We start from the raw sequence: 57221 nt of genomic DNA on the forward strand, positions 1-57221 counted from the left end.
GGCTTCGCGGTAGACGCGGCCGGAGACCGTCACGCCGGAGCCGCCTCCGATCTGGGTTTCAGCAAAGTTGTTGCCGGTCGAGCCTGTGGCAGGCAGGTTGGCGATGGTGATGGTGCTGTTGCCTGTGCCGCTGCTGCCGGTGTCGCCCGTGGCGGCCGTGCCGCGCGTGTTGTAGGCGTTGGCGTAGCCCGTGGGCTGGGTTTCCACCACGGTGCATTGCGCGCCTGCGGTCAGGCCGCCAAAGCGGTAGGAGCCGTCAGCGCCCGTTGTGGTTGTGGCGGTGTGCACGGGGTTGGTGCAGGCCAGCGTCAGGGTCACGCCGCTGATGCCAGGGTCGGTGGCGTTGCCGTCATCGGTGGTATTGGCGGGCGAGCTGGCTTCGCGGTAGACGCGGCCGGCGATGAAGGTGCTCGTGTCCTTCACTTTGGTGAGCACGCGGTTGGAGCCAGGGTTGCGCGCCAGCAGGGTGGCGGAGTCGGCGCGGTAGTCGTTCACGTACTGGTTGCCGTCGCTGTTGCCGCTGGCAATGACCGGGACGATGAGTTCATACGCCGTGTTGATGGGCACGGTGCCGGTGCGGCCATAGGCCAGGGCCATGAAGGCTGTGGCATCGCCAATGGCGGCCGGGCAGTTGGCCGAGCCGAATTGCGCCACGGTGCACCAGTTGGTGCTGCTGGCGCTGTTGCTGCCGGTACCCTGCACGTTGTGGCTGGCGTCGTTGGGACTGTTGCGGTTGATGTGGGCCGGGGCATTGCTGGTGTAGAGCACCACCATCGCGGGGTCGGCTGTGAGCGCATGCCCGGCCACGGGGGCGGCAATGGGCGCTGCGAGCTTGAGCGCGCCCGCGTAGCTGCTGCTGCGGCCATCGCTGGCGTAGGGCAGCACGTCAAGAATGCGCAGCTGGTCCAGGTGGGTGCCGGTGGCGGCGTAGTACAGCGTGTAGGTGAAGCCCGTGTTGAGCGGCACTTCAGCGTGGCTCACGCTCTTTTTGAGCAGCACGGTGGTTTCGGCGCGCGTGCGCACTTTCCAGTTGCTGAAGCTGCAGCTCTGGCCGCTTTTGCAGACAAAGCCGTTGGCGCCACGGTAGATGGCCTTCAGGCGGCCATTGGCCGTGGAGTCGGCAAAAGTGGAGTTGAGCAGCTGCACGCCATTGGGCGCCGAGAGGCTGACCTGCGCCTGATAGCGCAGGGGCGGCAGATTGGCTGCCGCGCTGCCCAGCTGGGTGTGCTTGACGGGCTGGTTGGGCAGCGTCCACTTGCACGCCGTGTAGCCTGTGGGCACCGAGTTGGCGTCAAAGGGGCCGCCGGAAGGCGTTGTGCCAGCGGCAGAGCAGTCGGGATCGGCAATGGCCGTGCCGCCCAGCGTGCTGGTGCCGGGCATGTAGCTCATGTGTTGCGGCAGTACGTCCCACACGGTGACGGTGGTGGTGTGGTCAGCCGTGGAGCTGGCGGCGTTGACGGTGATCTTGTAGTCCAGCAGGCTGCCGGGGGCCACGGCGCGGCCATCCAGCAGTGAAGCGTCGTTTTCCGATTTGCTGACGGCGATGTATTCCGTTTCGCGGATGCGCATCACGTCGCTGCCCTGCCTGATGTTGCCTGGCGCTATTTGCCACATGGCCTGGTTGGGCGCAATGGCGCCCAGCGTGGAGTCGCCCTGCGCGAAGGCGCGGCCCGGCGCGTTGTCCGTGCCGGAGAAGGCATAGGTGGCATTGGCCTGCAACGGGATGTAGTAGAGGGTATTGACCGCCTTGCCGTAGGTGCTGTAGGAGCCGCGAACGCGGGTGATGTCTTTCAGGCTCTTGCCTGCGGCCTGCAGCGAGGCGATGGAGTCGTACCAGGTCACGCCGTCCGAGTCGCCGCAAGTGCTGTCGGACTGGGCCGAGCCGCTCCAGGCCACGCTAGGCCACGTGTCGGGATATTCCGTGGTGTTGGTGTTGTAGCTGTTCCAGGTGCCGCTGGCGGAGATGCCATTGCCGCCCACGCCCAGCTCCCAGGTCACGGCGGCCGAGCCTGCTTGCGGCAAGGTCAGGATGCCCGTTTTCACGTCCACCCGGGAATCGCTGGACGGCAAGGCGTTGGCGAAGCTCAGGCGCGTGTTGTCGATGCGCTCGCAGATGTAGCCGGCAGGCATGTCGTCAGTGCCGGCGTTGATGACGTGCAGCCGCGCGTCAAAGTGCTGGCCGGGGCCAGCCTGCCGCACGTAGGTATCGTCCGAAAGGGAAGGGTCTGCGATGGCGTAGGTCACGCCCGCCTTGCGCGAGCCGCCGGGGCGCAGCGAATACAGCTTGCTGAGCGAGCCGCCCGTGGTGCGGCGCACAAGCGCCTTGTCCTCGCCGCTGGAAGGCGGATTGGCCTGCCCGGTAACGGATGTGCCGTTAAGCGAGACCTTGTTGATGACTTCTTCGTAAACGTTGGGCGTGAAATCAGTCACCGGAGCCCACAGCAGCACGGACTTGCTGGCCACCCACCACTGGTTGGCCGAATCCAGCAGGTTGCTCGTATTGACCACGGTGCCCGGACCGGTGCCCTTGCGCGTGGGGTAGTGCTTAAGCGAGAAGTCCACGCCCGATACCGTCAGCGTGGCCGTCTTCGCACCCACATTCACGCTGGTGGCCTTGCAGTCGCCGCCGTTGGCCACGGTGGTGTTGTCGGTGGAAACCGCACCGGTGTCATTGACTTCGAAATAGGTGTTGTCAAACCCGTTGCCCAGGCGGGTCAGGGAGTAATCCCAGTTGCCGCAACCGTCGTGCTTGCCTGCGCCCATGAGCGCGCGGGCGAAACCGGGCACGTCAATGTTCCAATCAACCAGACGCAGGTTCGGAAACTTGGCGCCATTGTCAAAGTTGTCTTCCAGCGTGAAATCGGGCTTGAGCGCCTCCAGTCCCCGGCGCGCGCCCTCGGCATAAATCCCGATGTTGTAGCCCATCACGTAGCCATCTTCGCCATTGGGGCCGGAGCGGGGTATGAACACGCCGCCGCCTGAAGAACGGGTTTTCTTCACCTTCCAGCGCGGCGCGGCGGAAACCGTGACCACGGGCGCGCCGTAGGTGGGCGTGCTGGGGTGCGAGGGTTCATTGAGCGTGCGGGGATTGGAGCGCGCCGGGTTGCCGTCGGACTGATATGTGACGGTGGGGGCGGCGATGGTGGCGCCGTTGGGCGCGCCGCCGCTGACGTGGTAGCTGAAAGACAGGTTGCTGCCGCTGAGCGGCTGCGGCTGGGCGCAAAAGAGCTTGAGGCCGTCGGCCGTGACGCCCGATACGCCCGCAGGCGGCGGATCGCTCACGGGCGTGGCCGAAATGTTCTGGCAGCCGTCCGCGCCGGAAGGAATGTCGGTCGCGCGGAAATACGCAATGCGCGGATTGGCCGGGCCGGTGTAGCCGGCAGGCAGCGTGGTGGCGCCCATCTCCAGCGTAACCAGGCTGTTGGCCGCTTCGGGAGCGAGCGTGTAGCTCACGCGGTACATCACCTGGTCATTGGTGCGCACGATGGCATCGGAAGGGGAGTTGTCCAGCCCCGCGCCCACCGAGCCGTCGAACGGCAGTGAACCAGACGCGCCCATGCCCATCGCAAAGTCGCTCACGGCCGCATGGGCTGACGAAGCCATGCAAGCCACTGCCAGCACAGACAGGCCAGCAGCCAGGCGCAGCCTTGCGCAGCGCGCGGCATCCGCACATGTTTGTTTCATATCAATATTCCGTATGAAGAAAATGAAAAGAAGCGCATCCTATCGGCAGTTCACATTTGTTTCAAGCGATCTATGCCGAACGGCAATAATCGCCAAATTATTCGTGTATTGAAACAAATATCTTGTTTCAATAAATTTTTTGCGACACATTTTGACTGGATGGGTTTTTGAAATGCTCTCTTCCCTGGCCGCCATCAAAGGCATGAACGACATCCTGCCGCCCGACTCCGCCCGCTGGGAGTGGCTGGAAGAGGTGGTGCGGCGCACCATGCGGCGCTTTGCCTTTGCCAACATCCGCACGCCCATCGTGGAGCACACGGCGCTGTTTGCGCGCGGGCTGGGCGAAAACACCGATGTAGTGGAAAAGGAGATGTATTCCTTTCAGGACCGCAACGACAAATACGGCGACGCCGACCACCTCACCTTGCGTCCTGAAAACACCGCTGGCGTGGTGCGCGCCGCCATTGAGCACAACTTGCTGTATGGCGGCGGCCAGCGTCTGTATTACATGGGCCCCATGTTCCGGCGCGAGCGGCCCCAGCGCGGGCGCTACCGGCAGTTTCACCAGATTGGCGCGGAAGCACTGGGCTTTGCGGGCGCGCAGGTGGATGCCGAAATGATTTTGCTGGCCGTGGCCTTGTGGCGCGAGCTGGGCATCAGCCGCTGGCGGCTGGAACTCAACAGCCTGGGCCAGCCCGAAGAGCGCCGCGAGCACCGCGCCGCCCTCATCGCCTACTTTGAAGCGCACGCCAGCGAGCTGGACGAAGACGCCCGCCGCCGCCTGCATGCCAATCCGCTGCGCATTCTGGACACCAAAAACCCCGCCATGCAGGCGCTGGTGGAAGGCGCGCCACGGCTCATGGACTATCTGGGCGAGGCTTCGCTGGCTCACTTTCATGCCGTGCAGGCCATGCTGGATGCGGCCGGCGTGCCCTGGAGCGTGAACCCGCGCCTGGTGCGCGGGCTGGATTACTACAACCTCACTGTTTTTGAATTCATCACCGACAGCCTGGGCGCGCAAGGCACCATCTGCGGCGGCGGCCGCTATGACTATCTGATTGGCCAGATGGGCGGCAAGCCCGCCCCCGCCGTGGGCTGGGCCATCGGCGCGGAGCGCGTGCTGGAGCTGCTGAAAGAAGAAGGCGTGGCCGCGCCGCAAAGCGTGCCTGATGCCTACGCCATCATCCCCGACGCCGCTGCGCTGCCGCAGGCCATGCGCTGTCTGCACGCGCTGCGCGCACAAGGCGTGGCCGTGCAAATGCACGCCAGCGCCGAAGAAGCGCCAGGCAGCATGAAAAGCCAGTTCAAACGGGCCGACGCCAGCGGCGCGCGCTTTGCCCTCATCTTCGGCGCCGACGAGCTGGCCGCCGGCCAGGTCACGCTCAAAGCCCTGCGCGACGGCGCAGGCGAGCAAACGCGCCAGCCGCTGGACGGCGTGGCCGCCTGGAGCCGCGCGCTGCTGGCGTGAGCTTGGCCAGCAGGCCCTACTTGCTCCTTTATTAAGAGCATGATGTCCTAGTAGAAAGTGCGCTGAAGCCGTTTTCAGCCTCTTTAATTCGCTCCTCTTTTTGAGCTGCTTCCCGCTGAGCGCGGCGGTGGCGGCTCGCCCTAGAATGCGCCGCTTCATTTGACCACCCCCCGCGCCGCGCGCAAGACACCGCATCATGGCAACACAGCACTTGGACCTTGAAGAGCAGGAACAGCTCGCCCAGCTCAAACACTTCTGGAACCGCTGGGGCAACCTCATTACCTGGGCGCTCATTGCCGTGCTTGGCGCGTTCGCCGCCTGGAACGGCTGGAACTTCTGGCAGCAGCGGCAAGCCGTGCAGGCCGCCGCCCTGTATGACCAGATGGAAGCGGCCACGCAAGCCGGCGATGTGGAGCGCACCACGCGCGTGCTCGCTGACATGCAGGCCAGTTACCCCGGCGCCGAATACACCGCGCAAGCCGCGCTGCTGGCCGCCAAGACGCTGGTGGAAAAGGAAAAAACCGCCGAAGCCAAGGCGGCGCTGGCCTGGGTGGCCGAGAAGGCGGCCGACAGCGGGCTGCAAGCCACAGCCCGCCTGCGCCTGGCCTCCCTTCTGTACGCCGACAAGGCGTATGACGAGGCGCTGCAACAGCTCTCCGCTAGCTTCGCCCCCCCCTTCGCACCGCTGGCGGCCGACCGCCGTGGCGACGTGCTGCTGGCGCAAGGCAAAAAAGACCTGGCCATTGCCGAATACGGCAAGGCGTATCAGGGCCTGTCGCAAGAGCGCGCCGAATACCGCCGCCTGGTGGGCATCAAACTGACGGCGCTGGGCATTGACCCCGAAGCGGGGGCGGCAAAGTCGGGAGAAGCGAAATGAAAGCCCCGCGTTTTTCCCTCTGCGCCGCCGCGCTGGCCGCCGCGCTGCTGGCGGCGTGCTCGTCTGGCTCGCCCCGGCCTGAACCGGCCAAGCTGCAAGCCATTGATCCCGTGATTGACGTCAGCCAGGCCTGGGCGGCCAAGCTCGGCAGCACGGTCAATTTCCCCTTGCAGCCGCAAGTGCTGGGCAATCGCGTGGTGCTGGCCGCCGATGACGGCACGGTGGCCGAGTTTGACGCCGCCAACGGCCAGCGCCTGTGGAGCGCGAACGCAGGCGACGCGCTCACCGCCGGCGTGGGCAGCGACGGCCACACCAGCGCCGTGGTCACCCGCAGCAACCAAGTGGTGGCGCTGGCCGAGGGCCGCGTGCTCTGGAAACACAAGCTGGGCACGCAAAGCTACACCGCGCCGCTGGTGGCGGGCGGGCGCGTGTTCGTGCTGGGCGCTGACCGCTCGCTCACGGCGCTGGATGGCCGCACGGGCGCGCGCCTGTGGCACGCCGACCGCCAGGCCGAGCCGCTGGTGCTGCGCCAGTCGGGCGTGCTGCTGGCCGTGGGCAACACGCTGGTGGCGGGCCTGTCGGGCCGCCTGGCGGGCGTGGACCCGGACACGGGCGCTTCCCGCTGGGAAGTGCCGCTGGCCGCTGCGCGCGGCGTGAACGATGTGGAAAAACTCGTTGATCTGGTCGGTCCCGTGAGCCGGCAAGGCAGCGTCATTTGCGCCCGCGCCTTTCAGGCCGCCGTGGGCTGCGTGGACGCAGCCAGCGGCAAGCTGCTGTGGAACAAGCCCGCCAAGGGCGATGCAGGCGTGCGCGGCAACGAGCAAAGCCTGTTCGGCGCGGAGTCCGACGGCCAGCTAGTGGCCTGGAAGGCCGCCACTGGCGAGCGCATCTGGAGCACCAAAGAGCTGCTCTGGCGGCGCCTGACCGCGCCGCTGGCGCTGGGCCGCTCGGTCATCGTGGGCGACGAAGAAGGCTGGCTGCACATGCTCTCGCGCGAAGACGGCAGCCCCGTCAACCGGCTGAAAACCGACGGCTCGCCCATTGCCGCCGCGCCCGTGGCGGCGGGCGGCGCGCTGGTGGCCGTCACCCGCTCCGGCGGCGTGTTCGCCTTCCGCCCCGACTGATGGACTGATTGCAGGCTGCGCGCGCGATGAAACCCGTTCTGGCCCTTGTGGGGCGGCCCAATGTGGGCAAATCCACGCTGTTCAACCGCCTGACCAAAAGCCGCGACGCCATCGTGGCCGACTTTGCGGGCCTCACGCGCGACCGCCACTACGGCACGGGCCGCATGGGGCAGCGCGAATACATCGTGATCGACACCGGCGGCTTCGAGCCGGAAGCGGGCGAAGGCAGCATCTTTCGCGAAATGGCCCGCCAGACGCGGCAGGCCATTGCCGAGGCCGATGCCGTCATCTTCGTGGTGGACGCGCGCGCGGGCCTGGCCGGGCAAGACCACGACATCGCCAATGAACTGCGCCGCCTGGGCAAGCCCTGCCTGCTGGTGGCCAACAAGGCCGAAGGCATGCGCGAAGGCGCGCAGCTGGCCGAGTTCTACGAACTGGGGCTGGGCGAAGTCATCGCCGTCTCCGCCGCCCACGGGCAAGGCGTGCGCTCCATGCTCGACCGCGCGCTGGACGCGCTGGGCCTGCCCGAGCCTGATGACGAACAGCCGGCGCAAGACGAACACAGCCCCATCCGCCTGGCCGTGGCGGGCCGCCCCAACGTGGGCAAGTCCACGCTCATCAACACCTGGCTGGGCGAAGAGCGCCTGGTGGCTTTTGACCTGCCCGGCACCACGCGCGACGCCATCACCGTGCCCTTCGAGCGCGGCGGCCAGATGTTCGAGCTGATCGACACGGCGGGCCTGCGCCGCAAGGGCCGCGTGTTCGAGGCCGTGGAAAAGTTTTCCGTCGTCAAAACCTTGCAGGCCATTGAATCGGCCAACGTCGTTCTTTTGCTGCTGGACGCCACGCAAGGCGTGACCGACCAGGACGCGCACATTGCCGGCTTCATCCACGAAACGGGCCGCGCCGTGGTGCTGGCCGTGAACAAGTGGGACGCGGTGGACGCCTACCAGCGCCAGCTCGTGCAGCGCAGCATCGAGGCGCGGCTGGCCTTCATGAAGTTCGCCGAGCTGCATTTCATCTCTGCCCAAAAGCGCCAGGGCCTGGCCCCGCTGTGGGGCGCCATTGCCCGCGCCCGCCAGGCCGCCATGCGCAAGCTGCCCACGCCGCAGCTCACGCGCCTGCTGCATGAAGCCGTGCAGTTCCAGGCCCCCAAGCGCAGCGGCATGTACCGCCCCAAGCTGCGCTACGCGCACCAGGGCGGCATGAACCCGCCCGTCGTCGTCATTCACGGCAACTCGCTCGAAGGCGTGACCGACGCCTACAAGCGCTACCTGGAAGGACGCTTTCGCAAGGCGTTCGATCTGACAGGCACGCCGCTGCGCATCGAGCTGAAAAGCGCCCGCAACCCCTATGCGGACAAGGCGCCCTGACGCACTGCCCCTCTTGAAGCGGCGGCCCGCATCCCCAGATGCCAGCGGCTGCCGCGTTGGCGCGGGCTTCACGCGCGGAGCCAGACAGGCTCTGAAACCCCGTGCTATGGTGTAGCTTCCTTTCCACTACTTTTGAACACGGAAAATATCGTGAGCAACAAAGGACAACTCCTCCAAGACCCCTTCCTCAACACCCTGCGCCGCGAGCACGTGCCGGTGTCCATCTACCTGGTCAATGGCATCAAGCTGCAAGGGCAGATTGAGTCGTTTGACCAATACGTCGTGCTGCTGCGCAACACCGTCACGCAAATGGTTTACAAGCACGCCATTTCCACCATCGTGCCGGGCCGCGCCGTCAGCTTCTCCGTGGCGGCCGAAACACCCGCCGCCGAAGCGCCGTGAAAACCGCCCTCCCGCGCCCGGCATGACCGCCTCAAACGCTCCTGATCCAGGAGCGTTTGCCGTTTCTGGCGGCTCATTCGCCTGCCCGCTCCGCACGGCTCAGGCAAACAGGCGAAAGCGCATCTTCAATCAGCTCCTTCATTTGTAGCAAGCTTTCACGCTATACATGCGACAAACGGCTTTTCAAGGCCCCTGAATCAGCTTCCCTTTCAGTAGCAATCCGTCTCATGACAAAGCCTGCGCACAGCGGCCCCGGACTCTTTCTTCAGATACCTTGACTTCAAACGCCTCTTCCTTCACTTCCTCCCGCGCCGCTGAAGCGCCGCCAGCCGCCGTGCTAGTGGGCGTGGACTTTGGCGAGCCTCATTTCGATGCCGATTTGCAGGAGCTGGGCCTGCTGGCCGCCACGGCGGGCCTGAACCCCGTGGCGCGCATCACCTGCAAGCGGCGCGCGCCCGATGCCGCCTTGTTCGTGGGCAGCGGCAAGGCCGAGGAAATCCGCATGCTGGCCATTGAGCATGGCGCAAAGGAGGTGCTGTTCGATCAGGCGCTCTCGCCCGTGCAGCAGCGCAATCTGGAACAGGCCATCGGGCTGCCCGTCAATGACCGCACGCTGATCATTCTGGACATCTTCGCGCAGCGCGCCCGCAGCCACGAGGGCAAGCTGCAAGTGGAGCTGGCCCGCCTGCAATACCTGGCCACGCGCCTGGTGCGCCGCTGGAGCCACCTGGAGCGCCAGCAAGGCGGCATTGGCACGCGCGGCGGCCCCGGCGAAACGCAGATCGAGCTGGACCGCCGCATGATTGGCGAGGCCATCAAGCGCACCAAGGAGCGCCTGGCCAAAGTCAAACGCCAGCGCCAGACGCAGCGCCGCCAGCGCCAGCGGCGCGAGACGCTTTCCGTCTCGTTCGTGGGCTACACCAACGCGGGCAAGTCCACCTTGTTCAATGCGCTGACCAAGGCGCGCGCCTACGCTGCCGACCAGCTTTTCGCCACGCTGGACACCACCACGCGCCAGCTCTATCTGGCGGGCGCGGGCGAGGCCAGCGGCGCAGACGGGGCCAGCACAGAAACAGGCTGGACGGCCGGGCGCGTCGTTTCCCTGTCTGACACCGTGGGCTTCATCCGCGATTTGCCGCACGGCCTGATTGAAGCCTTCGAGGCCACTTTGCAGGAGGCGGCCGATGCCGATTTGCTGCTGCATGTGGTGGATGCTTCCAACCCCGGCCACCTTGAGCAAATGGATGAAGTGCGCCGCGTGCTGGGCGAAATTGGCGCGGCTGACGTTCCGCAGTGGCTCATCTTCAACAAGCTCGACGCGCTGCCCGAAAGCCAGCGCCCCGCACAACTGGCGGGCAGCATGGAAATGGAAGGCCGCCGCCTGCCGCGCCTGTTCGTCAGCGCCCGCAGCGGCGAGGGCCTGCCCGGGTTGCGCGCGGCTTTGTCCGAATGGGCCAGGCCGCACGGCCAGACGGCGCGGCTGCCGCAAGCCCAGCCTGCGTCTGAATCTGCATCTGAAACGCTTGGGCACAATCCGCCCCATTTCCCTTCCGCTTGCACGCCCGGCGATCCCCGGTTTTTGCCAGACGCATGACATCCAGCCTGTTTTCTTCCCTTTTGGCCCGCTTCTCGGGCCGCCTCCCGGGCCGCCGCCCCGCCGCCACGCTCAACCTGAATGACCCGCGCTGGGGCCGGGGCCATGAAGACCGCCCTGACGAGTCCAACGCCAGCCCGCCTCCCGAAGGCGCTGAAGGCGGCCAGCCGCAAGAACCCCAGCGCCCGCAGCCGCCAGAGCTGCCCCGCCCGCATTCGTCTGGCGGCGGCCAGCAGCCGCCTGATCTGGATGAGCTGTGGAACGACTTCAGCCGCAAGCTCGGCGGCCTTTTCGGCGGCAGCCCGCCGCCTGGCCGCCGTGGCCGCTCTTCGCCTTCTTCACCGGTTTCGCCCGGCAGCGCGGGCGCGGGCCTGGCCCTGCTGGCGGGCGCAGCCGCGCTCGTGTGGCTGGGCACGGGCTTTTTCATCGTGCAAGAAGGGCAAAACGCCGTCATCACCCAGTTCGGCCGGTACCACTCCACCGTGATGGACGCGGGCCTGCACTGGCGGCTGCCCTGGCCCATTCAGCGGCAGGAAACCGTCAATGTCACGCAAATCCGCTCGGTCGATGTGGGCGGCGACATCATCATCCCCGCCACTGGCCTGCGCACCTCGGCCATGCTCACGTCTGACGAAAACATCGTCGAAGTCAAGTTCGCCGTGCAATACCGCCTGAGCGACGCGCGCGCCTACCTGTTTGAAAGCAAGCTCCCCGACGACGCCCTTCGCCAGGCCAGCGAAAGCGCTGTGCGCGAAGTGCTGGGCAACATGAAGATGGACGCTGCCCTGTCGGAAGAGCGCGACCAGATCGCCCCCCGCGTGCGCGAGCTGACCCAGAAAATCCTGGACCGCTACCGCATCGGCATTGAAGTCATCGCCGTGAACATGCAGCAAGGCGGCGCGCAGCCGCCCGAGCAGGTGAAAGCCGCGTTTGACGACGTGAACAAGGCCAACCAGGAACGCGAGCGCGCCAAAAACCTGGCGCAGGCCTACGCCAACGACGTGGTGCCCCGCGCCAAAGGCGCCGCCGCCCGCCTCACGCAAGAAGCTGAAGGCTACAAGGCCCGCATCACCGCCCAGGCCGAAGGCGACGCCCAGCGCTTTGCCGCCGTCCTGGCCCAGTACCAGAAAGCGCCGCAAGTCACGCGCGAGCGCATGTATCTGGACGCCATGCAGGACATCTACGCCCGCGCCCGCAAAGTGCTGGTGGACAGCCGCGCTGGCGGCAACCTGCTTTACCTGCCGCTGGACAAGCTCATGCAGCAAACCGGCGCACCAGGCGAAGCCGGCAGCGCCGCCGCAAACCAGGCCGCAAGCCCCGCGAACGCCCAAGCCGCCCAGCCCGCGCAAGTGCCTGCCGCAGCAACCTACGCCCCCGACACCCGCGCGCGCGACAACGCCCGCAGCCGCGACTACCGCTAACCCACCGACAACTCGCCTTCCATGAACAAAACCGGATTCATCGGCGCCAGCCTCTTGCTCGCATTGGCCGCGCTGGCCTCCAGCCTGTTCGTGGTGGACCAGCGCCAGTTCGGCGTGGTCTACCAGTTCGGCCAAATCCAGCGCGTCATCAACGAACCGGGCCTGTATGGCAAGATTCCCCTCATCCAGACCGTCGCCTACATCGACAAGCGCCTGCTCACCCTCGACAGCCAGGACCTGCAACCGCTGCTCACCAAGGAAAAACAGCGCATCGTCATCGACTGGTACGCGCGCTGGCGCATCACCGACCCGCAAGCCTACGTGCGCAACTTCGGCAGCACCAGCGAAGGCGCGGGCGCGCAGCAGCTCAACCGCGTGGTGCGCAACGCCTTCCAGGAAGAAATCAACCGCCGCAACGTGCGCGAGCTGCTTTCTTCCCGGCGCGACGAAATGATGGCCGACGTCAAAAAAGAAGTGCTCGGCGCCGTGAGGGGCAGCAAGCCCTGGGGCATCGACGTCACCGACGTGCGCATCACCCGCATCGACTACGCCGAATCCATCACCAGCGACGTCTACCGCCGCATGGAAGCCGAACGCGAGCGCGTGGCCAAGGAGCTGCGCGCCACGGGCGCCGCCGAAGGCGAGCAAATCCGCGCCGAAGCCGACCGCCAGCGCGAAGTCATCCTGGCCGACGCCTACCGCGAAGCCCAGAAAATCAAGGGCGAAGGCGACAGCGCCGCCAACGCCGCCTACGCCGAAGCCTTTGGCAAAGACCCGCAATTTGCCCAGTTCTGGCGCAGCCTGGACGCCTGGCGCGCCAGCGTCGGCCAACAGGGCGACGTTCTGGTCATCGACCCTGCGGCCTCTGACTTTTTCAAGGGCATGCAGGCTGGCCCTGCCGCCAGACCTTGAAGGCCAGTCCCGGAAAGATGCTGTTGTTTTGATAGCTGCCCGCGCCCGTATTCAAAGGACTGGAGCCGTTTTTGCCCTTTTTTTGAATGGCCAGGCCGCGAACAGATTCTGAAATCCAGACAGGAGAGCACGACATGATGAAAATCCTTCTCGCCGTCGATGGCAGCCCCTACACCAAGAAAATGCTGGCCTACCTGGCCGCGCACGATGAGCTGCTGGGCAACGGCGCCCGGCATGCCTACACCGTCATCACCGTGCAGGCCGCCCTGCCCCCGCGCGCCCGCGCCGCCCTGAGCAAGGAAATGGTGGACGGCTACTATGCCGAAGAGGCCGCCAAGGTGCTTGACCCCGTTGCCAAATTCATGGCCCAGCATGGCGCAACGCCCGCCACCGTGGCCGCCATTGGCAGCGCGGGCGAAGAAATCGCCAAATACGCCGAGCAGGGCCAGTTCGACCTCATCGTCATGGGCGCGCGCGGCCACAGCCCTTTGAGCAAGCTCGTCATGGGTTCTGTCAGCACCAAGGTGCTGGCCAGTTGCAGCACGCCCGTGCTGCTCATTCGCTGATCATCTGCCCCGTGTGCCCCGTGGCAGCCTTTCCGCCAGTTCGCTGCAATTTCGATAGCTGTCAGCGCCCTATCCACGGGCGCTGGCGGCGTTTTTGTCTGCCCAACAGTCCTGACGCCCAAGCACTTCGGCAACGACGGCGGCTGGCCCATGCAAGCGCCACGGGCCTTGTTCAACGCGCTCTCCATCATCGCGCCAGGCAGCGGACTGATTCGTGGCAGAAAAAGAGCGGCAAAGTGGCCCATAGCAAAGACATCCAGGAGGCGGCATGACGCACGAAAAACAGGCTTCGGCCCGTCAGGGCTTCTGGCATCTATGGGGATGGCCTCTGGCGCTGGCCTTTGTCACTCTCACGGGCCTGACGGCGGCCCTGTTCAGCGAAGGCGGCTTTGGCGACTGGCTCGCCTCTGCCTGCCTGGCCGCGCCCGTGCTGGCATGCGTGTGGTTCGGCTGGCTGCGCCGCAGCAAGCGCAGACAGACAGCGGCGGAAGACGGGCCGGACCCAACGCCAGGCGCGCAGCCATAAAAAAACGCCCTTGCGGGCGTTTCGGCGCATGAGCGCGGCAAGTGGCGGAGAGAGAGGGATTCGAACCCTCGATACGGGAGAACCGTATACCGGATTTCGAGTCCGGCGCATTCGACCACTCTGCCATCTCTCCGCAAAGGGCAAGCGGCGGATTCTAGCGGACACGGCAATGGCGCCGCAGGAAGCGCCAAACCGGAACAATCGGAAGACCGCTTTTGAAACAGGAGCAAATTTGAGGAGCCAAAATCCCTTGATGTCCTAGTCGAATCTGGGAATCATGCTATTGGTAAAAGAGCAAAATGAACCCGCTCCGACTTGCTCCTAAAAGCATCAGGCCAGCTTGATTTCCACGGGGATATTGCCGCGCGTGGCATTGGAATAAGGGCAAACCTGGTGCGCGCCATCCACCAGGGCCTGCGCAGCGGCGCGGTCCATGCCGGGCAGGCTGACCGTCAGGCGCACGGCAATGCCAAAGCCATGAACGGTAGGGCCGAGATCGACTTCGGCATCCACCGCCAGATCGGCGGGCAGAGTGACGTTCTGCTTGCCCGCCACGACCTTGATGGCGCCAATGAAGCAGGCCGAATAGCCCGCTGCAAACATTTGCTCGGGGTTGGTTCCCGTGCCTTGTCCAGGCGAGCTGAGGGTGACTTGCAGGCGGCCATCATCGCTGCGTGCCTGGCCGTCGCGGCCGCCGGTGGTGTGCGTGCGGGCGGTGTAGAGCACTTTGTCAAGGGTAGTGGTCATGGTGTTTTCCTTTCGACAGGGGTTGAAGAAACGAGTTGCTGGCGCAGGGCGTGCAATTGAGAAGCAAGCGCCCTCGCCTCGGATGGAGCCAGGCCGGTGGCGGCCAGCATGCAGGCGGGCACGTGGGCCGCACGCTCGCGCAGCGCCCGGCCTGCGGGGGTCAAAACAATGCGCACGCGGCGCTCATCCTGCGCATCACGCTGGCGTTGCAACCAGCCTGCGGCCTGCATGCGCTTGAGCAGCGGCGTGAGGGTGCCTGAATCCAGCGCCACGCGCTCACCCAAAGCAGAGACACTGATGCCGTCTTCCTCCCACAGCGCCATGAGAGTGATGTACTGCGGATACGTCAGCCCCAGCTCACCCAGCAATGGCTGGTAGCGGCGCGTGAGCGCCAGCGAGGCGGCATAAACGGCAAAACACAGCTGCTGATCCAGCAGCTGTGTTTCGTCGGAGGAGGCGGAAGTCATGAGGGGGATTATTTTTGGCAATCAAATTGCTGTCAATTGAATTGCATAAAACAATGTCGTTGGCAAGGTCTATGACTGGCCAGCGCGCCGGAACACAAAACGGGATGGCTCATCGTCCAGAACGGCTGCGGTCAAGAAGACGATCCATGCCATGCCGCAATTGCGGCTGCGCTTTGAACGAAGTCAATCACTGCAAGACGGCTCGTCCTATCCTTTTCAGGGCTGGCGCGCTTCTTGACGTCAGAAATCTGGCGGGAAAGGCATTCCCGCTTCATATGAAAAACGCCTCACGCAGGAGGCGTTTTCAGTGAAAGGCGAAAACCTCGCCCTATTTGGTCAGGATGAGCTTTCCCTGCCGGGTGGCCTGGAGGCGGTACACCGCGCCGTTATGGATGATTTCGACCTGCTTGCGGCCCTGGAGAAGCTGCTCGCTGCGAATGGCAGCCAGGGCGGCGGGCGCAGATGGCTGGGAGGCTGGCTTGCCTGCAACAGCGGCGGCGCTGGCATGAGGCGAGGACATGGCTGAAGACTCCTTGGCTGATGGGAAAGGCAGGCAGCAGCCTCAGGGCTGCTTCTCTGGCTCGGTGATGAAACCTATCTTTTTCAGGCCAGCCTGCTGGGCGGCAGCCATGGCCTTCGCCACGCGCTCGTAGCGCACGTCTTTATCGCCGCGAATGTGCAAGTCAGGCTGAGGATTTCTGGCGGCAGCCTTGGCAAAGAGGCTGGAAAGCTCGCCGTCCGGCACGGGAGCGTCATCTATGAAATACGCGCCATCTGCCTGCACGGCCAGGCTGAGCGTCTGTGGTTTGGTGTCTTCCGGCTCGTTGCTGGCCTTAGGCAGCTCGATGGTGACGGAGTGCTTCATCACCGGAACGGTGATGATGAACACGATGAGCAGCACCAGCATGACATCAATGAACGGGATCATGTTGATCTCGCCCATGACTTCATCGGTGTTGTCGCTGACTTGTCCGGCCACGGCACTCTCCTTCAGGCTTTCTTCATGCGGATGATGTTGCCTTCGACCGAAGCGGCCGTGACCCGGGCGCCAGTGATGTAGAAGGCGTGCAGGTCATGCGCGAAGCGGTGCAGGCGGCCCAGAATGGCCTTGTTTCCGCGCACCAGCACGTTGTAGCCCAGCACGGCGGGAATGGCCACGGCCAGGCCAAAGCCGGTCATGATAAGCGCCTCGCCAATGGGGCCGGCCACCTTGTCAATGCTGGCCTGCCCCGACAGACCAATGCTCATGAGCGCGTGATAAATGCCCCAAACCGTGCCAAACAGCCCCACGAATGGTGCTGTAGAGCCGACCGAGGCCAGGATGACCAGGCCTGATTGCAGGCGGGCCGTGATGTTGTCGATGCTGTGGTTGAGCGCGCTGCGTATCCAGTCATTGATGTCGAGCGAATCATGCAGCTGAGGCGTGGTGGCGCGATAGTGGGCCGCGGCTTCTCGGCCTTCTTCCGCCACAAGCTTGAACGGGTTGTCTGCGCCGCTTCCCAGGCTGCCCAGGGCGGCATCCAGGTCAGCGTTGTGCCAGAAACCAGGCACCTTCCTGGCCTGTCCTTGCACACGCAGAATGCCCAGCCCCTTGATGATGATGACGCACCATGACAGCACGGACATGGATGCCAGAATGACGAACACGATGCGGGTGACGATGTCGCCCTGCGCCCAGAGGTGCATCAGGCCAAATTCAGAATTCATTTCTTGTTGCTCCAGATAAAACTGTTCAGATTGATCAATCGTTCAGCACCCATTTCACCGGGACGTTGAACCACATGTCTTCCGGCACGCCCAAGCGGGTGCCGGGCACGAAACGCCATTTGCGGACGGCTTCCAGGGCTGCCACATCCAGCCGCTCGAAGCCGCTGGATTTGTGAATGAGGACTTCCTTGGCGGAGCCATCGGCGCCGACCAGCACTTTCAGCATGACCGTTCCCGTTTCGCCCAGCCGCTTGCTCATGGGGGGGTATTGCGGTCTCGGGTTGTTCAGGTAGGAGGCCTTGCTGGAAGGCAGCGTCACATGCGGCTCGCCAGAGCCTGATGTGCCAGAGGGCGGCCCAGGCGGCCCCGGCGGCCCCGGCGGCCCGGAATATGCAACGGGCGGCGCTGGCTCCGGATCGGGCTGGACGTTTTCCGCAGGCGCAGGTGGCACTGACATGGCCGTGGGTGAGGCATCCGCCACTGGCAACGGCGCAGGCACAGGCGCTGGCTTGGGCGGCGCGGGCTGTTTTTTCGGCGGTTTGGGCTTGGGCTTGGGTGGCTTCGGCGGCAGCGGCTCGGGCGGCGGGGGAGCAGGCGGCGGCGGTTTGGGCGGCGTTGGCGCGGGTGGATCCGGCAGAGAAGGCGGCACCTCCTCAATGATGGGCACCGCCGCCGTGATCAGCTCAGCGGCAATGACCGGCACCCTGGGCGGCTCCAGCGGCGGGCGCTCCAGGCCGCGCTGCACGGCCAAAAGCGCACCGCCGTGCGCCAGCACCACAATGCCAGCCACCAGCAAATCGCGGCCAAGCTCCATTGGCTGTGCGAATGGATTGGAATCACTCATAGAAAGGGAAAAGCGCAGCTACAAAAAAGAGTGCGGCTGCGCACTCTTGAACACACTTTGACGCGCCGCTCATCGCTTCAAGAACGGCAGCAGGCTAAAGCGTGGATTTTGAAACGTAAACGAGAAATTATATTGATTTCGTTCCGCCAGCAGACGCGCCTTCTGCTCCCAAAAAACGGCTTTTCAGCGCTTGAACACCCACACCAGCGATCCCAGCACAAACGCCAGGCCGCCAGTCAGAGCGAAAAGAGTGGAAGTCATGCCGCAGGCTCCATCAGGAAGAGAAGACATTTAATGCAAATAAATTGCATTTACGCAAGTCTAGCACGGAGCCTGCCGTTTCAATACGCGCGTATTCCGAATAGCCTCATGACATCAGGCAGATCGTTCTGGCCTCTAAAAAGCGATTTGCGGCGCTGATTTCATCAAGAGGCCGTCTGCCTTGAGGCTCAAACCAGCGCCTTGAGCAGGCGCGCTTGGTACATGCCTCTCTGTCAAAGCTGGGGCGCCCCTATCCAGCCAGCGCGGCTGACTCAAGCAGGCAAAGCGCGCTGCATGCGCCACTGGCAACCATTGGACTGCGCCTGATTGGATGTCCGCGCCAGCTCCAGCAACGCACCGTGCAGCAAGGCCAGCATGAACAGATAGAACAGATTGCCGCTGTTATGCGAAAAAAAGACCTGTGTCAGGCCAAAGCCCATGTAAGCCATGACGAGGGCAACGCCCGCCAGCCGCAGGGTAAAGGCGCGGCGGCGAGCGGCGGCAGGAGCGGCCTGCTGCCGCTCGCGGGTGGGCCAGAACACGGCCAGCGGCACGGCGTAGAAAGCCAGCACGGCGAGCGCGCCCGCCAACCCCCGGCGCACGAAAGCATCCAGCACTTCGTTGTGGGCATGGCTGAAGCGCAGCACCGAGGGCGGTGCCTGACCACGTTCGACGAGGGCCTGCTTTTCCCGTTCATAACCCGCGCGGCCCCAGCCCCACAGAGGTTTTTGCAGACCCATGCGCCAGGCCATTTGCCAGTGCGCAAAGCGATGGCCCACGGAGGTATCGGCCTGCTCGGTTTCCATGAATTGCTGCGTTTCCTGCGCAGCGGTTTCCATACGCTCCAGCAAAGGCGTTTGCAGGGTGAGCGCGAGGGCGGCCAGCCCCGCGAGCAAGGCGGCGGCGCTGGCCTTGAGGGCGCGCGCGGGCAGGTGGCGCGCCATCAGCGCGGCCAGCACGGGCAACAGCAGCGCCAGCGCCAGCCAGCCGCCGCGCGTTTGCGACAGCAGCGAGGCCAGCAGCCCCATGAAAGCGCCGCCTGCCAGCGCGGCGCGCTGCCAGCGCGGCCACGTCTGCCAAAGCGCGGCCAGGCCCAGCAGACACAACAGGCCCAGCAGCAGGCTGAGGTCGCCATACTGGATGGCGTTGGTGTAGCCTGTGGCACGGGGCAGGCGCTGAACAAAGGTTTGCCACAGGGCAATGCCGCCCGCGCCCCAGGCCCCGGCGGCCATGCCGTTCCACAGCGCCGCCACGCTGGGGCCGCGCCAGGCCAGCATGAACAGGCACGGCAGCGCGGCGATGTATTTGGCCGGGCGGTCCAGCGCCGCGCCGTCTTGCAGACCGGTTTCAGCCAGAAAGTAGCAGGCCATGCCGCACATGGCCGCCGCCAGCGCCCAGGTGCTGGCCGCCACGCGGGCGCGCCGCCACTGCGGCCAAGTGAGCAAGGCCAGCAGCAGCAGCCATGCCGCGCCCCACGAATAGCCCGAAGGCAGCCACAAAGCCAGCCCCGGCACCATGAAAGCGCCCAGCCGGATGCCGGCGGGAATGCTTTTTTCCAGGGCGCGGCGCAGAGGCGGCATCAGCGGCGCACGCACTCGGTCAGGTGCGCGGCATCGTATTTGAGCGCGGCATAGCGGAAGAACGACTCCTGCGCCACGATGTAGCAAAAGAGAAAGCCTTCGCCGCCGCACAGAAAGCCGCGCCGCAGCACGTAAAGGCGCAAGAAAATGGACAAGGCCGATCCCAGCCCGCGCAGCACGCCGCCCTTTTTGCCCTGGCGCGCGCGCTTGGCCGCGCCCAGCATGGCGTATTGCGTGAGCTTTTCCAGGCTGCCGCGCACGGTTTCGCGCGAGTGGTGCAGCAGCTTGGCCTTGAGCAGGCGGTGCGGCAGGCCGGCGCGCGTGACGGCATGCTCGTGCACCGCGCCTTCATAGCGCAGCAGCGAGGCAGTTTTGAACAGGCGCACCACGCCGCCGGTGGATTTCATCAGCGTCAGCGGCCGCCCATAGGCCACCTGCTCCCACAGCACTTCCCAAATGGCGTCGTCGCCGCTGGCGGCCACGGCCTGGATTTCAGCGCGCAGATCGGGGCCGATTTCTTCGTCGGCATCCAGAAAGAAGATGTATTCGGCCTGGCAGGCGGCAATCTGGTGGTTGCGCTGGGGGCCAAAGCCGCGCCAGTCGGGCCGGTGCACGATTTGCGCGCCCATGCGCTCGGCAATGGCGCAAGTCTGGTCGGTAGAGCCGCTGTCCACCACCACCACCTGGTCGGCAAAGGCGGCGCTGCGCAGGCAGTTTTCGATATGGCGCTCTTCATTGAGCGTGAGCACGGCAATGCACAGCGTGCCCTTGCCCAGCGGCGGCTCGCTCCAGCGCGGCGCGTCAAAGGCGGAGGCTGCACGATCGGGAACGTGACCCGCCTGCGGAACAAATGCCTGGTCTGGCGCCAGGTTGCGATGCAGCGTGAGGGCTTGTGGCATGTCGGATTCGTGATCGTGGTTGGAAGGCTGCGCCGGAGCAGCAAGCGACAGCAGGCCGCGCTGCCAGCGCCAGTCCCAGGCGCCGCGCAGGCGGCCCCACATGCGGGCCACCAGGCCCGGCTTGGGCAGCAGCAGGCGCACTGGCAGCGAAAGGGCCGTGCCCAGCAGCAGCCGCCAGCGCAGGCGCAGAGCTTGTGCCTGCCCCATGTGGCGGCCCGAAAAAATGAGTTTCGACTGTGCGTGGTGGTAACCGCGCAGATATTCGGCCCGCCAGGGGCGCTGGCCCCGCACCGAGCCGCGCGAGCGGTGGCGCGCCCGCACCTGCGGCGCAATGATCATGGGCCGCCGGGCCTGCTTCAGGCGCAGGCACAGGTCATCGTCTTCGTAGTAGAGAAAAAAGCGCTCGTCAAACCAGCCCACGTCGGTAAAACGCTCCATGCGCCAGAGCATGGCCGCGCCGCAAACAAAGCCCACGCAGCACTCGCCCACGGCGCCCGCGCCCCTGGCAGGCCAGTCGGTCAGGGCGAAGCGGTAGTTCACCTCCGCGCCGCCGCCCGCTTCCACCAGCTGGGGGGCGACGATGGCGGCGTCCGGCCAGCGGCGGGCGGCTTCCAGCAGGTCGGCAATGGCCTGCGGCTGCATGTCGCAGTCGGGATTGAGCAGCAAGGCAAAGGGCGTGGCCACCTGCGCCAGCCCCCGGTTGTTGGCCGCGCCAAAGCCCAGGTTGCGCGGCAGCGCCAGCACGCGCGCCTGCGGCAGGTGGCGGCTGACTTGCTGCGCCGAGCCGTCGTCGCTGCCGTTGTCCACCACGATGACATGCGGGCACGCACGCAGCAGCGCGCCCTGCCGCGCAAAGCAGTGCGCGCTGTTGTAGCTGACCATGACGATGGTGACTTGCGCCAGCGCGGCAGAAAGCGCGGCGGCGTCTGCGTCGGCAGGTGCGGGGGCAGGAGCCTGGCTTGCTTGCAATTGATTTCACAAAAATGCCGCCGCAGGGGCGCTGCGGCGGCGGGGTGACGGGCGGATGAGGTTGGGGCGCTTTTGAAAACGGCCCGGAAACCGGGCCGCAGAAACCGCGCCATGGCAGGGGATTTTTGCTCCTTGATTCATAGCTGGAAGTCCCCGCCAAATGTGCGCAAGAGCCGTTTTTTATAGCCTGAATTTGCTCCTATTTCTGAGGCGCGATGCCGCATGCCGGGAGCTTTCAGTGCCCGCTTTTGAAAACCTCTCCCTCCTTGAGGCGGTAGATGCGCCCGCAATAAGCGCAGTGCGCCTCGCGCTGGTGCGAGAGGTCCAGGTACACGCGCGGGTGCATGTTCCACAGCTGCATGTTGGCCTTGGGGTTGGGGCAGCAGGTGCTGCCTTCGTGGCTGAGGTCGGCAACGGACAGCTCGACGACTTCGGGCGTGGCGATCTGGCTCATGGCTTGGGCGCTCCGGCAAGGGGGTCAGACGGCGCTCAGCCAGTGGGCGTAACGGGCGTTTTTGCCGCCCACGATGTCGAAGAAGGCGCTCTGGATTTTTTCCGTCACCGGCCCGCGCTGGCCTGCGCCCAGCGTCACGCGGTCCAGCTCGCGGATGGGCGTGACTTCCGCCGCCGTGCCCGTGAAAAAGGCTTCGTCGGCGATATACACCTCATCGCGCGTGATGCGCTTTTGCACTACTTCCAGCCCCAGGTCTTTGGCGATATGGAACACCGTGTTGCGCGTGATGCCGTTAAGCGCCCCGGCAGACAAATCGGGCGTGTAAATCACGCCATCCTTGACGATGAAGACGTTCTCGCCCGAGCCTTCGCTCACGAAGCCCGCCGTGTCCAGCAGCAACGCTTCGTCATAGCCATCGTCTGTGGCCTCCATGTTGGCGAGGATGGAATTGGTGTAGTTGCTCACCGCCTTGGCCTGCGTCATGGTGATGTTCACATGGTGGCGCGCGTAGCTGCTGGTCTTGACGCGGATGCCGCGCGCCAGGCCATCAGCGCCCAGGTAGGCGCCCCAGGGCCAGGCCGCCACCATCACATGCACCTTGTTGCCCCTGGGGCTGACGCCCAGTTTTTCGGAACCCAGCCACACCAGCGGGCGGATGTAGCCGCTTTTCAGGCCATTGGCGCGGATGACCTGCTTTTGCGCCTCATTGACCTGCTCCTCGGTGAAAGGCATTTGTATGCGCAGCACCTTGGCGCTGTTGAACAGCCGGCGGGTGTGCTCCGGCAGGCGGAAGATGGCCGTGCCGCTGGCGGTTTCATAGGCGCGCACGCCTTCAAACACGCCACAGCCATAGTGCAGGGTGTGGGTGAGCACGTGGACCTTGGCTTCACGCCAGTCCACCAGCTGGCCGTCCAGCCAGATCTTGCCGTCGTGGTCGTCCAGGGAAGGGACGGGTGTGCTCATGGGAGTGTCCTTTTTGCAGGTGTCGTAACAAAACTGCAAATTGTAGGCGCGCCCTGCGGCGGCAGGCCCCGCAAGGCAGGCAAAGGCGAGCCTCAAACCGCGCCGCAGAAAAAGCGCCATCCCGCGCGCTTTCCGGCCTTCAGGTTTTCTGCGCGCTGCTTTTCGCATCTTTTCTGAACCTGCACAGAGTCTGGCCGAGAGGAACGAAAGAGCGGATCGGGGTGGACTGCAAGGCCCAAGAGCGTCCAAAGCCGCGCCTTTCGCACTCGCAGGCACCCGCAGGCAGGCTTGACACAGGCTTTCAGGCGGCATGTTTGCCAGGGCCAGCGCGGCGCGGCGGCATGCCAGCATGGCTCCGGATAATTGCCCGCCACTTTTTCTCCACGCCCTTTCTACGGCCTCTCCCGCGTTTGCGGCCTGCCCTGATGCCCGCCTTCCCGCCTTTCTTGTTCCCCCGATCATGGGCCAGCCGCCTGCGCGCCCGTTTGCGCACCATGATGCAGCCCATGAGCCTGCGCATGCTGGCGCTGGGCTTTGCGGCCGGGCTGCCGCTGCTGCTGGTGATGGGCACGCTCTCGTTCCGCCTGCGCGAGGCGGGAGTGGACCGGGCCACCATCAGCTATCTGAGCTGGGTGGGGCTGGCCTACGGCTTCAAATGGGTGTGGGCGCCGCTGGTGGACCGCCTGCCCGTGCCGCTGCTCACGCGCCGTCTGGGGCAGCGGCGCGGCTGGCTGCTGCTGGGGCAGCTGGGCGTGATGGCGGGGCTGGCAGGCATGGCGCTGGCCCATCCGCAAAACGGCCTGCACATGGTGGCCTGGTGCGCGCTGGCGGTGGCTTGTGCTTCGGCCACGCAAGACATTGCGCTGGATGCCTGGCGCATCGAATCGGCCCCGGCGCAGCAGCAGCCGCTGCTGGCCGCCAGCTACCAGACAGGCTACCGCTTGGCCATGATCTGGGCGGGCGCCGGCGCGCTGTGGCTGGCGGGCGCGGCGCAAGACACGTCCGCGCTCGCTTCCGCCAGCGCCTCTGCCAACGCCTCCGCCAGCGGGTATGACAACGCGGGCTGGCGCCGCGCCTATCTGGTCATGGCCGCCTCCATGCTGGTGGGCGTGGGCACGCTGCTGCTCGCGCCCGAGCCGGCGGCCACCACGCAGCGCGGCATGGCCGATCGCGCCCAGTGGCTGCGCGCCGTGCGCCGTGTGGCCGCGCGAGGCGTGCCGCTGGCGGCGCTGGCGGCGGCTTCGCTGTGGGCGCTGCTGCTGGCCAGCCTGGCGGGCGCGGCCACAGGCGCGGGCTGGGTGGCGGCTGTGCAAGGCTGGGGGCAGGCGCAGGCAGCGGCGCTGCTGCCCTTGACGGGGACGGCCTGGGCCGCCCGGGCCTCTGTCTGGCCGCAAATGGCCGTGGCGGCTCTGGCGGCGGCCCTCACCTGGGCGGGCGCGAAGGGGCGCGGCCCGCGCTGGCGGCCCGCCGCGCGCAGCCGCGCGGCGCTGGCGCTGGCCTGGGGGCAGGCGAGCTTTGTGGCCCCGTTCGCCGATTTCTTTGGCCGCCACGGCCGGCAGGCGCTGCTGCTGCTGGCGCTCATCGGCACTTACCGCATCAGCGACACGGTGATGGGCATCATGGCCAATCCTTTTTACGTGGACATGGCCTACACCAAGGATGAAGTGGCCGCCGTCAGCAAGACCTGGGGGCTGGTGATGACGCTGCTGGGCGCTTTCGTGGGCGGCGGCCTGGCGCTGCGCTTTGGCGTGATGCGCATCCTCATGCTGGGGGCGCTGCTGTCGTCGCTGAGCAATCTGCTTTTCGCCTGGCTGGCAGGCTACGGCCACAGCGTGGCGGCGCTGGCGGCGGTGGTGTCGGCGGACAACCTGGCCTCGGGCCTGGCCTCGGCCGCCTTCGTGGGCTACCTGAGCAGCCTGACCAGCCTGGGCTACTCGGCCACGCAGTACGCGCTGTTTTCCTCGCTCATGCTGCTGGGGCCGAAGCTGCTGGCGGGTTTTTCGGGGCACTACGTCAATGCCTTTGGCTACGCGAACTTCTTCACCGCCACCGCCCTGCTGGGGCTGCCGGTGCTGGCGCTCGTCTGGCTGGCGCAGCGGGCGGAGAGTTCAAGGAAACAGGAGCAAATTCAGGCAGGCTGAAATGCCGTTTCGCGCAATTTCCACTAGGACCCCATGCTATGAATAGAGGAGCAAAAACATGCCGCTCTTTTCCTGCCCGCGCGCATCGCTTTGCGGCGCTCTGGCGGGCGGCTCTTGCAGCGCCGCTGCCTAGAATCTGCGCCCATGCATTTTTCTCCCGAACAAGCGCTGCGGCTGGCGCGCGAGACGCTGGACATTGAATCGGCGGCCATTCTCGGCCTCAAAAACCGCCTGACACCGCAAGGCTTTGCGCGCGCCGTGGAGCTGATGCTGGCCTGCCAGGGGCGCGTGGTGGTCATGGGCATGGGCAAAAGCGGGCACGTGGGGCGCAAGGTGGCCGCCACGCTCGCTTCCACCGGCACGCCCGCGCTGTTCGTGCACCCGGCCGAGGCCAGCCACGGCGATCTGGGGATGATTCAGCCGCAAGACGTGGCGCTGGCCATTTCCAACAGCGGCGAAAGCGCCGAGCTGAACGCCATCTTGCCGCTCATCAAGCGCATGGGCGCGCCGCTGGTGGCCATGACGGGCCAGCCGCATTCCACGCTGGCCGGCTGCGCCGATGTGCTGCTCGACAGCGGCGTGGCCCGGGAAGCCTGCCCGCTCAACCTGGCCCCCACCGCCAGCACCACGGCCCAGCTGGCGCTGGGCGACGCGCTGGCCGTGGCGCTGCTGGATGCGCGCGGCTTCAAGGCCGAAGACTTCGCCCGCTCGCACCCCGGCGGCGCGCTGGGCCGCAAGCTGCTCACGCGCGTGGCGGACGTGATGCGCCAAGGCAGCGAAGTGCCGTGCGTGCCGCCCGAAGCCTCTTTCAGCGAGCTGATGCGCGAAATCAGCGCCAAGGGCCTGGGCGCGGCCGCCATTGCCGACACGCAAGGCCGCGCCATCGGCATCTTCACCGACGGCGATTTGCGCCGCCTGATCGAAACCGGGCGCGACTTGCGCCCCTTGACCGCGCGCGACGTGATGCACGCCAGCCCGCGCCACATCGCCCCCGCCGCCCTGGCCGCCGAAGCGGCCAAGCTCATGGAGCGCCACCGCATCAGCGTGCTGCTGGTGCAGGGCGACGAAGGCCGGCTGCAAGGCGTGGTCAGCAGCCACGACCTGATGCGCGCCAAAGTCATCTGAACCCGCACTGAAAGCCCGCATGAACGCCACCGCCTTTCTGACCTGGCCTGCCGAAACCCTGCTGCCCGCGCAAGGCATGCGCGTGGCCATTTTTGACGTGGACGGCGTGCTCACCGACGGCGGCCTGTATCTGGACGCCGGCGGCGAGCCGCTCAAGCGCTTTCACTCGCTGGACGGGCACGGCATCCGCCTGCTGCAACAGGCGGGCATCGCGCCCGTGGTCATTTCAGGCCGCGACTCGCCCGCGCTGCGCGCGCGCCTGGCCAGCCTGGGCCTGACGCGCCAGCGCCTGGGCGCAGAAAACAAGCTGCCCGCCGCCCAGGCCCTGCTGGCCGAAATGGGCTGCGGCTGGCGCGAAGCCGCCGTGATCGGCGACGACTGGCCCGATTTGCCCCTGCTGACGCGCGCCGCCTTCGCTTGCGCCCCGCCGGGCGCCCACCCCGAAGTGCTGGCGCGCGCGCACTACGTCACCCGCGCGGCGGGCGGCGCAGGCGCGGCCCGCGAGTTTTGCGATTTGCTGCTCACGGCCAGCGGCCACTACCGCCGCCTGCTGCAAGCCCAGCTGGATGCAGGCGGCGCGGAAAGCATCAGCGCAGCCGCAAGCGGAACCGAAGCTGAAAGCGGCCGCCCCGCATGATCAACCGCGCCCGCCTGCTGCGCCGCAGCCGAGACCACTTCTTCGCCTGGCTGCCCGCCCTCATGATGGGCGTGTTCGCCCTGGGCACCTGGTGGCTGGTGCGCAGCGCCCCGCAAATCGTGCCGCCCGCCGCGCAGCAAGCGCCCGCTGACGAGCCGGACTACTTCATGCGCGACTTCACCGTGCAAACCTTCGCGCCCGACGGGCAGCTGCGCACCCGCATCACCGGCGCGCAAGGCCGGCACTACCCCGCCACGCAAACCCTGCACGTGCGCACCCCCCGCCTGCAAGCCTGGGGAGAGGGCGGCGAACTCGCCACCGCCACCGCCGAAAGCGCCACCGCCAAAGACGACGGCAGCGAAGTCGAACTCATCGGCCACGCCCGCGTGGAACGCCAGGCCGCGCCCGCCAGCCAGGGTGCGCCCGCCATCGTCTTTGAAGGCGAACGCCTGCTGGCCTTCATCAACGACGAGCGCGTCATCTCGCATGAGCCTGTGCAAATCACGCGCGGGCCTGACCGCTTCACGGGCGACGCCTTTGAATACGACCGCGCCAGCGGCATCGCGCAACTCAAAGGCCGCGTGCGCGGCGCCATCGCCCCGCGCCGCTGACCGGGCCTTTTCTCGCTCCTTAATCCATAGCGATAGGTCCTGGTGGATATTGCGCGGCGCGGCATCTGAATCCCTTCAGATTCGCTCCTGTTTTTGGTTTGATTTGCCCAGGCGTGCAGCCCAGCGGCTTCGCCACAAGGCTGTATCAGAGCCAGACCGCAATCTGGCCGTGGGAGGCAGAAGGCGAATTGGGATGGGCAGACTTTGAACAGGCTCTCGGCCCCGGGCGTTCAGAAACGCTGCGCCCACCACAGCCGCAGGCGCATGGTAAGCGTGGGCGTGTAGCCCATGCTGGCCGCGCGTATTTGGCCCTCCGGGTCAATGACGATGAACGCGGGCACGCCGCTGATGCCCCAGGCGCGGGCAATGGCGCCATCTTCGTCCACGATGGTTGGCCAGCCGCCCAGGCCACGGCGCGCCAGCGTGCGGGCCACGGCTTGCCCGTCGCCGGAGCGGGTGGCCACCGTCAGCACGGGCCAGTTTTGCATCAGGCTGGATACGTGGCCCTGTTCCAGCCGGCAAATGGAGCACCACTCGGCCCAGAAGTGCACCGCCACGGCCCGCCCCGGATGGGCGGCGCGCCACTGCGCCAGCGTGAGCGCGCGCCCGTCGGGCAGCGTGCCCGCCAGCGCGGGCGCCATGCCGTCAGGCACATGCCGCGTTTGCCACGCGCCCACGGCCAGCAGCGCGGCGGCGAAGACGGCCAGCGACACCAGACGCCGCCGCCACCCGCGTTTGAGCCACTGGCAAAAGCGGGCGGGCCAGCGCGGGCGGGCGGCGGCAGCTTGAGCGGAATCGGTCATCAAGGAGCAAGAAGAAAAGCCACGGCGAAAGTCATCGCGGCACGGCATGAACGAAGGGCAAAGCGAAGGCAAAGAGCAGGAGGGCGCAATTTCGCTCTTTTAACGATAGCATGATGTCCTAGTGGAGACTGCGCGAAGCGGCATTTTTACCCCCTTAAATTCGCTCCTGTTTCTGATGCCGCCTGGCCTGTGTCTGCGGGCCATGACGGGCTTGGAACAGGCTTTCAGGCCGGCTTGTGAATGACCACGGCGTCCTGGTAATGCCAGAACCACGTGGGCGCAAAGCGCAGCAGCGCCATGCCGGGCAGGCACTCGGCCACGCGGGCGCGCACGAAACCTTCGCTGGTGAAGGTGGTGCCGTAGTCTTGCGCGTCAATTGCGGTGGATTCGCTGGAGGGCGCGAAGAAAAAGCCTTCGGCATCCAGCGCGACCTGCTGGCGGCGCGCCGCTTCCGCGCCGTGGGTGGTGAGGATGAGCAGGCCGCCGGGCGCGACCAGCTCGCCCAGCTTCGTCAGCCAAGGCCCCCAGCTGGCGCGCGGCAAGTGGCTGAATAGCGAGAGCGCGAACACCACTTCGTGCCGCCCGCGCCAGGCCAGCGCTTGCGGCTCGCGCGTGGAGACAAAGCCTTGCACGCCCAGCACATCGCGCGCGAATTGCACGGCGTCGGGCACCACGTCGGACACGGTGACTTTGCCCGCGCCCAGCGCCCGGGCCAGATGCCGCGTGAAGCGCCCGTGGCCGCTGGCAAATTCCAGAAAGCTCGCCACGCGCAGCAGGGGCCGGTCCACGCTTTCGAGCAGCAGCATCAGCTCCGAGAGCGTGCGCCAGCCATCGGCCAGGTAGTCGCGCAGCGGGTTGATGGAGGTGGGGTGGCCGTCAAAGAAGCGGTAGATGTCGTCTTGCGGCGAAATCTCGCAGTTCACGCCCATCCATTCGGCAAACGCGCCCGGCAGGCCGTGGCGTTCGATCAGGTTGTGCGCGGCCAGCCGCGTGGCCTCATGCTTGCGCGCCTGCACCAGCGCTTGGGCGGCAGCGGCGCGGTCGCCCGTTTGCAAGGCGGCCTGGCCCTGGGCGAGCCAGTCGGCGGGGGAAGATGAAGTCATGGCTGTGTTCCTTGCGAAAGACGCCCGAAGGCGCACAAAAGGCGCTTCAAAACCTTGTTCAGCGTCTGGCCGTGAGAGAGCGCAGATTGGGCTGAACGGCAACCACCGGCGGGCCTGATGCCCCCTTGCTGCCTGGCGAGGATTGGCAACGCCGCAGACCGCCCGCGTTCGCGCTTTTTGCGCCCACGGACGGACGTTGAACAGGTTCTGAGAGGCACTTGAAAAACGCTCATTCCCAGCGGTGCGGCAGGCGAACCAGGCCGGGCATCAGCGTAGGGGTGACGAAGCGGAAATGCAAAAACTGGAACCACTGCTCGTACACCACCAGGCCGCTGGCGTCAAACAAAAAGGCGCTGACCACGTATTCGCCGCTGTGCAAGGGCAAGTCGGGGAAGGTGAGCACGCTGCGCCAGAGGCCATCGCCCAGCGGCTGCGGGGCTGCGCCTTCCTCATGCGTGGCCAGCGAGGTAATGCCCACGCCGCGCGACTGCTCGATCATGAAACCCACGTTGGGCCGCTCCTGGCCGTGGCCGCGCACGGTGATGGTGGCGACAAGATCGCGCCCTTGCAGCAGGGGCGGCTCACCCTCGCCCAAATTGGCAATGTCCACCGAGATGATGCGCGCCGATGCGTCTGGCTGCGGCGGCGGGTAGGGCGACGCGGGCGGCGCGCTGCCAGCGGAGGGGGCATCAGCCGCGTTGCCTTCAACCGCCTTCGCGGGCGCTTTTGCTGCCTCTGCTTCTTCAGGCGGGGCATTGCGCAGGCGCGTGTGCATCTCGTAAGCGCCCAGCACTGGCTCGGTCGGGCCGAATTCCTTCACCTGCCCGCCATCCAGCCACAAGGCCACGTCGCACAGCGTGCGGATGTGGTAGGGGCTGTGCGAGCAAAACAAAATGGTGCAGCCGTTTTTCTTGAAGGCCGTGATGCGCTCCACGCATTTCTTCTGGAAATGCTGGTCGCCCACGGCCAGCGCTTCGTCGATGATGAGCACATCCGGCTGCACCGCCGTGACCAGCGCGAAAGCCAGCCGCACCGCCATGCCGGAGGAATAAGTCTTGACGGGGCGCGACATGGCTTCGCCCAGGCCTGCAAAAGCAACGATTTCAGGCTCCAGCCGCGCCATTTCCTCGTGGCTGATGCCAATCATGCTGCCGCCGAAATACAGGTTGTCGCGCCCGCTGAAATCAGGGTGAAAACCCGCGCCTAGCTCCAGAATGGCCGTGATGCGCCCCTGGCGCTCAATCCGGCCCTGCGTGGGCTGCAAAGTGCCCGCCAGCAGCTTGAGCAGCGAACTTTTGCCCGCGCCGTTGTCGCCGATCACGCCTATGCACTGACCGCGCCGCAGCTCGAATGACACATCGCGCAAGGCCCAGTGGCTCCTGTGCTGCGCCCGCCCGGTCAGCAGCGCCTTCAGGCGCTGGCGCGGCGAATCGTACAAACGGTATTCCTTGCCAAGGCCGCAGGCGCGCAGCACCACGGCATCTGCCGCGCCAGCCCCGCCGTTCATTCTTGAGCCGCTCACAGCCAGTCCACCAGTTGATCGCGCACGCGGCGCAAGGCCGCATTCAGCAGCCAGGCCAGCACAGCCAGCCAGACCAGCACAGCCAGCCAGGCCTGAGCAGGCGGCCATTGCCCCTGCAACAGCACGGCCTGATAGGACAGCACCCAGGCCGTCATGGGATTGAGCCACAGCAGCGCGCGCCAGCGCTCAGGAAACATGCTCATGGGAAACAGCACAGGCGCAGCGAACACGCCAATGGAAAACAGAAAACCCGCCACCTGCGCCACATCGCGCAACGCTGCCGTGAGCACAGCCAGCAAATAGCCCAGCAGCCAGGCCAGCGCCGCCTGCGCCAGCACCAGCGGCAGCAGCGCCGCCACGGCCCACGCGCCGTGATGCATGGGCCAGTAGGCCAGCGCCAGCGCCAGCTGCAAAGGCGCGAAAACCAGAGCGCTGGCCAGCACGGCGCGGGCCGGAAACAGCGCGGGCGGCAAGGGGTTTTTCTGCAGCAGCCCGCCCGCTTCAACCAGGCTGTTCATGGCGCGTTGCGTGGCGTCGCTGAACGCCATCCAGGCCAGCATGCCCACGATGAGAAAAGAACCCAGCCTCGGCGCCGCCGCGCCGCCTTCGGCCTGCCCGGCGCGCAAGGCAAACACCACGTCAAACACCAGGTAATAAGCCGCAATGCCCAGCGCGGGCTGCGCCCAGGCCCACAGCAGCCCGCCCGCCGAACCGGCAAAGCGCGCCTTCAGCTCGCGCAGCGTCAGCTGCCCCAGCAGGCAGCGCAAGCGCAGCAGGGCGCGGGCATCAGATAGCAAGGCGGCAAGCACAAGATCCGCTTTTCCTGGCACTCTGACCGTCTACTCACTTGCGCTGGCGCATCTTCTGTGCAGCCTCGAGTTCCATCTTGGTTGCTTCTGAGAAGGGCTTGGCTGCTGCCGACTCTATGGCGGCAACATCAAACTCAATGCCTTCCTGTGCTTGTTGCCATATGGTGCGGCGAATCTGTTCCTTGCGTTCCTGCAGCAGTTTTTGGATCAGCGCATCACGTTCATCCTCAAACTTAGGCTTTCCAGGAATTGCACGTTCAAGTAATTCGATGAGGTGGTAGCCAAAGTGCGTCTTGACCGGTGCGGACAAATCACCAGGCTTTTTCAAGGCAAATGCAGCTTGCTCAAATTCAGGCACCATTTTTCCTCTAGCAAACGCAGCCAGCTCCCCGCCTTGCTCTGCGCTCTTTCGGTCGTCTGAATATTGCTTGGCCAAACTCGAAAAATCTTCTCCCGCCTTGGCTCTTGCCAACAGCTCGCTGGCCAATGCCAAAGCCTGCTCGTCAGTCCTTCCAGCTTCAGCGCCTGAACGAATCAGCAAATGCCGCACATGCACTTTGGGCTGCGCTTCGTGGTTTGCCGTTTCGTTTTCAAAAACTGTTCGAGCATAAGGTTCCAATTTATCCAGTGCTGGCGCCTTGATGTCGGCTTGATGAATCATCCAGCTATCACTCAGTGCCCGCTGGGCTGCCAGTTGTTCAACACGCTTAACAGCTGCCTGCTGGTCATAGCCTGCGGCCCTCGCTTGCGCTGCCAGGTTTTTTTGCGTGTAGGCCGCCAGAGCCAACTGCTGGACACCGCTGGCGCTAGCCAATACCTCTTGCTGCTGTTCGATAGGCAACACCACACTGGCCAAGGCCCGCACGTCGCCCAAGCTGATTTCTCCAGCTGGACCACGCAACACCACCACATTGTCAGCAACAGGCGGTGCAACATTGGCTTGCTGAGCATTCGCCGGGTTACCCAGGGCGCAAACAGCTACTGCACAAGCCAGTACCGCAACTTTGAAAACCGCCAATTGCGACGCTTCTGTTTTCTGCATCTTTCACTTCCCAAGCATTAATTTAGCGCAAGCAAGCAGGATTACGCACTTGTGCCATTAAAAACAAAAGGCGGAGAAACCCCCGCCTTTTGTTTTTAATGGCAATACAGGGAATCCCCGTATTGCCAAACCTCACCATTAGAAGCCGTAACGGTGGGCAATCGCGTCGCCAAAGTTGCCGTTCGTCAGACCGTTGGTGAACGAAGTAGCGGCATAGCCCACCACTGGCACGCCAGAGACAGCCGAGCTACCCGTAGGCGTATTCAGACCCAGAGATGCCCAACCAGCAGTCACGTAGTCAGAAGCGTTCTTGACATTGACGCGAGCATTGGTCAGCTGAGCATTCAGGACTTTGGACGTATCGCTATTGAAGGACAGGGTAGCGACCTCACCGCAAATCGGCGCACTGCCAGCCACCACCAGCGGAGAGAAGTCGCCCGACGTCACTGCCTGGAACTCTTCACGGTCGGTACCGGAGAAGGAACCTTTAGCGCACAGGAAGTCGCCCAAGGCCAATGTACCCACGGTGCGGGCACTCACACTAAGATTACCACCCGTACCAGCCTTGTAATGCCTGTTAGTAGCTGGCAGAGCCGCATTCACCGGCAGATTCGCGCCACCAGTGGAGTAGGCCATTGCCGTTTGGTAACGACGCGTTGGCTGCGAGAACACCCAGTCTGTTGCGAACGGCACAGAAGCCGTAGAAGGTGTAGCCACAAACTCGTTCATGATAGTCTTGGCGGCCAGCGATTGAGACAAATCATGTGCGCGAGCTTGCGGGCTGGTATCGGCCTGCGTGTAGGGTGTCGAAAGGTCCGGCAAATCGAGCCACAGCGGAGGAACCAAAGCCGCCACAGCAGCATCCGGCGCATAGGAAACACCCTCAAACTCTGTGTTGCGGGTTACGCCAGCTTCGCCGCCCACCAGCAAGGGGTCAGCCGTATTGTCTGCAGCAGCAGCCGATGCATCAGCACCCATTTGGGGAGCAAAGAACAGACGAGCGGCCGCGTTGACACCCGTGCCATCAACAGCGCGGACAGAAGCGTGACCACCACCATAAGAAGTGATATTCAGGTTGTTGAAAATGGACCAATTACCAAACAATCCCCCTGTTGGGCGCTCCAGCCCATGATCAGCCGCATCCGAATACGCCACGACATCCGTATTCATCAGCTTAGACAATTCAGAAGACGTGCAAGGCGCCACACCGTCCTTATGCTTAATCGCTTTGAACAGATCAGTTCCTGGCTTGATGTTGGCCATGTTCAGGTATTCAACATAGCCTTCGCGCGTATGCAGAGCCTGCGCATCAGCGCTCAGCTTCTGGTCCAGGCGACTGGTACGGAAATCCACGCCATCAGTGCCCAGTTGACGAGGCAGCACACAAGTAGAGTCAGGCGACAGAATGCGGGAAACGCCTGTGAGGCTCGGCTCAATAGAAGCGGTCCACACGTCACCAGGAGACATCAGGACAGTAAAGTCCAGAATATCGTCAGAGTTGGCGGCGCCACGGAAGCGCACTTTCACGGCCTTACCGTTAGTCGTATCCGTATTAACCAGGCTAATCAGCGTCACATTGCCATTAACGGTGCTGAAATAAGGGGTGAACAGAACGTGACCCACGCCACCCGACTGAACACCACCCATCACTGTAGCAGGAACACTAGCAACAGCATCATCTTGAACGATGATGGCGTGCGCGGAGGAAACAAAACCCAGACCACCAGCGAGAGTTGCGGCGGCACTCAGGGCCAAGAGGCTTTTCTTCATAGCTATGACTCCATAAAAAGGAAAGATTGCAACACCCAAGAGACGATCTTGGTAATGCACTACGAATCCTATCATAGGAGCTGGGACTGAAATCAAGCTTCTTTGCATTGTTTTCCGTCCAGCGTGATTTTTTTGCTACACCACCACAGCGAAGATCTGCACGAATGCGTCACAGCTTCTCATACAGCCACCACTGACCATCTTCGCGCACCCAGCGCTCATCCACATACGTATTGACTTCCGGAATCTTGGCTGCGAACAGGGGCACGCGCATCTTTGTAGTGATGCGCACCTTGACCTTGCAGACGCTTGGCTCGCAAGTGACCTCATGGATGATTGCGTTCGTCCACGCACCGGCGCTGCCAAAGCGTTTACCGTAGTCCTGCGGGGAGACAAGGTTGCGATAAGAAGGCATCAGATATTCCCACGCCTGCTGGTAATCCTTGGCAATGAGGTGCTTCCAACGCGCCTCTGCGCGCTGCGCCACCTGCTGTTCTGGTGTTTGCTGTGGGTTGCTGGCACAGGCTGTCAGCAGCATAGCAATGATCAGAAATCCTGTTTTCATAAATGACACTGTTCTCATGGACTCTCCAAAAATGCCTTATCAATGCAAGCGGAATAAAACTTCTACTGGTTAGCTATGTGTCCCGGCAAAGACAGGCCCTTCATGCGGTCGCGCAGTTCGCGGCTGACGGCGCGGGCGTCTTCGTCGGAGCGCAGCACGCGGGGGGTGATGATGACGAGCAGCTCGGTGCGCTCGTCTTCCCGGGACTGGTTGCCGAACAGGCCGCCCAGCAGCGGGATGGATGACAGCACGGGCAGGCCAGCGGAACCTTGGGTGTGCTTGCTTTTGATCAAGCCGCCGAGCACGATGGTTTCGCCCGAACGCACGGCGACCTTGGAGGCAATCTGGCGCTGAAGGAAGCTGCGCTGACCGGTAATTTTGTCTTGCTCGCCCACGTTGGTGACAGTCTGGTCGATTTCGAGCGTAACAAGGTCACCCGCATTGACGGACGGGGTGACGTTGAGCATGACGCCCGTGTCTTTGTACTGGATGTTGTTGGTGGTGGCGATGGTGCCGCTGCTGCTGATGGTGGTGCCGGTGTTGACAGGCTGCTGGTCGCCCACGGTGATGGCGGCGGTGTGGTTGTCAAGCACCATGAGCGAGGGGCTGGAGATGACCTTCAGAAGCGATTTGGAAGCCAGAGTGTTGAGCACGGCGGTGAGGTTGCCGATGGAGCTGGTGAGCGTGTAGCTGAAACCCTGGGCCGCGTTGGTGATCGTGCCGCCACGGCTTGCGCCTGCGACGGTGGTTGAGTTGCTGTTGTTGTTGAGCACGCCCAGGCCGGTGCGGCCCGTGCCGAAGTCGCCGCTGTTCTTGAAGGCCCATTGCAGGCCGTATTGCAGGCCGTCGCGCAAGCTGACTTCGATGATGCTGGCTTCGATGAGAACTTGCGCGCGCTGAATGTCCAGCCGCTTGAGGGTGGTTTCAATGCGCGTGAATTCAGCGGGCGGCGCGTAGATGAGCAAAGTGTTGTTGATGCGGTCGGCCATGACGCGCACGTCTGGCCCCAGATTGACAGTAACGCTGGCGGCACCCTGGTCGCCGCCTTGCTGGCCGCTCATGCGGTTGCTGCCGAAGGCGCTTCCTGCGGCGCCGGAGGCGTTGCGAAGCGTGCTGGCTGAATTGCCGAAGGCATTGCCGCTGAAAGCATTGCCGCCCAAGGAGCTGCCAGACGCGCCGCCGCCCAGCGAGCCGCCCACGGCGCTGCCGCCTGACGCGTTGCCGAACGTGTTGCCGAATGCGCCGCCGAATGTGCTGCGGGCGCTGCTGCCGGAGACGCTGCCCAGGCCGGGGGCCACGCCGGTGGCGCCCGTGGCGCCTTGCACGGTGGCGGCGCTGCCGCCGTAGATGCCGTTGAGCAGTTCGGCCAGGTGGTCAGCGGAGCCGTTTCTGACCTTGTAGACAAAGAGTTGCGGTTCGGCGCTGCCCGCGTTGGGGCGGTCGAACTTGCTGATCCAGTGCTGGACTTCGTCCAGGTACGCGGCACGGGGGGTGATGACAAGCACGGCGTTGATGCTTTCCAGCGGCAGGATGCGCAACGCGCCAAAGAGCGGGTTGCTTTCGCCCAGGGCGCTGGCTCCGGCCCCGGCTGCGGCTGGCGCGGCGGCTTTTCCGGCGGCTGGCGCGGCGGCAGGCAGGGCTGCGCCAGCGCTGGCCGCGCCTGTAGCGCCGGAGAGCACGGCCAAGGCGTTTTGCACCTCCGCAGGCGAGGTGTATTGCAGGGGGAAGACGCCTACCGACATACCGCGCAGCAGGTTCACGTCAAAGGTTTTGACGACATCCATCCAGCCTTCCGCTTCGGTGCGGGTGCCGCGCATGATGATGATGTTGCGCAGCGTGTCCACCCGCACGATGGCTTCGGGCGGCACCATGGCGCGCAGGATGTTGGCCATTTCGCCCGCGCCCAGGTATTGCAGCGGGATGATGATGGCGCCGTAGCCGGGAGGCATGGGGCCGTCGTCGGCAATGCGGGGAGCGGCCACGATGTCTTTCAGGGCGGCAGGCGCGCCCACGTGGTAGGTGCCGCTGGAGTCGCGCGCCATGACGATGCCGTTGAGCTGCAAGGCGCTTTCGAGCAGGTTCATGGCCCTGTCGGCGCTGACTTCGCCGCGCGTGACGAGGGTGACGCGGCCGTTGAGCGGGGGGTGAATGACGTAATCCACCTTGAGCAGGTCGCGCAGCATGACGTGCACGACTTCGCCCACGGGCGCATCTTCAAACTTGAAGGCGCTCACAGGGCCGGAAACGCGGGCGGCGTGCTTCGGCGGGCGGACGACTTCGTCGGTGCCGCGCATGATGACGGGCTTGCGCTCCTCGCTGGCTTCATCGCTGGAGGCGGCCTGCGCGGCGGGCGCGCTGGCGGGCTTGGGCGCGGCGGCGGCTTGCTCTTCCACGGTTTCCAGGGCGGCAGGAGCCTGCGGCGCGATGGGCGCATGGCTGTTGCAGCCTGCGGCAAGCAGCCCCAGGGCGATCAGGGAAAGAGCGGTGCGGGGCGTGAGGTGATGCGGCATAGGAAACACGGTTCGTGGCGCGGATTGAAATCGCGGTCGCAACTCAAAACTGCGGTCTAAAAGAAGAAGGCGGCGGCATGCCCTGGGCCGGACGGCCCTGCGGCGGGCGGACGGGCATGCCAGCGGGCAGAGGCGGCGCGTCAGCGGCTCCGGCGGGCGAAGCTGGCGCAGTGTGAACGTATGGAAGTTCAATCACATGGCGCTCGCCGCCTTTGCTGAAAGTGATGCTGCGGCCTTTGACTGCCGCCAGCTCCCATTCGCCGATGCGGTCGCCCACGCGCAGGGCGCGGGGCTGCTCCTCCACCTCGGCCATCACGGTGGTAAGCGCCGGGCCGGTGACGATGCCGTAAAAGCGCACCTTGTCCAGCGCCACGGCGGGCTTGGCCTGGCTTGGCGCGGCGGCCACGGGCGGCGGGCGGCGGCTGCTGTGAAAGGGGGGGCGCTCCAGCAGCACGGCAGGCGCGGCGCGGGCAGGCGCCTCCAGCGGCGGCGCGGCGGCCAGCAGGCCGTCGAACTGCGGGGGCTGCGCCGGGGGCGGCTGCCAGGCGCGCGCGCCAGCGCCCAGCCAGAGCCAGGCGAGCGCCGCCAGCAGCGCGGCGCATGCGCACAGCATGGCAGCAACAAAGGGAAAGGGGCGGGACGGGCGAAGCATGTGCAATGGCGCAGGAAATGATGCTGAAGTGGCGCGAAAAAGGCGCGCTTACGGACGCTCCTGCAAGACAAAGAGGTTGAGCATGACGGCCACCGTCTGCGGCCCTTCGGGCATGTGGCCCGCCAGGCTGTTGATCTGCACGCTTTCGGCATAGACGGCCGGGCGCAGGGCGGCGATGGATTGCAGCAGCTTCGCCATGGACGCCCATTCGCCTTCCAGGCGCAGGTTCAGCCCCACGCGGTAGAAGCCTTCTTTTTCCTGCGCGGCCAGCGCCTGGCTGCTGGTCACGCTCAAGCCGGCGGCGGCGGCCAGCTCGCGCACGCGCTGCAAGGCGCCGTTGCCAGCGTAGGAGGGGTCGTCTCCCGCCGGATAGGCGTATTGCGCCATGCGCTCACGCAGCTGCTGCGCCAGCTCGTCCAGCTGCGGCGCGCTGGCTTGCAGGCCCGCCAGGCGGGCGTAGCGCGGCTCGATTTCGGCCAGGCGCAAGGCAGCCCAGCGGTGCTTGTCATACACCTTGAACGCGCCCAGCGCCAGGCAGGCCAGCAGCGCGGCGGCCAGCAGGGCCAGCCAGATGCGCTCGGGGTTGCGGACGGCGTTCATGGCGCGGCCTCCCCGCCTGCGGGCGAGAGGCGTTGCAAAGCAGGGGCGAACTCCACTTCAATGGTGAAGCTTTCCTGCTTGGCGTTGGCGTTGCGGATGGCGGGCGATGACAGGCGGGCGCTGTGGATGCCGTCTTGCCGGCTGAGGCGCTGCACGAGGGCGGCGGCATCTTCGGCAAAGCCGCTGATGAACACTTTTTCGCCCTCGGTGCGCAAGTTGCTGATCCAGGCGCTGGAGGGCATGGCCTCGGCCAGCAGGGCCAGCGCGGGCACGAGGCGCAGCTGGGGGCCTGTGGCTTGCTGCAGCTGGGCCAGCCGGTCGGCCTGCTGTTGCAGGGCTTCGCGCGCGGCCATCTGGGGGGCGGCCTGGGCGCTCATGGCGGCATAGGCGCTTTGCGCCGCAATGGCGCGCTGGCGCAGTTGCAGCGTGGGCGTGACGGCCAGCGCCAGCAGCAGCAGCAACGCCAGGGCCAGCAGCGCCAGCCGCAGGCGGCGGCCCCGGGCGGTCAGGGCCTTCCGCACGCGCGCGCCATCAGACGGCATGCAAATGGGGCGCTGCGCACCACCCGCCGCGCTGACCGCGTGGCCGCCGGCGGGCAGCACCCACACTTCGGGGCGGCTCACACGGGCGTGTTGCAGCAGCAGCGCGTCCAGGCGCTGGCGCGAAGTCAGCGCCAAATCAACGCGGACGCGGCCATCGCCCAGAGGCGCGCTGCGGTAGCCCGCCACGGTCTGCTCGGGCTTGAAGGGGGTGATGGCCTGCACTTCCAGCTGCACGGCTTCGGCCAGATCGGCCTGCGGCAGGGCGGGCAGGGTGAGGGTGCGCTCCAGCGCCTCTTCTCGCGGCAGTTCGATGGCTTCGGCCTGCGGCGCGCCCGCGCTGGCGGGCAGCGGCTCGGCCTCGCCGTTTTTGACGCTCCAGAGCGTGCGCTGGCCGCTGGCCTGGTGCAATCGCACGCGCACGGCGGGCGTGAGCGCGCCCAGCGCCGGGTGCGCCAGCAGCAGCGCAGCGGCAGACTGCCACTGACGCAGCCACTGGCCAAGGTCAATGCCGAACAGGCGCGGATCGCTGGAAGGTGCCAATGCCATGTGAAAGGGAAGAGGGAGCGGAGCGAACGGAAGCTAGCTTCCTGCGGGCAAAACCTGCCCCTGCGTCCGCAAGGTGCGCCAGGGCGCAATGGAAGATGAATAAGCAGATAGCGTTACGTCGTGCGCGAGGCTGAATATTCTGCCCGCATCCAGCGGCACGCGGGCTGTGACTCTGAAAAATTGTGAAAAGCCCGCGCCGGTGAGCGCCGGGTCCAGCCCCGTGGTGTCCACGCCCGCCTCGCCTGCGTCGCGGCGGCTGGCAATGCGCTGGGCCACGGCGGCGTTGCCGCGCGCCAGCACGAGCAGCACCGGCAGGGGCGCGGCCAGCGGGTTCACGTTGGTGTGCTGGTAGGTGTCTGCCGTGACCAGCGGGCGGATGCGGCTGTAGGTGGCGTAATCCATGCCGGGCACGAGCAGCAGGTCATCCGCCGATTCGAACTGGCGGCGGGGCACGCGCCGTGTGGCGTCGCCCGTGCCGCCGGCGCGCCAGGTGTCGATGGCGTGCGCCAGCTGGTCGGCCTGCTTTTCGGGCACGCCGCCAGCCACTTGCAGCAGGGCCGAGAGCAGGGGCGGCTGGGCGGCGTTCAGCGAAATCAGGCCGCTCAGGGGCTGCACCAGCACTTGCATCTCCACGCCGCCGTAGTTCACGCGCGTGGCGGCCATGCCTTCCGGCCGCGCACTTTCGGCCTTGAGCTGCTGCAAGGCCAGCGCGATGGCGCCTTCGGCCAGCGCCTGCGCGGCCACTTGCTCCGAAACGGCCTGCGCGGCCCTGACTTGCCCGCGCACCGTCTGGCTCATGCCCACCACCAGCAGGCTGAGCGCGGCCACGATCCACAGCACCATGATCAGGGCCAGGCCCTTGTTCCGGCCGCTTTTGGCGCTACCAGATCCATAGCATGAGGTCCTAGTGCAGAAAGCGCAAAAGCCGCTTTTACCCCCCCTGAATTTGCTCCTGTTCCTGATATGAAAAAGCCCGCCCGCCGCCGCTGCGGCCCGGCCTGCGCCTGTCTGGATCTTCATGGCCCGAACCCCTCGCTGCGCGCGTCGGTATCCGAGGCCAGCGGCGCGCGCATGGGCACGATGAGCAGCGGCCAGGGCGGCTGCGGCCCGCGAATGTCAAGCGCCACGGCGGACGGAATGCGCGCGCGCCGTCCGGCGGCGGCCCAGTCGCCCACCCATTCGCCGCTCAAGGGGTGCCGGTAGCGGATGGACAGGCCCGTGACCGGCTGCGCCAGCGCCTGCCACGGCGCGCGCGCCCAGTCAATGCCGCCCGGCTCATCGCTCCACGGGGCGTAGCGCAGCACCAGGCGGCCCTGCCCGTTCACATCGCGCTCCAGCGCCAGGCGCATGAAGTGCCGCCCGCCCAGGCCGTAGCGCGCGGGCATCACGCCCACCCATTCCACGGCTTGCTCCTGTCCGCTGAAAAAGGGCCGCAACCGCTCGTTGCCCTGCCGCACGGGGCGCAGCGAGGCTTGCGAGAGCGCCTCCTGCAAAAAGCGCGCGGCCAGGCGCAAGTCTTCGGCGGACTGCACGCGCGCGTCCACCCGCTCTTCGGTTTGCGCGGCGGAGTACAGGGTCGAACCCAGCGCCAGCATCAGCAGCGAAAGCAGCGCCATGGCGATGAGCACTTCCATCAGGGTAAAGCCGCGCTGGCGCGTCATCGCATCAGCCCTCCGGGTTGCGGGCGCTGCTCGGGGCGCAAGGTTTGCAGCGTCATCTCGCGCGGCGGGTCGTCGCCCCAGCGCACGGTAATGCGCAGCTCGTGCAGCAGCGGCGCGGCAGGGTTGGCCGACGAGACGGGCGTAGCAAAGGGCGCGCTGCGCAATTGCCAGGCCATGCCTGCCGATTCGCCCCCTTCGGCCAGCCCTTGCGCGGGCACCGTCTCGTGCAGCGCCAGCAGCGACTCGGCCAGCAGCGCCGCCCGCTCGCGCGCCGTCACATCCGCCGTTTGCCGCGCGCTGCTGCCCATCGCCTGATAAAGCAGCCCGATGGACAGCGACATGATGGCAAAGGCCACCAGCACTTCCAGCAGCGAAAAGCCGCCTTGCAGGGCGGCATTCAGGGCGATATTCCGCTCCTTGTTCAATAGCAGGGAGTCCCCGTATTCATTGCGGCAAACGCCTTTTTCGGGGCGCTTGACTTGCTCCTTCTTTTGAGGCGCAGCGGCGGCGTTCATGGCGTCGCTCCCGCCGCCTCGCCGCTGGCTGGCTCCTGCTCCACGCGGCCAGAAAACCAGTCCACCCGCAGGCGCACACCGCTGCCGGAGGGGCGGATGAGATCCACGCTGCCGCCCGTGGCGCCGCCGCGCGGCAGAAAGCGGATGCCCATTTCCTGCCCGTCAGCGCTTGTTTCCTGCCGCGCCGCCACGGCGCGCAGTTGCAGCGAATCGGGCACGGCGTGGCGCTCGCCGCCTTCCATGCCGTAAGTGCGCTCGCGCAGGTTCACCGTAAAGCGCGCCTCCACGCCTTCGCTTTGCGCCCGCTGGCGCGCCGCGCGCATTTCAGTGACGATGCCGCGCACCGCGCTGCGGTATTGCGCCGTCTCGTACATGCGCCCCAGCGAAGCGGGCGCCAGCGCCATCACCAGCGCCAAAATGGCAAACACCACCATCAGCTCCACCAGGGTGAAGCCGTTGAAGCGGTGTGGCGCGCGCGGGGCGAAGCGAAGCGAGGGCATGCGGAAAGCGGCGGACTGAAGCCATTTACTCCTGGACAAGGAGCAAATCCAGCCCCCGCAAAAAGCGTTTGGCGCAATCAGAACGGGGACTTCTTGCTATTGGAAAAGAAGCAAATAAAGAAGGAAAGAGAGCTGGCGCGCGGCGGGCCGGACTGCGGCCCGCCCGTTCAGCGGCCATTGCTCACGTCGGCGTTTTCGCCTTCGCCGCCGGGCGCGTTGTCTGCGCCGTAGGAGGCGATTTCAAGGCCGCCGCCGGGGCCGGGGTTGGCGTAGCGGTAGGGGTTGCCCCAGGGGTCGGTGGGCACGCCGCCTTTCATGTAGGGGCCGTTCCAGCCGCTGACGGAGCCGGGTTTCTTGTCCAGCGCAGCCAGGCCTTCTGCCGTGGTGGGGTAGCGGCCCGTGTCGAGCTTGTAGATGTCCAGCGACTTGGCGATTTCCTCGATTTGAAGCTTGGCGGTTTTGGTTTTGGCGCCGCCAAAGCGCTCCATGACTGCCGGGCCGACCAGCCCGGCCAGCAGGGCCAGGATGGCGATGACCACCAGCAGCTCAATGAGCGTGAAGCCCGCCTGGGCATGCGCGCGGGCGCGGGCGGGCGTGGGTTGCAGGCGCATGAAACGCATGGGTTTTCCTTTCTGTAGAGGGGTTTACTTCACCAGGTCATTGACGGAGATGATGCCCAGCAGGATGGAGACGATGATGGCCGCAATCAAGAGACCCAGCACGAGAATGAGGGCGGGTTCGAGCAGCGTCAGCCCGCGCTTGATGCCGGTTTCCACGTCGCGGTCAAGAATGGCCGCCAGCTCGTTCATCATGGCGCCGACGCGGCCTGTTTCTTCGCCCACGCGCACCAGGTTGATGGCCAGCGGCTCGAAAACGCCGGTGGCGCGCATGGCAGGCACGATGCGCGAGCCTTCCTTGACGAGCGGGGCCATTTTGGCCAGCGCCTGCCGCAGGGCCTGATGGGTGACGGTTTCTACCGAGATGTGCAGCGCCGCCAGCAGCGGCACGCCGTTGTCCAGCAGCGTGCCCAGCGAGCGGGCAAAGAGCGTGAGCTGGTATTTGCGCACGATGGGGCCCAGCACCGGCAGCGCAATCAGGCGCGCCTGCCACCACTGCCGCCCCGCCGGCGTGCGCAGCCAGCGCCAGGCCAGCCAGCCCAGCGCCGCCGCGCCCAGCCCCAGCGCCAGCCCGTAGTGGCGAAAGCCCTGCCCCAGCAGCATGACCACGCGCGTGGGCATGGGCAGCGCGTCGCCCATGCCTTTGAACAGCTTTTCAAACTGCGGCACCACAAAGCCCAGCATGCCCACCAGCGACAGCACGGCCACGCCCAGCAAGATGGCCGGATAGAGCGTGGCCGACACCACGCTTTCGCGCAGCGCGCGCAGGCGCTGCATGTGCCCGGCCAGGCGGTCAAGCACCTGCGGCATCTGGCCGCTGACTTCGCCCGAGCGGATCATGTTGATGTAGAAGTCGCCAAAGTGCGCCTGGTGCGCGGCCAGCGCGCGGCTGAAGGGCGCGCCGCCTTTCACGTCTTCCAGCACTTTTTCCAGCATGGCGCGCACGCTGGGCTTGTGGCTCATGTCGATGAGCACGCGCAGCGCGGCATCGAGCGCCAGCCCGGCGCGCAGCATGATGGCCAGCTCGCTGGTGAGCGAGAGCACGTCGGCAGGCTTGACGGGGCCGCGCGCGGCGCGCGGGCGCGGGCCGGCCAGCGCCGCGCCTTCGGCCTGGCCGGCTGGCTGCACGCGTATGGGCGTCAGCCCCCGCTCGCGCAGCTGGCGCAGCACATCGGCTTCAGCGGCGGCTTCGGTGCGGCCTTCGGCGGCCTGGCCGTCGGCATGGGCGGCGCGCCAGAGAAATTCAGGCATCTGCGCCTTCCTGGCTGTCTTGCGTGACGCGCAGCACTTCATCCAGGCTGGTCAGGCCGGCGGCCACTTTGCGCAGGCCGTCGTCATAGAGCGTGTGCATGCCGCGCTGCACGGCCAGATGCTGAAGGCTGGCGGCGTCCTGGCCTTGCAAGATGGCGGCGCGCAGCGCGTCATCCACCACCATCAGCTCGTGTATGCCCGTGCGGCCCTTGTAACCCGTGCCCCGGCAGCGCTCGCAGCCCACGGCCTTGTAAATGGGCGCGCCCTCGGGCAGAAAGCGCCCCAGCCCGGAGCTTTGCAGCAGCGCGGGCGCGGGCTGCAAGGCCGCCTTGCAGTGCCCGCACAGGCGCCGCACCAGGCGCTGGGCCAGCACGCCATTGACGGTGGAAGTGATCAGGTAGCGCTCCACGCCCATGTCCTGCATGCGCACCACGGCGCTGGCGGCGGTGTTGGTGTGCAGGGTGGAAAGCACCAGGTGGCCGGTGAGCGAGGACTGCACGGCAATCTGCGCCGTCTCGCCATCGCGCATTTCGCCAATCATGATGATGTCGGGGTCTTGCCGCAGGATGGAGCGCAGCGCGCTGGCGAAGGTGAGGTTGATTTGCGCGTGCACCTGAATCTGGTTGATGCCCTCCAGCTGGTACTCCACGGGGTCTTCCACGGTGATGATTTTTTGCGTGGCCGCGTCCAGCTTGGCCAGCGCCGCGTAGAGCGTGGTCGTCTTGCCCGAACCCGTGGGGCCGGTCACCAGCAAAATGCCGTGCGGGCGGGCGATGAGCTGGTTGAAGCGCTCCAGCGTGTCTTTTTCAAAGCCCATGTCTTCCAGGCTGAAGCGCACGCTGGCGCGGTCGAGCACGCGCATCACCACGCTTTCGCCATACACCGTGGGCACGGTGGACACGCGCAAGTCCAGCTCGCGGCCCTTCACGCGCGTTTTGATGCGCCCGTCTTGCGGCAGGCGGCGCTCGGCAATGTCCAGATGCGCCAGCAGCTTCACGCGCGAACTCACCGCCGCGCCCTGCTGCGGCGGCACGATTTCGCCGGGCAGCAGCACGCCGTCCACGCGGTAGCGCACGTGCAGGCCGTCGTCAAACGGCTCCAGGTGAATGTCAGAGGCGCGCAGCTCGATCACGCGGCCAATGATGTTGTTCACCAGGCGGATGACGGGCGCTTCACTGGCCAGATCGCGCAGGTGCTCCACGAAATCACCCGCCTCGCCCTCGCCCAGAGGGCCAAAGCCCGATTCCAGCCCCTCGGCCTCGGCGGAAGGCTCCTCGAACAGGCGCTCCAGCGCCTTGTCGATCTCGGCGGCCAGCCCCACGGCGGGCAGCACCTCCAGCCCCGTGCTCAGGCGCAGCGCCTTGCACACAAAGGCGTCTTGCGGCGCGGCCATCGCCACGTGCAGCCGCCCCGCGTCGTCCTGCGCGAGCGGCAGCACGTGATGCGCGCGCAAAAAGCCCGGCAGCAGCCCTTGCGGCTCCGGCGGCACGGCCGGAAAGGCATCGCCCGTCACGAAAGGCACGCCCAGATGATCGGCCAGCGCGCGCGCGGCATCTACATCAGACACCAGCCCCAGGCTCACCAGCACGCGGTCGAGCGAGCCGCCCATCTCCCGCTGCGCCGCCAGCGCCCGCTCCAGATCGCGCGCGCCCAGCTTGCCCTCGCGCACCAGCCGCTCGCCGTAGCGCGGCCAGTCATCAGCGGCAAAAAGAGGGGCGGCAACAGGGCGTGAAGACATGAACGGGCAGGCTGGGTGGGCAAAAACGGGGCGCAATGCTAGCGCACGCCCAGCGCACACGGAATGGGCGCGGCCCGCCGGGAAACCGCTTGCCCGCCGCTTTCCCCCTGACGGCATTGCTGAACGGTACGCCCGCCCCCTCGCCGCTCGCGTTGCAGCGCCAAGGCGCACGGGCTTTGTCTGCCAGGAAATATCAAAACAAGAGCAAATCAAGGGGGTCAGAAATGCCGGCCTGCGCAAATTGCACTAGGACGTCACGCTACATATAAAGGAGCAAATCAAGTGGCGGGCGAATGGGCGTATTCCGCCCATCCCGCCACGCGGCGCCGGCTTCGAGGCGGCCCGGGCTGCCGCTGCCAGCGCGGCAGAAGATGCCTGCGCCGGCAGAGTCATTCGCCCGCTTTCGCAGGCTCGCGCAGCTCGCGGCGCAGCACTTTGCCGACGGGCGATTTGGGCAGGCTGGCGCGAAATTCGATGCGCGAGGGGCGCTTGTAGCCCGTCAGACAGCGGCGGGCGTGCTGGCGCAGCGCTTCTTCGGTGAGACTCTCGTCCTTGCGCACGACAACGAGTTTGACGGCTTCGCCCGTTTTGTCGTCGGGCACGCCCACCACGGCCGCTTCCAGCACGCCGGGCACGGCGGCCATCACGTCTTCCACTTCATTGGGATAGACGTTGAAGCCGCTGACCAAAATCATGTCTTTCTTGCGGTCCACGATGCGGATGTAGCCTTTTTCGTCCATCACGCCGATGTCGCCCGTTTTGAAATAGCCGTCGGCGGTCATGGCCAGCGCGGTTTCATCGGGGCGCTGCCAGTAGCCGGCCATGACCTGCGGGCCTTTGATGGCGATTTCGCCGCTTTGGCCCTGGGGCACTTCGCGGCCCTCGTCATCGAGCAGGCGCACGTCGGTATTGGGCAGGGGCAGGCCGATGGCGCCGCTGTATTCGCGCAAGGTGACGGGGTTGCAGCAGGCAATCGGCGCGGTTTCAGACAAGCCGTAGCCCTCGCAAATGGGCGTGCCCGTGCGCTGAAGCCACTGCTGGGCCACGGCGCTTTGCACCGAAGAGCCGCCGCCCACGGCCACTTTCAAATGGCTCCAGTCCACCTTGTCAAAGTCCGGGTGATGCAGCATGCCGTTGAACAGCGTATTGACCGCCGGGAGCTGGTGAAACTTGTGGCGGGCCAGCTCGCGCAGCGTGGCCTTCATGTCGCGCGGGTTGGGAATGAGCACCGTCTTGCCGCCAATGCGCAGCGTCAGGATCAGGCTGGCCGTGAAGGCGAAGATGTGATAGAGCGGCAGGGCGCAGATGCCGATGATTTGCTGGCCTTCAGGCACGTTTTTGAGCACGGGCTGGTACCACGCCTGCGCTTGCAGGGCATTGGCCACCAGGTTGCGGTGCAGCAGCATCGCGCCCTTGGGCACGCCCGTGGTGCCGCCGGTGTATTGCAAAACGGCAATGTCATCGGGCAGCACGGGCGGGGCCTGAAAAGGCAGTCTGCGCCCCTTGGCGATGGCCTTGGCGTAGCGCACCGCGCCCGGCAGGCGAAAAGCCGGAACGGCCTTGCGCACGTGGCGCAGCACAAAGTCCACCACCGCGCCGCGCACCCAGCCCAGGCGCTCGCCCACGCTGGCGAGGATGACGTTTTGCACCTGGGTCTGCGGCAGGCAGGCTTGCACCGTGTCGGCAAAGTTTTCCATCACCACCAGCGCCCGGGCGCCCGAGTCATTGAGCTGGTGCTCCAGCTCGCGCGGGGTGTAGAGCGGATTGACATTCACCACCACCATGCCCGCGCGCAGCACGGCGGCCACCGTTTCGGCGTACTGGGGCACGTTGGGCATCATCACCGCCACGCGGTCGCCCTTTTTCAGCCCGCGCGATTGCAAAAAGGCCGCCAGCGCGCGGCTTTGGCGCTCCAGCTCGGCGTAGCTGTATTCGCGGCCCATGTAGCTCAAGGCCGCCCGGCTGGCGAACTGGCTGAAACTGGCCTCAAGCAGCGCGGCCAGCGTGGGAAAGGCGGCCACGTCAATGCTGGCGGGCACGCCTTCAGGGTATTGACCAAGCCAGGGGCATTGCGAAGCGGGGTTCATATCAGGGTTCCTCTTTGTCTGTCAAAACGCGGCGGATTGTGGACAGGCTACAAGAAAAAGTATTCTTTTCCCTTCGAGTGAACCCATATTTGAACCAAAAGTATCGTTAAATGATTCTCTGCTGGCGCCGGCAGCCCCCTATGCGCCGGACAAGCGATCTCAGACGATAGGCTCGCGCGGCAGGCTTGAACGCTCTTTTCACGAGGGTAAAAGCCACGCGGGCTTGCAAGCTGGCAGAACCCGCTCGCGGCCTGGCGGCGAAGGGCGAACGGCGCAGCTCTCGGACAAAGCACAGGAGAGAGAAAGCTAGCGAAGCCACTCCGAATTGCTCCGTGCCTCGAATCCCTAGGAAAAATGCGATCCCTCTGCGACAAGAAACAGGGATTTATTCAAACGGATATTGAGCGCCGGCTCCACTTGTCCAGACCGCCTGCTGACCATGGCAACAGCCCACCGCAAGACTGGATGCGTTTGCCTCTGGACATTTGCTCCATCAAGCCGACGGAGCCTGTTTGGAATCCACTGCGACTGCACGAGCGCATGAAGACAACTTCAGATGGTGTGCAGTCCACCTTGAACAGGTGGTGAATGGCTTTCTGGAAAAGCGAAAGCCCCGTATACGGGGCTTTCCATTTGGTGCATCTAAAGCTTGTTAGCGGTAGAGCGCATTTCCCAGTGATCAGGGCTTCGAAGAGTATAGCAACTTGTTGCAAATAAAAGCGCAGGGTTTTCACCGATGCACACGCGCTCGTTAGCGTGTACCAATTGATTTACTTGAAACAAATTGCACTAAAAGGAAAACGAATGCCGAAACAAAAGTCTACTCGTTACCGCTTGGCGCTGGATTTGGGATCCACTTCGCTGGGCTGGGCCGTGTTGCGGCTCAATGAGCAGCATGAGCCCAACGCCATCATCCGCGCGGGGGTGCGCATCTTCAGCAACGGGCGCAATCCGAAAGACGGCTCCTCTCTGGCCGTGACGCGCCGCGCTGCTCGCGCCATGCGCCGCCGCCGTGACCGACTGCTCAAGCGCAAGGCGCGCATGATGAACAAGCTGGTGGAGTATGGTTTTTTTCCGGCCGATGTGGCTGAACGCAAAAAGCTGGAACGCATAAATCCCTACGAGCTTCGCGCCAAAGGACTGGATGCGCCGCTAACGCCGGGTGAATTTGCTCGGGCACTCTTTCACATCAATCAGCGGCGCGGTTTCAAGAGCAACCGCAAGACGGACAAGAAGGAAAACGACAGCGGGGCGCTGAAGGCTGCCATTAGCCACCTGCGCCAGCAGTTGCATGAAAGAAAGGCGCGCACGGTGGGCGAATGGCTGTGGTTGCGCCTGCAAGCAGGCCTGGGCACGCGCGCCCGCTACCGCGAAAGCCGAGTGGCGCAGGCCAATGGCAAGACGCGCATTGAAAAGAGCTACGACCTCTACGTTGACCGGCAGATGATTGCAGAGGAATTTGACGCGCTATGGGCGGCACAGGCAGCCTTCAATCCGCAGCAGTTTAGTGAACAGGCGCGTGGCGAATTACGTGATGTTTTGCTGTTTCAGCGCGATTTGCGCCCTGTCAGGCCAGGGCGCTGCACTTTGCTGCCCGATGAGGAACGCGCCCCATTGGCACTGCCCAGCGTGCAGCGTTTTCGCATTCTGCAAGAAGCCAATCACTTGCGGCTGCTGCATCCGGACCTGCATGAGGAAGCACTTTCATTGGCCCAGCGCGATGCCGTGGTGGATGCGCTGGAGCGCAATAGCAAACGCACGTTTGAGCAGCTGCGCAAGCTGCTCAAGCTCAACAGCACAGTGAAGTTCAATCTGGAAGATGAGAAACGCAAAGAACTCAAGGGCAATGCAACGAGCGCGGCTCTGTCCAAAGACGGCCTGTTTGGCGAGAACTGGTGGAAGCTTGACGAAGCTTTGCAAGATGCAATCGTCTGGCAACTGGTTTCGGAACAAAGCGAGGAAAAGCTGCAGAACTGGCTGCAGGCCAACACGGGCGTGAATGCCACGCAAGCCGAGACCATTGCCAATGCCGGATTACCTGAAGGCTACGGTTCGCTGAGCTACAAGGCGCTGGCGCGCATCGTTCCTGCCTTGCGTGGTGCGGAGGTAGTAAATGGAATAGATGTGCCACGCACATATGACCAAGCCGTACAGGCGGCAGGCTTTGCGCACCACAGCGATTTGGATTCCGGATTTGATTTTGAACACAGCCATGATGAAGTGGAGCGGATTGGCGAACGTGTGATTGCCTCAACGGGTGAAGTCAAACCTGTCTTTGCCTTCAAACAACTGCCGTATTACGGCAAAGCCTTGCGACGCCATGTGGCGTTTGCCAAGGAGCATCCACGCAATGAGGAGGAACGCTATGGAAAGATTGCCAATCCCACGGTGCATATCGGGCTGAACCAGCTACGGGTGGTGGTCAATGCGCTGATTCGCCGCTACGGAAGACCAACAGAAGTGGTGGTGGAGCTGGCGCGCGATTTGAAACAAAGCCGCGAACAAAGACAGGAGGAGCAAAAGCGGCAGGCCGATTACCAGAAGCGCAATGAGCGTATTCGCCGCGAAATTGCCAGCATGCACGGCTGCGCCGAAGAACGAGTGAGTCATGCCGACGTGCAGAAATGGATTCTCTGGGAAGAATTGAGCTTTGACGTGGCCGATCGGCGCTGCCCCTACAGTGGCGTGCAGATCAGTGCGCAGATGCTGCTGTCCAACCAAGTGGAAATCGAGCACATCCTGCCGTTTTCGCAAACGCTGGACAACTCCTTGAATAACCGCACAGTTGCCATGCGACAGGCCAACCGCATCAAGGGCAACCGCACGCCGTGGCAGGCGCGGGAGGACTTTGAGCGCCAAGGCTGGTCATATGACAGCATTCTGCAACGCGCCGAGCGAATGCCCAAGGCCAAACGCTACCGTTTCTCACGCGATGGTTATGAACGCTGGTTGAAAGAAGACAAGGATTTTCTGGCGCGAGCACTGAACGACACTCGCTATCTCTCGCGAGTCGCCAAAACATATATGGAGCTGGTGTGTCCATTCGGCACGAGAGTGATTCCTGGACAAATGACAGCGCTGCTGCGCGCCAAATTTGGCCTGAATGACGTATTGGGTCTCAATGGAGAGAAAAATCGCAATGACCACCGCCACCATGCCGTGGATGCTTGTGTAATTGGCGTGACGGATCAAGGACTATTGCAACGATTTGCGCAAGCCAGTGCGGATGCGCGCGGGAATGGACTAGAAAAACTGGTGGAAAACATGCCTGTTCCCTGGGCAACCTACAGAGACCATGTGAAGCGCGCCATTCAATGCATATGGGTCAGTCACAAGCCGGATCATGGTTATGAAGGCCCCATGATGGAAGAAACGGCTTACGGCATCCGGAAAGACGGCTCTATCAGGCAAAAAACAAAAGCCGATGGCAGCACGGGGCGGGCAATAACTAATCTGATCCGAATTATCGAACCGACCCAAAAGCTACGGCATGGTGTGGACGCGCAAGGGCAGCCGCTAGCGTATAAAGGCTATGTCGGCGGCAGCAATCACTGCATTGAAATCACGCAGAATGCACAAGGTAAATGGGAAGGAAATGTGATTACCACTTTTCAAGCTTATGACATTGTCAGACGACTGGGCAGCAAACAGGGGCCTCGCCGCTTACGGCATCCAACACTGGCACAGGCGCTGGATGCATATGGGAAACCCAAAAAACTGATCATGCGGCTAATGATTGATGATTGTGTTCGGCTGGAGCTGGACGGCAACAAAAAAACGCTGCGGGTTGTCAATATAACCGGAAATGGTCAAGTATTCATGGCTCCTGTGCATGAAGCCAATGTGGATAAACGAAATAGCGACAAAACAGACCCATTCGCTTACGTGTCTAAATATGCGGGCTCTTTTCAGAAGGCTAAGGCTAGGCGTATCACCATCTCCCCAATAGGCGATTTGCACGATCCCGGCTTTTAAAAGTAAAAAAGAGATCGCCATGATTGGACACATTGTCGAAATCGCAGACGACAGACGGCATCTATCCGTACGCCGGGGTTTCATGGTTGTGCACGATACGGAAGGCGAACGCCGACTTTTGGGTCAGGTACCCCTAGATGACATCGCAGCCGTCATCGCCAATGCATACGGCATTACCTATACCGGGAATTTACTAGTGGCCTTGGCCGAGCGTGGCGTTCCATTTGTGCTTTGTGCCGCCAATCACAACGCCGTAGGGATGCTGCTGACGCTGAATGGACATCATGTACAAGCCCACCGCATGGAGGCGCAAATTGCTGCCAGCCAGCCGACGCGCAAACGCCTCTGGGCAGCCATCGTTAAATGCAAGCTAGAACAACAAGCTGCCGCCCTGGAAGCCACAGGCGTTCCTCATATGCCCCTTGCAGCATTGGCGAAAAAAGTTCGCAGCGGTGACCCTGAAAATATGGAAGCCCAAGGCGCGCGCCGTTACTGGACACTTCTTTTCGGAAAAGATTTTCGGCGTGATCAGCAGGGCGAAGGCATTAATGCTCTGCTCAACTATGGCTACGCCATTGTTCGTTCCGCCACTGCAAGAGCTGTTGTCGCAGCAGGGCTTCATCCTAGCGTGGGACTGCATCACAGTAACGATGGCAACCCCATGCGCTTGGTCGATGATTTGATGGAACCCTTTCGCCCCATGATTGACTTGAAAGTCTGGCGATTGCAATGTTCAGGTCATCATCAAGTCACGTCTGAAACCAAGCGAATGCTGGCGCATATTCTTTATGACGACATGCAGACCAGCGCAGGGACCACTCCCATGATGGTGTGCATGCAAAAGTTGGCCACCTCTTTAGCACAGGTTTACGTTGGTCAAAGAGAAAAGTTGAACTTGCCCTTGCCCGGTCTGCCGCTATCTCTGACAGGCAACCTGCGCCCTTCATGATGGATTCACCATGCTTTCCGGGTACAGGCTGATGTGGATACTGGTGATGTTCGATCTACCCGTGCTGGAAAAAGTCGAGCGGAAGGCCGCCACAGACTTTCGCAAGGCCTTGTTGGACATGGGTTTTGAAATGAGCCAGCTCAGCGTTTACATGCGCTTTTGCACAAGCCAGACTCAAATTGACACCTACGCAAAACGCGTTGAGTCCATCCTTCCCGCCGGCGGCAAGGTCAACCTACTTCAATTCACGGACAAACAGTATGAGCGCATCATCACCTTCCACGGCAAGATGCGACAAGCCCCACCGAAAACACCAGATCAGTTCGATCTCTTCTGATGTTGAACAACGCTTTTTTATACCTCGCAGCACCTAAAAGGTGTTTGGCGACAAGGAGTTAGGTGTCCTGGAATTTTAGATCACTGGGAAATGCGCTCTATCCGGAACTCAGTGCCCGCGCACGCGGTCATTGAAGTCATTTTAGCTCACTGGGAAATGCGCTCTATCCGGAACCTAGTGACGGAGTAATTGATCCGCCTATAGATTTTAGATCACTGGGAAATGCGCTCTATCCGGAACTTAACTTTTGCGGGAGTGTCTAGAGCTTTCTATTTTAGATCACTGGGAAATGCGCTCTATCCGGAACAATCACCCACATGCCGTCCGACGTGGTCGGATTTTAGATCACTGGGAAATGCGCTCTATCCGGAACAAATAGACAAACTACTAGATGAAGCCTCAAATTTTAGATCACTGGGAAATGCGCTCTATCCGGAACTCTGTTTCCGTGTCAATCGCTACTTGCTTGATTTTAGATCACTGGGAAATGCGCTCTATCCGGAACCAAATTGACCATGCATTATAGCTACGTCTAATTTTAGATCACTGGGAAATGCGCTCTATCCGGAACAGCCGCCCGGATTTAAGCTGTTCGGTTTCGATTTTAGATCACTGGGAAATGCGCTCTATCCGGAACCCTATTCGCAGGCCGCAGCCTCAATTGCCGATTTTAGATCACTGGGAAATGCGCTCTATCCGGAACTTAGTTTTATCTTCGCAAAGTTCGACAGGGATTTTAGATCACTGGGAAATGCGCTCTATCCGGAACCAAGCTGGCCGCCCACATCACACAGCGCGAATTTTAGATCACTGGGAAATGCACTCCAGCAAAAGCAGCAGCAAATATATACCAAGATTTATTTGCTTCCGGTAATCTGTTTTTGCAGTTTCCCGCAGTAATCAAGCGGCGGAATGGGCGAAGTGAGCCAGATCATGTCCGAGGGAGCCAGGGCGGATGTTTCGGCGGGGTCTTCTTGCGAGTGCTGCTTGCCCGCAGCCGAACGGGCGCGTGCGGAAAGAACCCGCGTGAGAAGGTGTTGGGGCAAGAAGCGTGGGACGCCCAGGGCGCGGTGGGTGTGGCCGTTGCCTGTGATGAGGATGACTGTTTGGCTGGAGGGCGCTTGTTCAGCCAGGCGGGCCAGTGTGGCGGCCATGGTCATGTCGCGGGCGATTTGGATGCGTGTCATGGGCGCCGTCTGCTCTGCGGGCAGCAAATCGCAATGGCTTTGGCGCAAACGGTCTTGCTGCAGAGTCAGCAAGGAGGCGGGCAGCTGGGTATCCAGCTCAAGGTTTCCCATGGCTTCTTTCATGCGGGCGCGGGGGAGGTTTGCGCCTTCCACGGGCACGCCCGCGCGCACGGCTGCCATGATGGCGGGGCCGTAATTGGCCCAAGGCCAGGCGCGGTCGTTCCAGGACAGCGCTTGTTGCACGGCGGCTTCGCTGGCAGAGCGGGGCAGGCGGCGGGTGTCGTGGCCCTGTTCAGCCATTTCAAGGGCAACGGCAGCCAGTTGCCCGCGCGCCGCCAGCCAGTCAATGACTTGGCGTTGGAGCCGCTGGTGATCAGGAGCGTCGTGCTGCTCGCCAATCAGCAGCGCCTGGGCGGGCAGCAGGCGTTCCAATCGCTGGGCGTCAATTTCAGTGGGCGTTGCAGCAATGCAGGCGCTCAATGCCAATGGAGCGAGCAGAAGAAGTGTGCGCATGTCATGTTCCCGGCGGAATGGGCCAAAGGGCCAAAGCAGGCTTGTGAGCCGCCGTCATGCTACGACAGATGGTGCAATGGCTCTCATGCCCGCTCTCACGTCTGAATCAACAGCAAACGCTGGCGCGCGCTGAAACGGGCGCTATTGCATTCACGGCAAGCTGCTCGCGCACGCCCCTTTTTCAAGCCAGGAACAATCAGGCCCCAAAACCGCCTCTGCTTTGCTCTGAATAGCACAAAACCGCCCACCCAATAATCATTCCTTTTACAGATTATTCGGCCTTGCGCAAGGCCATGCATCAATCGAAATTGCATGAGCGGCGGCCTGAAGCAGATTTTTCAAGAAGGCAGAATTTGTCATTGCAAATCCTGCGCATAGGGCCGGCCTGCTTATTGGTTTCTTGCTGAAAGATATAAACTGCGCCGCTCCAGCGCCTCATATATAATGCATTCGGTTCATGGCGTAAATGCGATTTCTGCTTCGCCAGATTATCAGGCCATGCTGAAAATGGCCAAATGCAGCATTCTTTTCATTATTAGAGCCGCCTGCTCACCATTCGTATGACACACCGCCCCCTTCATTGGCAAACCGCCCGCTTTCGCATTGATCTGGCGCGCCCGCGCATCATGGGTATCGTCAATGTCACGCCCGATTCGTTTTCAGACGGCGGCCAGCATGCCAGCGCGGCTGCGGCGCTGCGCCACTGCGAGCGGCTGCTGCGCGAGGGGGCAGACATTCTGGACATTGGCGGCGAATCCACTCGCCCCGGCAGCCCCGCCGTTTCACTGCCGCAAGAGCTGGCGCGCGTGCTGCCTGTGCTGCGCGAGGCTGTCCGGATGGGCGCGCCCGTCTCGGTCGATACCTACAAGCCCGAAGTCATGGCCGCCGCGCTGGATGCGGGGGCGGACATCATCAACGACATTTGGGCGCTGCGCCAGCCGGGCGCGCTGGAAGCCGTGGCGCGCCATCCGGCCTGCGGCGTTTGCCTGATGCACATGCACGGCAACCCGCAGACCATGCAGCTGGCTCCCATGCCGGGCGATCCTGTGCCGCAGGTGCTGGCCTTTTTGCAGCAGCGGGCGCAGGCGCTTCAGGCGCATGGCGTGCAGGCCGAGCGCATCACGCTGGATCCTGGCATTGGCTTTGGCAAGACGGTGGCGCAAAACTTCGCCTTGCTGGCCCGGCAAGGCGAGCTGTTGAGCGCGCGGCTGCCGCTGCTGATCGGCTGGTCGCGCAAATCTTCTCTGGGGGCGGCGCTGGCCGCGCCGGGGCAGCAGCCGCCCCCGCCCCAAGAGCGCATCAGCGCCAGCGTAGCCGCAGCCTTGCTGGCGGTTGAGCGCGGCGCCGCCATCGTGCGCGTGCATGACGTGGCCGAAACCGCCCAGGCGCTCAAAGTCTGGGCGGCATTGCAGCCAGCCCGATAAAGCCGCGCGCGCTTGCGCCGTCATCAGCAGCCCCGCTCTCGGGCTTGGAGCGCGAGCGCCAAAACGGGGGGCAAAAGCGGCTTTGCCCAGACTGCGGAGCCAAACCTCACCGCACATGCGATGGGCGCGCCAAGCCCGCCCGTTGGCGGTGATGGCGCTTTGGCCTTTTTCAGAGAGCGGAAATCCAAAGCGCACCGATCCCGGCCAGATCGGCGCAGCACCCATCAAGCCGAACCAAAAACAGGAGCGAATTCAGCAGGCATAAAACAGCCTTCCGCGCAGGTTTCACTAGGACCCATCGCTATGCTTGCAGGAGCAAGAAACACCGTTTATTTCCGTGTATTCATCTGGGAGCCTGCCTGTTTCGCACGGCTTTTCTGCTTCCGCGCAGGCGCGCGCCGGGCAGGTTCTCGAAGCGCTGGAGCGCAATGCCTGGCGCTTGAAAGAGGGTCAAGCCGCGCGCGCTCTGAACGGGCTCCAATGCCCGCCTGGATGGGCCTGCGTCATGACTGCGTTATGAATCTGGCGGCAGTGCCAGGCCCTGCCGGTCGCGGAACGCGCGGGCCGCGCCAAAGTGCCCGCAGCCGATGAAAGGGCGCGGCCCGCGCGTGGCCGACAGGGGCGAGGGGTGATTGGCCAGCAACACCAGAT

The 57221-nt window shown here is 64.4% G+C and carries 51 protein-coding genes, 1 tRNA gene and 1 CRISPR repeat array (1 of these 53 running past the window's edge); of the genes, 19 read left to right on the forward strand and 33 right to left on the reverse strand.

The window, feature by feature from the left end; translation table 11 throughout:
• The coding region (locus QB898_RS04255; protein ID WP_279523935.1) for an SdrD B-like domain-containing protein at window positions 1-3684 on the reverse strand (3684 nt) is incomplete at its 3' end.
• 172 nt (window positions 3685-3856) lie between these two features.
• Between QB898_RS04255 and hisS the strand changes: the two genes are divergently transcribed.
• From hisS to QB898_RS04305, 10 genes are all read left to right on the forward strand, one after another.
• The gene (gene hisS / locus QB898_RS04260; protein WP_279523936.1) at window positions 3857-5152 is read left to right on the forward strand and encodes a histidine--tRNA ligase; all 1296 of its coding nucleotides are present in this window, start codon (window positions 3857-3859) and stop codon (window positions 5150-5152) included.
• Window positions 5153-5348: 196 nt separating this feature from the next.
• Window positions 5349-6029 carry a YfgM family protein gene (locus QB898_RS04265; protein ID WP_279523937.1) on the forward strand — a complete coding sequence of 227 codons (681 nt, stop codon included), beginning with the start codon at window positions 5349-5351 and terminating at the stop codon, window positions 6027-6029.
• The gene (gene bamB, locus QB898_RS04270; RefSeq protein WP_279523938.1) at window positions 6026-7153 is read left to right on the forward strand and encodes an outer membrane protein assembly factor BamB; all 1128 of its coding nucleotides are present in this window, start codon (window positions 6026-6028) and stop codon (window positions 7151-7153) included. Before QB898_RS04265 ends, bamB begins: the two co-directional genes overlap by 4 nt.
• 26 nt (window positions 7154-7179) lie before the next feature.
• Entirely contained in the window at window positions 7180-8526 is a 1347-nt protein-coding gene (gene der, locus QB898_RS04275; RefSeq protein ID WP_279523939.1) for a ribosome biogenesis GTPase Der, read from the forward strand.
• A gap of 150 nt (window positions 8527-8676) precedes the next feature.
• Window positions 8677-8928 (forward strand): RNA chaperone Hfq, encoded by a 252-nt coding sequence (gene hfq, locus QB898_RS04280; RefSeq protein ID WP_050716411.1) that lies wholly within the window; start codon window positions 8677-8679, stop codon window positions 8926-8928.
• A 274-nt stretch (window positions 8929-9202) separates the two neighbouring features.
• Complete coding sequence (gene hflX / locus QB898_RS04285) at window positions 9203-10522, forward strand: GTPase HflX (RefSeq protein ID WP_279523940.1); 1320 nt, start codon at window positions 9203-9205, stop codon at window positions 10520-10522.
• The gene (gene hflK / locus QB898_RS04290; protein WP_279523941.1) at window positions 10519-11943 is read left to right on the forward strand and encodes an FtsH protease activity modulator HflK; all 1425 of its coding nucleotides are present in this window, start codon (window positions 10519-10521) and stop codon (window positions 11941-11943) included. The genes hflX and hflK overlap by 4 nt, the downstream gene beginning before the upstream one ends.
• A gap of 21 nt (window positions 11944-11964) precedes the next feature.
• Window positions 11965-12855, forward strand: coding sequence for a protease modulator HflC (gene hflC / locus QB898_RS04295; RefSeq protein WP_050715005.1), 891 nt, complete (start codon window positions 11965-11967; stop codon window positions 12853-12855).
• 137 nt (window positions 12856-12992) lie between these two features.
• Window positions 12993-13421, forward strand: a complete 429-nt coding sequence (locus QB898_RS04300; protein ID WP_050716412.1) for a universal stress protein — start codon at window positions 12993-12995, stop codon at window positions 13419-13421.
• A gap of 268 nt (window positions 13422-13689) precedes the next feature.
• A complete protein-coding gene (locus tag QB898_RS04305) occupies window positions 13690-13947 on the forward strand; it encodes a hypothetical protein (RefSeq protein WP_279523942.1) in 258 nt (85 codons plus the stop codon).
• Window positions 13948-13989: 42 nt separating this feature from the next.
• On the opposite strand, the gene QB898_RS04310 is transcribed toward QB898_RS04305, so the two are convergent.
• From QB898_RS04310 to QB898_RS04365, 11 genes are all read right to left on the reverse strand, one after another.
• A tRNA-Ser gene (locus tag QB898_RS04310) sits at window positions 13990-14080 on the reverse strand.
• Between the two features lie 197 nt (window positions 14081-14277).
• A complete protein-coding gene (locus tag QB898_RS04315) occupies window positions 14278-14694 on the reverse strand; it encodes an organic hydroperoxide resistance protein (protein ID WP_050715007.1) in 417 nt (138 codons plus the stop codon).
• Entirely contained in the window at window positions 14691-15161 is a 471-nt protein-coding gene (locus QB898_RS04320) for a MarR family winged helix-turn-helix transcriptional regulator (protein WP_279523943.1), read from the reverse strand. Before QB898_RS04320 ends, QB898_RS04315 begins: the two co-directional genes overlap by 4 nt.
• A 328-nt stretch (window positions 15162-15489) precedes the next feature.
• A complete protein-coding gene (gene hemP, locus QB898_RS04325) occupies window positions 15490-15681 on the reverse strand; it encodes a hemin uptake protein HemP (RefSeq protein ID WP_279523944.1) in 192 nt (63 codons plus the stop codon).
• A 42-nt stretch (window positions 15682-15723) separates the two neighbouring features.
• The gene (locus QB898_RS04330; protein ID WP_371256920.1) at window positions 15724-16140 is read right to left on the reverse strand and encodes an ExbD/TolR family protein; all 417 of its coding nucleotides are present in this window, start codon (window positions 16138-16140) and stop codon (window positions 15724-15726) included.
• Between the two features lie 11 nt (window positions 16141-16151).
• Window positions 16152-16868, reverse strand: a complete 717-nt coding sequence (locus tag QB898_RS04335; protein WP_279523946.1) for a MotA/TolQ/ExbB proton channel family protein — start codon at window positions 16866-16868, stop codon at window positions 16152-16154.
• A gap of 34 nt (window positions 16869-16902) precedes the next feature.
• Window positions 16903-17682: an energy transducer TonB gene (locus tag QB898_RS04340; RefSeq protein ID WP_279523947.1), complete on the reverse strand. Its 780-nt coding sequence runs from the start codon at window positions 17680-17682 to the stop codon at window positions 16903-16905.
• Between the two features lie 563 nt (window positions 17683-18245).
• Complete coding sequence (locus QB898_RS04345) at window positions 18246-19553, reverse strand: O-antigen ligase family protein (protein WP_279523948.1); 1308 nt, start codon at window positions 19551-19553, stop codon at window positions 18246-18248.
• Window positions 19553-21421, reverse strand: coding sequence for a glycosyltransferase (locus QB898_RS13325; RefSeq protein WP_346429798.1), 1869 nt, complete (start codon window positions 21419-21421; stop codon window positions 19553-19555). Before QB898_RS13325 ends, QB898_RS04345 begins: the two co-directional genes overlap by 1 nt.
• Before the next feature lie 235 nt (window positions 21422-21656).
• Window positions 21657-21875, reverse strand: a complete 219-nt coding sequence (locus tag QB898_RS04360; protein WP_050715012.1) for a zinc-finger domain-containing protein — start codon at window positions 21873-21875, stop codon at window positions 21657-21659.
• Window positions 21876-21899: 24 nt separating this feature from the next.
• On the reverse strand, window positions 21900-22838 hold the full coding sequence (locus tag QB898_RS04365; protein ID WP_102284553.1) for a branched-chain amino acid transaminase: 939 nt from the start codon (window positions 22836-22838) through the stop codon (window positions 21900-21902).
• A 425-nt stretch (window positions 22839-23263) separates the two neighbouring features.
• Here QB898_RS04365 and QB898_RS04370 point away from each other — a divergent pair, with 425 nt between their 5' ends.
• The 4 genes from QB898_RS04370 (at window position 23264) to lptC (ending at window position 27352) form a co-directional block, all read left to right on the forward strand.
• Window positions 23264-24979, forward strand: coding sequence for an AmpG family muropeptide MFS transporter (locus QB898_RS04370; protein WP_428982726.1), 1716 nt, complete (start codon window positions 23264-23266; stop codon window positions 24977-24979).
• 144 nt (window positions 24980-25123) lie between these two features.
• On the forward strand, window positions 25124-26104 hold the full coding sequence (locus QB898_RS04375) for a KpsF/GutQ family sugar-phosphate isomerase (RefSeq protein WP_279523949.1): 981 nt from the start codon (window positions 25124-25126) through the stop codon (window positions 26102-26104).
• A gap of 19 nt (window positions 26105-26123) precedes the next feature.
• The gene (locus QB898_RS04380) at window positions 26124-26741 is read left to right on the forward strand and encodes a KdsC family phosphatase (protein ID WP_279523950.1); all 618 of its coding nucleotides are present in this window, start codon (window positions 26124-26126) and stop codon (window positions 26739-26741) included.
• Complete coding sequence (lptC, locus tag QB898_RS04385; protein WP_279523951.1) at window positions 26738-27352, forward strand: LPS export ABC transporter periplasmic protein LptC; 615 nt, start codon at window positions 26738-26740, stop codon at window positions 27350-27352. The genes QB898_RS04380 and lptC overlap by 4 nt, the downstream gene beginning before the upstream one ends.
• A 230-nt stretch (window positions 27353-27582) precedes the next feature.
• Here lptC and QB898_RS04390 read toward each other — a convergent pair whose 3' ends face one another.
• The 19 genes from QB898_RS04390 to QB898_RS04480 all read right to left on the reverse strand — a co-directional run bounded on the left by QB898_RS04390 (window position 27583) and on the right by QB898_RS04480 (window position 48185).
• Window positions 27583-28155 carry a redoxin domain-containing protein gene (locus tag QB898_RS04390; RefSeq protein WP_279523952.1) on the reverse strand — a complete coding sequence of 191 codons (573 nt, stop codon included), beginning with the start codon at window positions 28153-28155 and terminating at the stop codon, window positions 27583-27585.
• Window positions 28156-28379: 224 nt separating this feature from the next.
• Window positions 28380-29258 (reverse strand): class I SAM-dependent methyltransferase, encoded by an 879-nt coding sequence (locus QB898_RS04395; protein ID WP_279523953.1) that lies wholly within the window; start codon window positions 29256-29258, stop codon window positions 28380-28382.
• A gap of 229 nt (window positions 29259-29487) precedes the next feature.
• Window positions 29488-30765, reverse strand: a complete 1278-nt coding sequence (locus tag QB898_RS04400) for an ABC transporter ATP-binding protein (protein WP_279523954.1) — start codon at window positions 30763-30765, stop codon at window positions 29488-29490.
• A gap of 11 nt (window positions 30766-30776) precedes the next feature.
• Window positions 30777-31577, reverse strand: a complete 801-nt coding sequence (locus tag QB898_RS04405; protein ID WP_279523955.1) for an ABC transporter permease — start codon at window positions 31575-31577, stop codon at window positions 30777-30779.
• A gap of 46 nt (window positions 31578-31623) precedes the next feature.
• Window positions 31624-32631: a peptidylprolyl isomerase gene (locus QB898_RS04410; RefSeq protein WP_279523956.1), complete on the reverse strand. Its 1008-nt coding sequence runs from the start codon at window positions 32629-32631 to the stop codon at window positions 31624-31626.
• A 138-nt stretch (window positions 32632-32769) separates the two neighbouring features.
• Window positions 32770-34401 (reverse strand): hypothetical protein, encoded by a 1632-nt coding sequence (locus QB898_RS04415; RefSeq protein WP_279523957.1) that lies wholly within the window; start codon window positions 34399-34401, stop codon window positions 32770-32772.
• A 169-nt stretch (window positions 34402-34570) separates the two neighbouring features.
• Window positions 34571-34984: a hypothetical protein gene (locus QB898_RS04420; protein ID WP_156304030.1), complete on the reverse strand. Its 414-nt coding sequence runs from the start codon at window positions 34982-34984 to the stop codon at window positions 34571-34573.
• A 44-nt stretch (window positions 34985-35028) separates the two neighbouring features.
• Window positions 35029-37476 (reverse strand): type II secretion system secretin GspD, encoded by a 2448-nt coding sequence (gene gspD / locus QB898_RS04425; RefSeq protein ID WP_279523958.1) that lies wholly within the window; start codon window positions 37474-37476, stop codon window positions 35029-35031.
• Between the two features lie 43 nt (window positions 37477-37519).
• Window positions 37520-38089 (reverse strand): hypothetical protein, encoded by a 570-nt coding sequence (locus QB898_RS04430; protein ID WP_279523959.1) that lies wholly within the window; start codon window positions 38087-38089, stop codon window positions 37520-37522.
• A gap of 87 nt (window positions 38090-38176) precedes the next feature.
• The gene (gene gspM, locus QB898_RS04435; RefSeq protein WP_279523960.1) at window positions 38177-38728 is read right to left on the reverse strand and encodes a type II secretion system protein GspM; all 552 of its coding nucleotides are present in this window, start codon (window positions 38726-38728) and stop codon (window positions 38177-38179) included.
• Entirely contained in the window at window positions 38725-39816 is a 1092-nt protein-coding gene (locus tag QB898_RS04440; RefSeq protein WP_279523961.1) for a PilN domain-containing protein, read from the reverse strand. The genes gspM and QB898_RS04440 overlap by 4 nt, the downstream gene beginning before the upstream one ends.
• Window positions 39817-39849: 33 nt before the next feature.
• Window positions 39850-40659 (reverse strand): type II secretion system minor pseudopilin, encoded by an 810-nt coding sequence (locus QB898_RS04445; RefSeq protein WP_279523962.1) that lies wholly within the window; start codon window positions 40657-40659, stop codon window positions 39850-39852.
• A 173-nt stretch (window positions 40660-40832) separates the two neighbouring features.
• Window positions 40833-41477 (reverse strand): type II secretion system protein GspJ, encoded by a 645-nt coding sequence (locus QB898_RS04450; RefSeq protein WP_279523963.1) that lies wholly within the window; start codon window positions 41475-41477, stop codon window positions 40833-40835.
• Window positions 41474-41992 carry a type IV pilus modification PilV family protein gene (locus QB898_RS04455; RefSeq protein ID WP_279523964.1) on the reverse strand — a complete coding sequence of 173 codons (519 nt, stop codon included), beginning with the start codon at window positions 41990-41992 and terminating at the stop codon, window positions 41474-41476. Before QB898_RS04455 ends, QB898_RS04450 begins: the two co-directional genes overlap by 4 nt.
• Window positions 41989-42492 carry a GspH/FimT family pseudopilin gene (locus QB898_RS04460; protein ID WP_279523966.1) on the reverse strand — a complete coding sequence of 168 codons (504 nt, stop codon included), beginning with the start codon at window positions 42490-42492 and terminating at the stop codon, window positions 41989-41991. Before QB898_RS04460 ends, QB898_RS04455 begins: the two co-directional genes overlap by 4 nt.
• Before the next feature lie 167 nt (window positions 42493-42659).
• On the reverse strand, window positions 42660-43112 hold the full coding sequence (gene gspG, locus QB898_RS04465; RefSeq protein WP_279523967.1) for a type II secretion system major pseudopilin GspG: 453 nt from the start codon (window positions 43110-43112) through the stop codon (window positions 42660-42662).
• A 24-nt stretch (window positions 43113-43136) separates the two neighbouring features.
• Window positions 43137-44360 carry a type II secretion system F family protein gene (locus tag QB898_RS04470; protein ID WP_050715028.1) on the reverse strand — a complete coding sequence of 408 codons (1224 nt, stop codon included), beginning with the start codon at window positions 44358-44360 and terminating at the stop codon, window positions 43137-43139.
• On the reverse strand, window positions 44353-46098 hold the full coding sequence (gene gspE, locus QB898_RS04475; protein ID WP_279523968.1) for a type II secretion system ATPase GspE: 1746 nt from the start codon (window positions 46096-46098) through the stop codon (window positions 44353-44355). Before gspE ends, QB898_RS04470 begins: the two co-directional genes overlap by 8 nt.
• Window positions 46099-46487: 389 nt before the next feature.
• Window positions 46488-48185 carry a long-chain-fatty-acid--CoA ligase gene (locus QB898_RS04480; RefSeq protein ID WP_279523969.1) on the reverse strand — a complete coding sequence of 566 codons (1698 nt, stop codon included), beginning with the start codon at window positions 48183-48185 and terminating at the stop codon, window positions 46488-46490.
• An 804-nt stretch (window positions 48186-48989) separates the two neighbouring features.
• Here QB898_RS04480 and cas9 point away from each other — a divergent pair.
• From cas9 to cas2, 3 genes are read left to right on the forward strand one after another with little or no spacing between them, the layout of a single operon-like run.
• A complete protein-coding gene (gene cas9, locus QB898_RS04485; protein WP_279523970.1) occupies window positions 48990-52160 on the forward strand; it encodes a type II CRISPR RNA-guided endonuclease Cas9 in 3171 nt (1056 codons plus the stop codon).
• A 19-nt stretch (window positions 52161-52179) separates the two neighbouring features.
• On the forward strand, window positions 52180-53109 hold the full coding sequence (gene cas1, locus QB898_RS04490; RefSeq protein WP_279523971.1) for a type II CRISPR-associated endonuclease Cas1: 930 nt from the start codon (window positions 52180-52182) through the stop codon (window positions 53107-53109).
• Between the two features lie 10 nt (window positions 53110-53119).
• Entirely contained in the window at window positions 53120-53446 is a 327-nt protein-coding gene (cas2, locus tag QB898_RS04495; RefSeq protein WP_172674028.1) for a CRISPR-associated endonuclease Cas2, read from the forward strand.
• Window positions 53447-53518: 72 nt separating this feature from the next.
• Window positions 53519-54281: direct repeats of the CRISPR family, unit length 36 nt; unit sequence ATTTTAGATCACTGGGAAATGCGCTCTATCCGGAAC.
• Window positions 54282-54303: 22 nt separating this feature from the next.
• On the opposite strand, the gene QB898_RS04500 is transcribed toward cas2, so the two are convergent.
• On the reverse strand, window positions 54304-55146 hold the full coding sequence (locus QB898_RS04500) for a ChaN family lipoprotein (protein ID WP_279523972.1): 843 nt from the start codon (window positions 55144-55146) through the stop codon (window positions 54304-54306).
• Between the two features lie 560 nt (window positions 55147-55706).
• Between QB898_RS04500 and folP the strand changes: the two genes are divergently transcribed.
• Complete coding sequence (folP, locus tag QB898_RS04505) at window positions 55707-56570, forward strand: dihydropteroate synthase (RefSeq protein ID WP_102283674.1); 864 nt, start codon at window positions 55707-55709, stop codon at window positions 56568-56570.
• Window positions 56571-56685: 115 nt separating this feature from the next.
• The gene (locus tag QB898_RS04510) at window positions 56686-56835 is read left to right on the forward strand and encodes a hypothetical protein (protein WP_279523973.1); all 150 of its coding nucleotides are present in this window, start codon (window positions 56686-56688) and stop codon (window positions 56833-56835) included.
• Window positions 56836-57084: 249 nt separating this feature from the next.
• Here QB898_RS04510 and QB898_RS04515 read toward each other — a convergent pair whose 3' ends face one another.
• Window positions 57085-57221 carry the final stretch of a uracil-DNA glycosylase gene (locus tag QB898_RS04515; RefSeq protein ID WP_279523974.1) on the reverse strand. Its footprint extends 607 nt past the window's final position, so 137 of the gene's 744 nt are visible here — the last part of the coding sequence; its start codon lies beyond the right edge, outside the window; its stop codon occupies window positions 57085-57087.

Source organism: Ottowia cancrivicina, from assembly GCF_029813755.1.
GTDB lineage: Bacteria > Pseudomonadota > Gammaproteobacteria > Burkholderiales > Burkholderiaceae_C > Ottowia > Ottowia massiliensis.

Coding starts and splice junctions, on each gene's coding strand:
- QB898_RS04400 (WP_279523954.1), bottom strand. CDS start 30,765: ATGAACGGCGGGGCTGGCGCGGCAGATGCCGTGGTGCTGCGCGCCTGC.
- QB898_RS04390 (WP_279523952.1), bottom strand. CDS start 28,155: ATGACCGATTCCGCTCAAGCTGCCGCCGCCCGCCCGCGCTGGCCCGCC.
- der (WP_279523939.1), top strand. CDS start 7,180: ATGAAACCCGTTCTGGCCCTTGTGGGGCGGCCCAATGTGGGCAAATCC.
- QB898_RS04335 (WP_279523946.1), bottom strand. CDS start 16,868: ATGAATTCTGAATTTGGCCTGATGCACCTCTGGGCGCAGGGCGACATC.
- QB898_RS04320 (WP_279523943.1), bottom strand. CDS start 15,161: ATGACTTCCGCCTCCTCCGACGAAACACAGCTGCTGGATCAGCAGCTG.
- QB898_RS04470 (WP_050715028.1), bottom strand. CDS start 44,360: ATGCCTGAATTTCTCTGGCGCGCCGCCCATGCCGACGGCCAGGCCGCC.
- hflC (WP_050715005.1), top strand. CDS start 11,965: ATGAACAAAACCGGATTCATCGGCGCCAGCCTCTTGCTCGCATTGGCC.
- QB898_RS04365 (WP_102284553.1), bottom strand. CDS start 22,838: ATGAGCACACCCGTCCCTTCCCTGGACGACCACGACGGCAAGATCTGG.
- QB898_RS04305 (WP_279523942.1), top strand. CDS start 13,690: ATGACGCACGAAAAACAGGCTTCGGCCCGTCAGGGCTTCTGGCATCTA.
- QB898_RS04500 (WP_279523972.1), bottom strand. CDS start 55,146: ATGCGCACACTTCTTCTGCTCGCTCCATTGGCATTGAGCGCCTGCATT.
- QB898_RS04420 (WP_156304030.1), bottom strand. CDS start 34,984: ATGAGAACAGTGTCATTTATGAAAACAGGATTTCTGATCATTGCTATG.
- QB898_RS04300 (WP_050716412.1), top strand. CDS start 12,993: ATGAAAATCCTTCTCGCCGTCGATGGCAGCCCCTACACCAAGAAAATG.
- gspD (WP_279523958.1), bottom strand. CDS start 37,476: ATGCCGCATCACCTCACGCCCCGCACCGCTCTTTCCCTGATCGCCCTG.
- cas2 (WP_172674028.1), top strand. CDS start 53,120: ATGCTTTCCGGGTACAGGCTGATGTGGATACTGGTGATGTTCGATCTA.
- QB898_RS04430 (WP_279523959.1), bottom strand. CDS start 38,089: ATGCTGTGCGCATGCGCCGCGCTGCTGGCGGCGCTCGCCTGGCTCTGG.
- QB898_RS04415 (WP_279523957.1), bottom strand. CDS start 34,401: ATGAAGAAAAGCCTCTTGGCCCTGAGTGCCGCCGCAACTCTCGCTGGT.
- lptC (WP_279523951.1), top strand. CDS start 26,738: ATGATCAACCGCGCCCGCCTGCTGCGCCGCAGCCGAGACCACTTCTTC.
- bamB (WP_279523938.1), top strand. CDS start 6,026: ATGAAAGCCCCGCGTTTTTCCCTCTGCGCCGCCGCGCTGGCCGCCGCG.
- QB898_RS04480 (WP_279523969.1), bottom strand. CDS start 48,185: ATGAACCCCGCTTCGCAATGCCCCTGGCTTGGTCAATACCCTGAAGGC.
- cas9 (WP_279523970.1), top strand. CDS start 48,990: ATGCCGAAACAAAAGTCTACTCGTTACCGCTTGGCGCTGGATTTGGGA.
- gspG (WP_279523967.1), bottom strand. CDS start 43,112: ATGCGTTTCATGCGCCTGCAACCCACGCCCGCCCGCGCCCGCGCGCAT.
- cas1 (WP_279523971.1), top strand. CDS start 52,180: ATGATTGGACACATTGTCGAAATCGCAGACGACAGACGGCATCTATCC.
- QB898_RS04445 (WP_279523962.1), bottom strand. CDS start 40,659: ATGGTGCTGTGGATCGTGGCCGCGCTCAGCCTGCTGGTGGTGGGCATG.
- folP (WP_102283674.1), top strand. CDS start 55,707: ATGACACACCGCCCCCTTCATTGGCAAACCGCCCGCTTTCGCATTGAT.
- QB898_RS04380 (WP_279523950.1), top strand. CDS start 26,124: ATGAACGCCACCGCCTTTCTGACCTGGCCTGCCGAAACCCTGCTGCCC.
- hisS (WP_279523936.1), top strand. CDS start 3,857: ATGCTCTCTTCCCTGGCCGCCATCAAAGGCATGAACGACATCCTGCCG.
- QB898_RS04340 (WP_279523947.1), bottom strand. CDS start 17,682: ATGGAGCTTGGCCGCGATTTGCTGGTGGCTGGCATTGTGGTGCTGGCG.
- gspM (WP_279523960.1), bottom strand. CDS start 38,728: ATGAACGCCGTCCGCAACCCCGAGCGCATCTGGCTGGCCCTGCTGGCC.
- QB898_RS04460 (WP_279523966.1), bottom strand. CDS start 42,492: ATGCCCTCGCTTCGCTTCGCCCCGCGCGCGCCACACCGCTTCAACGGC.
- QB898_RS04345 (WP_279523948.1), bottom strand. CDS start 19,553: ATGCCGCCTCTGCGCCGCGCCCTGGAAAAAAGCATTCCCGCCGGCATC.
- QB898_RS04315 (WP_050715007.1), bottom strand. CDS start 14,694: ATGACCACTACCCTTGACAAAGTGCTCTACACCGCCCGCACGCACACC.
- QB898_RS04450 (WP_279523963.1), bottom strand. CDS start 41,477: ATGACGCGCCAGCGCGGCTTTACCCTGATGGAAGTGCTCATCGCCATG.
- gspE (WP_279523968.1), bottom strand. CDS start 46,098: ATGTCTTCACGCCCTGTTGCCGCCCCTCTTTTTGCCGCTGATGACTGG.
- QB898_RS04510 (WP_279523973.1), top strand. CDS start 56,686: ATGCGATGGGCGCGCCAAGCCCGCCCGTTGGCGGTGATGGCGCTTTGG.
- QB898_RS04410 (WP_279523956.1), bottom strand. CDS start 32,631: ATGCAGAAAACAGAAGCGTCGCAATTGGCGGTTTTCAAAGTTGCGGTA.
- QB898_RS04265 (WP_279523937.1), top strand. CDS start 5,349: ATGGCAACACAGCACTTGGACCTTGAAGAGCAGGAACAGCTCGCCCAG.
- hemP (WP_279523944.1), bottom strand. CDS start 15,681: ATGTCCTCGCCTCATGCCAGCGCCGCCGCTGTTGCAGGCAAGCCAGCC.
- QB898_RS04395 (WP_279523953.1), bottom strand. CDS start 29,258: ATGACTTCATCTTCCCCCGCCGACTGGCTCGCCCAGGGCCAGGCCGCC.
- QB898_RS04370 (WP_428982726.1), top strand. CDS start 23,264: ATGCCCGCCTTCCCGCCTTTCTTGTTCCCCCGATCATGGGCCAGCCGC.
- QB898_RS04455 (WP_279523964.1), bottom strand. CDS start 41,992: ATGAACGCCGCCGCTGCGCCTCAAAAGAAGGAGCAAGTCAAGCGCCCC.
- hflK (WP_279523941.1), top strand. CDS start 10,519: ATGACATCCAGCCTGTTTTCTTCCCTTTTGGCCCGCTTCTCGGGCCGC.
- QB898_RS04375 (WP_279523949.1), top strand. CDS start 25,124: ATGCATTTTTCTCCCGAACAAGCGCTGCGGCTGGCGCGCGAGACGCTG.
- QB898_RS04360 (WP_050715012.1), bottom strand. CDS start 21,875: ATGAGCCAGATCGCCACGCCCGAAGTCGTCGAGCTGTCCGTTGCCGAC.
- QB898_RS04440 (WP_279523961.1), bottom strand. CDS start 39,816: ATGGCATTGGCACCTTCCAGCGATCCGCGCCTGTTCGGCATTGACCTT.